Origin of the sequence: Delftia sp. WSY_7 (assembly GCF_043104845.1) — a bacterium.
GTDB classification, from domain to species: Bacteria; Pseudomonadota; Gammaproteobacteria; order Burkholderiales; family Burkholderiaceae_C; genus Comamonas; species Comamonas tsuruhatensis.
Genome location: NZ_JBICLB010000055.1, coordinates 220,442 through 276,960 on the forward strand (window position 1 = coordinate 220,442; position 56,519 = coordinate 276,960).

Consider the following 56,519-nt stretch of genomic DNA (forward strand, 5'->3'; position numbering starts at 1 on the left):
GCCGTGCCAGCTGTTGCTGGCCCGCTGCCTCAAGGTCTGGCGCATTTCTGCACTGCGGGCGCGCAGCATGATGGTGTCGGGGGCGCCGCTGTGCTCGATCTCATCAATGATGAATTCGCCTTTGTCCCACCAGCCGCCGCCGCGCGTATAGCCGAGCTGCAGCGCCAGGCGGGCGCCCACGGGCGGGAGCGCCAGGCTGTCGCGGGAATCGTCCAGCTCGATGTCCAGCTGGTCGGCCTTTTCGCCGCGGCTTTCGCGCAATGACAGGCGGATGAGTCGCCCGCGCAGGTTCTGGGTGATGTTCCGGCCGTCCAGCAGCAGCTGGTAGTCGGGCTTTTGGTAGACGCCCTCGGGGTCTTGCAGATCAATTTCCATGGCCCTGCCTCATTCCATCCACCAATCCCAATCGTCCCATTCCTCGTCTGGCGCGCCATCGCCGCCTGTGCCGCCTGATGGATCAGCCTGGCGGTCATCGACGCGCGCCAGCTGCAGCGTGAATTCGATGCGGCGCGGCAGGCCCTCGCGGATAAACAGGGTGCCGGTTTCCTCCACGGATTCAATGACCCACGCGCCGAACACTTCGCCCGCGCCATTAACCAGTGCATAGGCGGCGCCGGTGTCGCCCATTTGCCGCAGCTTGTCGATGGTGCGGCGATTGCCGAAGTGCTCGGGCGCCTGCAGGCCGGTCAGGGTGATGGTTTCATCTCCAGGGCCGAGGAACTGCCGCGCCGGCCGCGCGCCCACGCGGCTATTGCTGGGGTGGCGCCAGGCCGTGCTGCGGCGCAGTTCCTGGTATGCGAGTGTGTCGAGGGCAAAGACGAATTGCCCCAGGGCGGCCATCATGGGCGGATCTCCTAATCGATGTCGGCCAGCTGGCTGTAGCGGCGCGATGCGCGGTCACGCTCGCGCCGGTCCAGTTCTGCGGACACGGCGCGGGCGATGGCCTGCGCGTCCTGGCCCGGGGCCGCGTTGATGGTGATGCTGATGGGGCCGCCGGCCGCAGCCGGCGCGGCACCGCTGGCCATGGCCATGGGGGTGGATGCAGCAGCGCCCATGGGCGCCATGGTGATGCCAGCCAGGCCCACGGCCGCCACGCGCGCCAGCGCCTGGCCACGCTCGATGCCCAGGGCCGCGCCCTCGCTGATGTGCTCGCCGTAGCGCATGAACACGCGGGAAGGGGATTGGATCTGCATGGGCTCGGTGAACCAGAGCTTGATGCTCTCGGCCATGCCGCCCATCACTTCCCTGGCTGCATCCCACTTTGCGCGGATGCCCGCAATCAGCCCATCCACCAGGTCACCGCCGGCGGTGAAAAACTTGTCCTTCCATCCCACGATGTCCTGCCACAGTGCATCAGCCCCTCCGGCCACGCTGGCCCACCACTGCGAAACCGCAGTGCTCAGCTGGTCGCAGATCGTCAGGAAGCCGGCCTTCATCTGGTCCCAATTGCGCCAGATGAGATAGGCGGCGCCTGCTATCAGGGAAATGGCGATCCCCAGCGGCGAGCCCAGGAGAAACCGCCCCACGAACAGCACCACACGGGCGATTGCCATGATGGCCTTGCCCGCGAAACTTGCTGCCCAGGCCAGTCCGGTGCGGAGAACGCCGGCAACCCATGCGATAGCCTGTCCGGCTCTAGCCATGGCTCCACTGAGGCCCGCCCAGATCCTGGCCAGCAGGCTCCCGCCAGCAGCGGCTGCAGAGGCGCCGCCGAAGATTCTTGCAAACAGGAATCGCACCAGGGCGCCTTTGGCCAGCAGCAGGCCCAGAGGGATGAGCAGCGCGGTCATTACAGCGCCAAGGCCCAGAAATGCGGCGCCCGTGTACATCACTGCCTTGGTCAGGCCGGGGTGCGCCTGCGCGAAGTTGGATACCGCCTCGGTCACCGCCGTGACCTTTTCCAGCAGCTGCACGTACAAGGGCAGGGCGGCCTCGCCCATGCGCAGATAGAGGTCGTCGCGGCGCTTTTCGAGGTCGATTTCCTTGCCGCGCGGCCCTTCCTTGACCATGCCGTGCAGCGTGTCCACGTTGGCCGCGCGCTCGTTCAGCGCATAGCTCTTGTTGATCATGGACCGCTGCTGGAACATCGTGGCGAACAGGCCGGCCGCATTGCGGTTGGAAAAGATGCCGCCGATGGCGTCCAGCACTTCCTTCTCGCTCTTGATGCCCTTGGCATTGAGCGCAGGCACCAGCACCGTTTCCAGCCACTCGAATTGACTGCGCTGGAACACATCGGAGCCCTTGAGCGCCCCAACGCCGAGCTGGGCAATCTGGCCCACCTTGTCGTGCTTGACCTTGGACGGGTCGGCGATCAGGCCCAGCGTATCCAGCATGTTGGCGGCCCGCTTGGTGGTACGACCCTGGTACAGATTCTGGTAGGCGGACATCATGCCCGTGCCCACGCGGTCGCCGCCCATTTCCTGCACCAGCGGCTCCAGGCGGTAGAAGAATTCCTTCTCGCTGATGCCCTTGGCGGCCACGCCGCCGGTCTTGATGAGGTTGAGCCAGTCTTCGGCGCCCACCCGGCCGCCTGTGGCTGTCAGCACCTGCTGCACCAGGTTGCCGTTGCGCTCGAAGTCCTCGCGGTTGTTGGCGCCGTTGCGCATTTCGATGACCTTGAGCATGTCCATGAACTTGCGCTCGTTGTCAGCGGCATGCTCGCCCCCGAAGGCGGCCTCGTTCGCAAACTTCATCTTGGCCAGGAAGGGGAGTGCATCCTTGGCATGGTCGAAGTCATTGAAGACGGTCACGGCATCGCGCATCAGCGCCATGTTGTCCGTGGTGCTGGTGCCGTAACTCTTGAAGTTGCGCGCGTAGTCGATGGCCTTGCCGGCGTCTTCGCCTTCCAGGCCCAGGGCGCGGATGCGGATGGCTTCGCCGGCCGCCGTGCGGCTTTGCCCCATCAGGCCGGTGGCCGCATGGGCGGCGCGGCTGGTGGCGTAGTAGCTGCCCATGCCGGCCGCCGCCATGCCGGCGCCCCGGGCTGCCATGCGGCCGGCGCGTTGCCGGGCATCGGTCAGCGCCTGCAGGCGCGTCTTCTGCGCAGCCATGGCGGCCGTGGTGCGCTCCATGTCCGCGCGCAGGCTGCGTTCCTTGGCGGCCAGGCCCGTGGTGGACATTCCTGCTTGGCCCATGCGGTCGCGCAGCCCCTGCAATGCGGCCTGCTGCTGGGCGAATCGGTCCTTCAGTTCGCGCGCCCTGGCCTGGGCCTGGGCCATTTGGCGCGACATCGCCGCCGTCACGTTGCCGGCCGCTGCATGCTCTGCCGCGAGCGCCCGGACCTTGGCGCGCTGTGCGGCCAGTTCGCCGGTGAGGGTGGCGGATGCCTTGTGCGCGTTGCGGAAATTCTTGATGAGGCCCTGCTGGGCCTCCAACTGCTTGTAGTTGTCGCGCAGGGTCTTGAGCGCGCGCGACGTGGCCGAGCTGCCAGAAACCACGCGCCGCAGCGGCCCGGTCACGCGGTCCACCGCGCTCATGATGACTTCAAGGCGGAGCCTGTCCACGGCGTTCTCCTGCTGCTATTTCTTTGGGGGCGCGTGCACTTCGTTCCAACGCTTGACGGCGCGCTCTCGCCAGTCGATCAGTTCATCCATCTCCATGGCATACATGGCAGAGGGCGGCCAGTGGAACACCATGGCCAGGTCGGTCATGTAGTCCTCTACACGCTCGCTTGATCCCTTGCCGATGCAGGCAGCAAAAAATTCACCAGCTCCGTTCCAACCTGCAGGACATCGGAAATGTCCATGTCCTTGACTTCATGGGGAACGATGCTGGGATGCGTCACACGGGGCAGCACCTTGACTATGGCATCGGTGTTCATCTGCATGAGATCCACCAGAGAGACGCCGCGCAGGTCGCCGGTCTGCGGCTTGATGATCTGGATTTTTTCCAGGTCGCCGCCTTCGCGCTTGATGGAGGTTTCCAGCGTCACGGTGACGCAAGGGCGTCCGCCCACGGTGTTTTGTGTCGCAGCTTGCAGCTTGTCGGTAGCTTCGGTCTTGCCTGTCATGTTGTGTTCCCCGCGTGAATGTCAAAAAGGAGCGGGCGGGCCGGGTTGGGCGGCGCCGCCCGCAGGTGGTTGCCTGGTTGTGGGATCAGATGCCCAGGTCGGCGCGCACGTTGGCCAGGATGTCCTCGCCGTCCACGATGCAGATCATGTTCACAAGGTCAATCTCGAAGTGCACGCGGCCGCCCACGGTCAGCTTGTAGTAGCTCAGTGCATAGGTGTAGTTCTGCTCGGTCATGTCGCCGGCCTTCTGGCTGCCGGTGTCCAGCTTGGCCAGCCGGCCGCGCATGATGGCCTCGCAGGCCTGCGAGCCCCCTTCGTCGTCACGCGCCAGCGAGCCGGCAAAGCGCAGCATCACGGCATCGTGGCGGCGCGATCCCCATTTCGCGGACAGGCCATCGAGGAAACCGGCGCCCTTGATCTCGGCTTCCATCTTTTCCTGGCCCATGTCCAGGGCGATCTCGCCATCCATGCCGCCGGCGCGGTAGTCCTCCAGCTTGCGGGACAGCTCGGGCAGCTTCACCTCGGGAACTTCGCCGCGATAGCTCACGCCGTCCACGAACAGCGCGAAGTTGATCAGTTTGCGTGGCAGTGCCATGTGTTGCTCCTGTGCTTACAAGCCGCTGGAAACGCGGTTGGCGAAGTCGAGATAGAAACGGTCGGTGATGCGCTGGCGGAAACCCAGGTCTTCCAGCGGCGGCACGGGCGTGTAGTCGTAGTCGATGAGCAGCTTGCCGGTCTTCAGCGTTTCCGTGCTGTTGACGGTTTCGTCGTACCAGCATTCGCCGCCCAGGATGTAGCCCTGGGAGCGCAACGTGCGAAAGCGCGAATTGATGCCCTCGATGATGTCCTTCACGATGGACGGATGCAGGGGCTTGTCCACGAACTCGAAGTGCCCCTCCACCATGGTGTCGGCCAGGATGTGGGCCGTGCGCGTGGCGGTTTCAAAGGCGAAGTTCTGCTCGGTGCTGCAGGTACGGTTACCCCAGAAGCGGAACCCCTGGTGATTGATGAGCGTCGTGACCTTGCCTTCATTGAGCAGGTCGGCGTCTGAGTCCGTGCCTTGCAGATCCCAGTAAACGCTGCGGCTGATGCCGGTGGGTCCGTTCAGGGGCACATTGGACAGGCTCTTGTGCCATCCCTGCTCCGCATCAATGCGGGCGCGCAGGCCCAGGGCGTAGGCGGTTGCCGGTGCAACGATGCTCTTGTTCTGCACCGTGCTCCAGCGGGTGAATTCAGGCCAGATGAGCATGGTTTCGCGCTTGCCGAAATCGTTCTGGTACAGCAGGGCCGCGCTCACGTCCTCACACTCCCAGGCCGAGGCATAGACCATTCCGCGCAGCTTTTCGCCGATGGCTGTAAGCGCATCGGCGACGGGCTTGGCGTCCAGGCCCGGCGCGCCCAGGATTCGCGGCTTCACGCCCAGGGTGGCCTGTGCGTCCAGTAGAGCCTGCGCGCCGGTCCGCTTGCCGTTGCGGTAGTCGCCCACGGCCTTGCTGATCTGGTCGGCTTGGCGTTCCTCTTCGGTGGCGCCTTCGCCATCAGCAACCCGCACGATGACCATGGCGGGCCGGCATTGCTGCTCGATGGCTTCCAGCGATGGCGCCAGCGTGCCCAAGGTTCCGGCCTTCTCCAGCGCACGGCGAATGTCTGTGACGAGCACAGGCGTGTCCACTGGAAAGAACTCTGCGTCTGCATCGCTGGCCGTGGCCACCATGCCGATGACCGCCGTGGAGACGATGCGCAGGGCGGTGGTGCCTGCGTTCAGTTCGGTGACACGCACGCCGTGGTGAAAACTTGCTGTGGCCATTGTTGAGCCCCTGAATGTGTTGCTGGTGCGCGGCTCGCGCGAGATGAGCCTATGGTGCTCGGCACAAGCCGCAATAGCCAGAAATGGCCGCTGTCGCTGGGCGTGCGACACAAAGACAAAGCCCGCCGAGTGGCGGGCTTTGGCAGGTGGGAAGGTGGCGCGGCCAGGTCAGTCCGGCAGCTCGTCTGGGCGCGGTGGCGTGTCCGTGATCTGCAGCGCGCGGCCGTCTGCGATCAGGCCCACGGTTTCCAGCAGCTGCACGCCGGCCGCCACGTCCGGGTCGTCCAAGTCGATGAAGCTGGCCAGCTCCTGGTCCTTCAACGTGCTGCGCAGCTGCGCGGCCTGCTGGCGTTCGCCGCTGGTGGCATCGGCGCGGTCCACGGCGGCCCATTCGATGGCGGCGCGCTCGGCGCCGGTGAAGCGGCGGCGAAATGCCAGCGGGGTGATATGGCGGTGGACCTGCGGCGCGGGCGCGGGCTGCTCCTGCTGCTCGGCCAGGCGCCAGGCGCCCGGGTAATGCTGCTGCGCGAAGTCTTCCGAGGCCCGGATGGTGTCCACGACTTGGCCGGTTTTCAGGATTTCGATGATGGGCATCAGACCCCCTTGTCTGCGAAGAATTTGAGAAATGCATAGCCAGCACCGCCCGGCGCTGCAACACGACCCGCCCCACCCCCACCTCCGACGCCACCGCCACCGCCACCGCCTGCGCCAGTGCTGCCGCCTTGGCCGCCCCCACCGCCGCCGTTCCCGCCCGCTCCTCCACCACCTGTACCGCCGCCGCCACCGCCGCCGTTTCCGCCTGCGAATCCATTGGTTCCGTTACTTCCCCCTCCGCTTCCGCCAAAGAAGCTGATACCCCACTCACCATCTGAGGCATCCAGGTAGGTTCCAGCTGCTCCTACGGCTAGTTTTCCCGTGACATCCTTGCTACCAGGTGCTGATCCCCCGCCATACGTCGAGTCTCCGGGACCATACACCCCACCACCGCCACCACCATTGAACGGCGCTGAAGTGGACGCATCACCGCCCTTGGCCATGATGTCCACGCCAGCTCCGCCCGTGGCACCGCCCACCAGCATTCCGGGCCGAACACTGGCCGCGCCCAGGTCCCAGTTTGCGCTCGGCGAGGGGCCAGGGGGGAGCACGATGGCGCCGGCACTGGCCTGCGCCCACCTCCCGCCCGGCCCTCCGTAGGCGATGTAACTGACTCCAGCCACGGTGATGGTGGTATTGCCGCCAGCGCCGCCTGTTTGTCCGACTGCGGCAGTGGCGCCCGGTGCGCCCACGCTCACGCTGACTACATCGCCAGCACGCACGCGAAGGCGCTTGGCACCCCAGCTGCCGCTGTAGCCCCCGGTGACAGTGTCAACGACTCCGGTGCGTGCGGAAGACGCACCGCCTGCGCCCATGGCTCGCAATTCGAGAATGCCGTTAGATGGCACCGTCCATGTGACGGAATCAAAGCAGACCAGGGACAAAAAAGGCCCGATGCTCCGCGTCGCGGCCAACTCGCTTGACCTCATGGATTTCCCCCTGTGTCATGCCCCATGGCCAGCAGCCATAGGTTGTCGCCGGCATACACGAGCCTGATGTGCCAGCAGTTGTAATCAAGAACCAGGTCGTCTTTTCGGCGGTTGATTTCGTGCAGCGGGTTGGCGCGCACGATGGTGATCAGCCCCAGGCGCCACAGGCCCCAGGGGTCCAGCAGCACGATGGTGTCGCCCCGTTCGGGGGCGGCGGGCAGGGCGCGGCTGTAGGCGGCGTCGGCTTTGAGCAGATAGGCCACGCCCGCCTGCAGGGCCTGGCCATTGGTTGCGCTGTCCGCGTAGCCGTGGCGCAGCCGGTCCAGCAGCGTTTGCCCGGCCTGCGCCTGCGCCGGGCTGCTGGCCTGCAGCACGGATTGCAGGTCCACGGACTTGTCGGCAATGTCTTGGGCCAGCTGCGCAATCTGCAGGGCCTGTTGCAGCAGGACTTGCGCCGTTTGCTGCTGCAGCTGGTCGATGGTTTGCCCGGTGGACTGTGCCAGGGCCTGCAGGGCCTCCTGGCTCGCTCTGGCCTCAATGGCCTGGCCCATGTCGTGGGCCATCTGGTCAATCATGCCTAGCGCCTCGCGCAGCCGGGGGTTGTCCACCTCCAGCTTGTTGCCGGGGTGCGGCAGGGGCAGGCCCAGGTGAGGCGTTTCCTCCAGCACGGGCGGCAGGTCTTGCACGGTATCGTCAGCCATGGTCCCTCCTACAGCACCACGGCGCGCAGGTTGTCCACCAGGGGCCGGGCTGTGGTCGTTCCGGTGAGCGTCAGGCGCAGGCGCAGATTGGCCGCGCTGATGGCCTGCAGCCGGTGCGTCAATTCGATGGTGCCGGCCGTCTGCGGGCTGCTGGACAGATAGGGCACCTCGGTCCACTGCTCGCTGGCACCCAGCTGCGCATGCACGGCCACGGCCGCGCCGGCAGGGATGGTGCCCTCGAAGATCACCCGCAGCTCGGTCCCGCCCGCCGTGGCGATGGCGGGCGTGATGTAGGTGCCCGACTGCAGCAGGCTGCCCACGCCCAACTGGCTGGCCGGTTCAAGTACTGCGCCCAAACCGGACTCACCCACGCGCAGAGTGGCTTTGACGCGCACAGTGCCGGTATGGGGCTGGTCCAATCGCACCGCCTGACCGGCGTCGGCCTCGATGCTGCGCAGCATGGCACCGTCCGCATCCAGCAGATCCATGGCGTAGCTGATGCGGGCGGTGGGATCGGGTTGGATCGCACCCGTGTTGAGCAGCAAAGCGGTGGCGTTTTCCACGTTTTGGGCGCCCAGCTCCACGGTCTTGCTGCTGCTGGCGTATTTCACGCCCAGCAGCTCGAAGCGCAGCATGCGGTCGCTATAGCGCGTGACGATGCCTGATGCGTTGATTTCCTGCAGCTGCCCAATCTCGGCCTGGGCGGCTGTGACCCAGCCACCGCCGACCTGGCTGGCTTCACCGACCTTGGCCACCTGCACAGCCGTGTCGGTATCCGCAGCGGACACGCACAGCGCATAGCTTGCCTTTGCATCGAGCAGAGCGGGAGCGGGCCAGGTAACGCGAGTAGCCGCACCATCCGTTTTGATCTGCACAGGTTCTAGGCGCAGACTGGCCAGTGGTGTGCCAGGCAGACCGGCGTCATCAAGCAGGGCGATGGCCGCCACTACCGGCCCACCACAGCCGGCGAAGTAAAGGTCCACGGCGGCGCATTGCTGCGCGGCGGTCGGGGTGATGGTTTGGGTGATGGTGCTATACGACATAGGTGATGGTTTGAATGCCTGCGCCTCGCGCGCCCCATGGCAGGTCTGCAACAAAAAAGACTTCCAGCTTTAGCGATGCACCGCCCACGTATTGCGCGCGGCCAGTGCTGCCATGCTCCCCCTGCAGTTCAACGGCCTTGGCGCCGATAGGGATGCCGGCGGGCACCTGGAAGCTGCCGCGCATCAGCCCATGCGCGTCCGCCACCAGACTGCCGCCAGGCGATGCAGAGGCCTGCACGATCTGCCCATCAAATTGCAATTGCTTGAGGGGCTCCATAGGCAGGAATCCCGCCACCTCAAAGCCCACATCTATCTGCCGCAGGTGCAGATTGCTGGTGTCGATGCGAGATTCGTCCATGACCTGGCGAATGCGGTCCTCGTAGGTGACCTTGCCGACCTCGCCATGGAACATCCAAATGCGCAAGGTGCCCGGGTATTTGAGAGGCACGGGGTATTCCCAGCGATCCACAGCCGGCACCAGCGTGATGGACGCCGGCATGGTGCCAGGTGCGGGTGCGCCGTTGATCTTCATGGCGCGGCTGACAGTGGCCTGGCGAATGGTGGGCACCATGGTGTACTCGATGCTGTGTGAGGTCTTGCCATCACCCAGCATGTAGGCGTTGTCGGCCTCGTACAGCTGCAGCGCTCCGCCCGCGATCATGGCGGTCTGCTCCAGACCTTGATCCCGCATGCTGTCGTCCATCATGGGATCGGCGAAGTAGCCTTTTTTCAGGCCGCTGTAACGGCCCGCGGTGTCGGTGGCCAGGCGCAGCTCGGCCAGGTCCAGCTCGATGCGGTCCATGCGATCCCGGTAGGCCACTAGGGTGGGCATGGACACCGCGCGCACGCCGTCCGGCTCGGTGCGGCGCGTGTCTGGCGCCCAGGTCTGGTAGATGCTGCCCAGGGCCAGCACGTTGTCCGGCACATCGGGCGGCACGGGCTGCCAAGTCGCCGGGATGCCCTTGACCACGTTGATGCCCCCATCGCCGCCCATGACGATGCGGTCAATGCGGCGCAGCGCATAGCGGTAGTCCACAAGTATCAGCGTGGCGGGCAGCGCGCCCTGCACGTCAAAGCCGCGCGTGGTCTGGTTCTGCGCAGGCTCGGTGCTGATGTAGTCATAGCTCACGCTGTAGGTGCTGCCCGGCGTGGGCTCGGCGCCGGCCGGGCTCCAGTCGATTTGCCCGGCCGTCAGCTTGTAGTCCACGTCTTTGGTGTACGTGGTTCCGCCCTGGGTGACGCTGTTGATCTGCACAACGCTGGCGTCGGGCAGCGGGTCAGCGGCGCCGACGAAGCTGCCGTGCACCACCTGGGCCGACTTGCGGCGCGTGATGCGCAGGGTGGCCTGCTCCAGCACGGGCCAGCGGTCGAATGCCACATGCTGCAGCGCATCCGTGCTGCTGCTGTGGGGCTCGCTGTTGACCTGGGCCATGTTGGCCTTGGCTTCAAAGACGAGGCGCCGGTCGGCAGGCACTTCGACGGCCACGCCGCCCACACGCGCGGCGCCGGCTGTGATGGCGTAGACCTGGCGGCCCTGGTCGTCGTCGGACAGCTGCAGCGTCTGCAGGCCGCGCACGGCGTAGGTGCCGCCCGCGCTGTCGCGGTCGTAGCGCTCGATAGCTTTGGTGACGGCGTTGAGCTGGGGCGCGGGCTCGCGCGGCTTGACGATGCCATCTTCAACGGTCCACACGGGATAGAAATCCCCTTCGCCCTGGCCCTGCAGGCCCCAGGTGACGGACACCTGCAGGCGGTCGGCCCCGGGCTCGCCGTAGCCGCTGGTCCCCACGGCGGGGTTGTACAGGGTCGGGTCTTGCTCGGCCGTGACGATGCGCGTGGCGTAGTGCACGCCGATGTAGACGGTGCCCTGCACGGCAATTTGCAGCGCGGCGGCGGCCACGTCATGGACGGCGCCGTTCAGGTAGATGCTGCCGGCTTCCAGCTGGCAGGCGCCGGTTTCGGCGTTGACGGTGCAGCGCGCGCCGGCCGTGATGTCGCCATCGGCAAACAGCACATCGGCCACGCGGCGCAGGGCATAGCGGGCCTGGGCCTGCATTTCGTTGGGCTCGGCAGACTGCGCCACGCGGTCGGCGTGAAAGATGTGCTGCGTGTAGCCCTTGGCGGGGTCGTGTCGGTTGTAGCTGGTCATGCGCGGCTCACAGTGGGATCACGATTTCTTCGGTGGCCTTGGTCGTGCCGCTGCGCAGGACCGGTGAGCGGTATTCCAGGCAGTACACGGTGCCGGGGTTCTCCACCTCGGCCGGCGTCAGGTAGCGCTGGCCAGGCGGCACGCTGGCCTTGGCCACGGTGCCGAAAAACACGCCGCATTCGCGCACGGTTTCGCCCTGGGCATCGCCAAAGCCGAACGTGGTGCGCAGCAGCAGAAAGGGCGTGGGCACCGGGCTGGTCTTGTAGTAGACCTGGCCGGGCATCTCGATATCGTGGTCCTGGGCGGTGCCGGGCACGGCATAGCCCACATCCACCACGGCGCGGCGGCCGATTTCGTCCTGCAGCGCGGTGCGGTTGGATGGGTTGGCAGGTGGCACGGTCCACGCTCCATCGCCACGGCCCCATGCGATGTGCACGGCCATGGCGGCCAGGGATTTGGCCAGCGCAATGCGGCCGGCGTCTTGCAGTGTTTGCATGGGCTATTCCTCGGATTCGGTGGTCTTGCTGTGGATGTTGGATTGCTGCCAGCGGTCGCTGTCCCAGCGGCCCGTCCAGCCCCGGGCCGGGGCCATGCGGGGCTGGCAGGCAGCGGCCGCCAGGTGGTGGGCGGCGCCAGGCCACTGGCCCGGCCGCGTGCCTGCGCTGGCGGCCCAGGCTTCGCCGTTGGTGGTCCATGGCTGATGCTGGGCGCGCTGCGGCGCCAGGCCCGTGGTGGACTGCAGCTGCCCGCCTGTGGCCAGGCGCTGCATGCGGCCGTACCAGCGCCACACATCCAGGCGCAGCTGGTCGGCGCGGCGCATGCGGCCACTGGTGTGCAGGTGGTTCGCGCTGCGCAGGGGCGTGAGCTTGGGCGCCTGGGCCTGGGACTGGTTGATGCGGCCTTGGCTACCGATAACGGGCGGCTTACCCTCGCCCACGTCCACGGGCGTGCCGCTGTCGTTGTCCCAGAGGGCGCCGTCCAGCTTGGGCGCGCGGTCCCAGCGCAGGGCGCGCAAATCGAAGCGGTAGAACACCCGGTAGAAATGGACGTGCAGCGGGATGCTGGCCCGCACCACATGGGCCATGCGCGCGATATCGCTGTTGCTGACTTCGCGGCCTGGGTTGATGTGCAGGCGGGCGCCGTCCTCTTCGATGGTCACGGCCAGGTAGCCCTGCCAGGCCAGCGCGCGGCGCACGGCGGCGGCGCTGCCACGCTCGCGCAGCCAGGGCAGGCCCTTGGCCAGCAGCTCGCGCGGGTCGGAAAAATACCGCTCGAACTGCCCCAGCTGCCACTGCTGGGCCAGCCAGGGCAGCAGGGCCGGGTGCTGAGCGGTGCTGGCCGGCTCGGCCGCGTCGGCCATGGTGCCCCAGTCGCGCGGCAGCGTGGTGTCCACCACGCGCTCCAGGCTGGTGGATGCTGGCGGCAGGATGCTGCGTCGCGCGTCCATCAGGCCACCCCTGCGTCGATCAGGTCCACGGCGCCCAGGGCCGGGAATTCGCCGGCCGCAATCGGCGTGATGGGCGCGGGGCGGGCGTTGTCCGGGTAGTCCACGGCGTGCACGCCATCGACGTGCAGCAGCGTGGTGATGTAGCTGCGCGCCACGCTGCCGTCCAGGCTGGCCATGCCGGCGAAGGCCGCCTGCAGGCGCGCCTGCAGCTGCTGCAGCAGGCCGGCCGGCGCGGTGCGCGTGCGGGTGATGCGGGCGGTGATGTCGATGGTGCGTGGCACGGCCACGGCCACATTGACGGGCACGCCCAGCATGCGGCCGTTGTCGGCATTCAGCGCTTCGGACACCAGCTGCCGCACGGCCTGGGCCTGCGCCTGGTCGGTGACCCAAAGCATCACCAGCACGCTGCCCGGCGCGGCCTGGCTGGCCCGCACGGCGCGCACCAGGGGCGAGGCGGTGAGGGCGTGGAATTCGTAGTGCTCGCGCGTGCCCTGGCCGGCCAGCGCGGCGATGCGCAGCTGCAGGCGGGTGCTCAAGCGGTTGTCGGTTTCGCCGGCCTGGCGGGTCACGCCGTACTGCGCAGCCAGGTGGTCGAGGTCGCCGCCCGTGGCAAAGGCCAGCAGGTGGGCGCGGGCGGCATCGTTGACGCGGGCGCGGTACAGCAGTTCCCGGTAGGCGCAGGCCTCCAGCAGCTTGACGATGGGATCAGATTCGAGCGCGAGGACTTCGGCCAGCTCGGGCGCGCGGTCCAGTATGTCGGCCTTGAGGTCGGCCAGGATCTGCTCGAAGTCCAGCGGCTCGATGATCTGCGGTGCGGGGAGGGTGGCCAGGTCGGTCATGCGCCCCCCATGCTTCCAATATCCACGGTCAGGCTCAGCGGCTTGGCGCGGGGTGCATAGGCCGATAGCAGGGCTCCGTCGATCACCAGCTGTGCACGTCCTGGCCGCTGTGCATCGCGCACGATGCGCAGGCGGTCAATGGACAAGCGCGGCTCCCAACGCATGAGCGCAGACGCAATGGCGGAATACAGGCGCGCCTCGGTCTGTGTGTTGTCGGGCTGGTCTATCAGCAGCGGGACCAGCGAACCGTAGGTGCGCCGAGCCACTCGGCTACCCATGGGCGTGCTCAGAATGTCGCCAATGGATTGCACCAGGTGCTCGACAAGCCCGATGTGCCGGCCGGTGGTGCGGCTCATCATCGCGGCTCCCCCGTGTTACTGTCGCCGCTGCGCACGCCGCCGTGTACGTGGTGCACCAGGCTGATGGCTTGGGCCACCACATCGGGTGCAGCCCGCACCAGATCCCTGACGCTCAACGATGCTTTCGCGGTGCTCAGGGTGATGTCGTCGCGCGAGATGGTGATGGACGCATCCTCAATGCGCAGGGTGAGCACGCCGCTTTCGTATCGGATGAAATGGGTGTTGTCTTTGTTCAGCTTGATGTGCGGCGCGCCATCGCTGGGCTGTTCCATCTGTTCGCTGTACAGGCCCAGCAGGGCCACGCCCTGGCGCATGTCGCCGCCTACGCTTAGCACCAGGCCCTGCTCGCCGACCTCCGGCGCCCAGAAGGTGGAGCCTTGCGTGCCGGCCCGCAGGCACTGCACCTGCAGCCAGTCGGTGGTGTTGTCTCCGCAGCGCATGCGCACGGCCAGCGGCTTGGCGCGGACCTGGGCCACGGTGCCACGGCGTGCCAGGTTCTCCAGGCGCCGGGTCAGCTCGTAGGGGCTTTCTTGCTGCGGTGTTTCGGTCATGCGGTCATCGTGCCGCCGCGCACGCGCGAAGCCCAGCAGCGCGTGCTGTGGCTGCCGACATGACAGAAATCAGGGGTGCAGGTGTCGCAGGATGAGGTCGCGCAGCAGGTCGGCGTCTTCGGCAGGGATGCCCAGCAGCTGCCGTTCGGGGTAGTCGTACATGGGGCCGTTCTTGGCAACGCGGTCCTGCTCGCCGTAATGATGCACGCGGGCTATGCGATCTGCACGGCCTGCGAATTGCACCACGGCCGCATCGCCCTGAGCCTTGGCCTTGAGCCAACGCTGCATGCGCAGCTTGGCGAACAAGGGGCGACGGGCCTTGGCGCGGGCGCGGATCTGGGCGCGCTTGTTGCGCAGGCCGTCGCCCTGCGCCTTGCGGGGTTCCCATTTCTCGCCGTCCGGCGTCTGCTGGCCAGCCATGCGCTGGCTGTTGCGGGCGCGCAGCTGCCGTGCCAGGTCCAGCAGCAGGCGGCGGCGCGCTGCCGGCGCAAGCTTGGCCAGCAGCGACTCGGCCCACAGTTCAAGCGCGCGCATATCCGCCATGGCTACATCTCAAACCGCGTGCGCTCTGGCGGGGCGTCGATGTCCCATTCGCACAGCTTCTGATCCTTGAGGTACAGCTCCCAATGCTCGGCCACGCAGTTGCCGCCCGGGTGGCACGGTTCCTTCGGGTGCGTCGCGCTGTAGCGCGTGGGGTGGTCTGGGTCCGGTTTGACTATGACGGCTTCGCGCAGTGGCACGCGAATGCCGACATCTGCGGCGGTGTCGTTGAGCTGCTCGACATCGAAGAGCAGCGCCTTCTGGCGCTTGTCCGCGTTGTCCAGGGCGTCGGACTGGTTGACGCGCAGCCAGGCCACCAGGGGCACGAACAGGGCATCGGCGTGCCCGGCATAGTCCAGCACGGTGATTTCTGCCGTGTACAGGTATTCATAGGACAGGCTATCTGCCCCGGTGGCCAGTACCTGACCGCCGGCCGCGCGCACGATCAGGTTTTCGGGGTTCTCGGCCAGCTTCGGCACAGCCTGCAGGATGAGGCGGCGCAGGCTATCGAGTTTCCACATGCTGGTGCTCCTGCGCCACGGCCTGCGGGCCTGCGTTGATGCGCTGCGCTACCGCGTCGAATGCGCGCTCGCAGGCGGCGCCTCTGGCCCGGGCCTGGTCAGCTGTTGACGCCAGGATTCCCGCTCGCTCATCAGCGCGGCCGAGCACGTCGGCAAGCACTCCGATGGCGTCGGCAGTTGCCTCGCGCTCTGCGGCAGTGGCGGCACTTCGGGCCATGTTTTGGAAATCTCGGGTGCGCTGTTCAAGGAGCCTGTCGCTGCGCAGCCGGCCAGCGCGTTCAGCATCAGCAACGCGGCCCAGGGCCTCATTTTCCTCACGGGCTTTCCTTTCCTGTTCTTCCATCGCCTGCCGGGTCTGCCTGTCATAGCGGCCCACGGCCTCGATGTAGCGGGTGATTTCGGTCTGGGCCTTTGCTGTCTTCTCTGCCAGGCCCTGCAAGGTTTGCGCGTGCTGGGCCTTGAGGCGGCTGATGCGCAGCTGCTGCACGCTCAGGGCAGCCGCCACAGCAACCAGTACCCCAGCCCACAGCACAGCGGATTGCATCACTCCGCGTTGACGGTTCATAGGGACTCCAGGCACATCGCCATTTCGCGCCCCCTGCGCAGCTCCAGGCCGCGCAAGCGAATGCCTGCGGCAGTGACCCACGCCGGCAGCTGCTCGCACGCGGCGCGCACATCGCCGGCCTGCAGGCGCAGCAGCATGGTGGAGTGCCGGCCGCTCTTGAGCCATACAAATCCATCTTTGCTGCCTGCCTGCCCTGGCCCCACGTTGTAGATGAAGCTCAGGAAGGCGGCCAGGGTCTGGTCAGGCATGCCGTTGCGCACATGGGCAGGCACCCAGCGCTCGAAGACTTCCCAGGCCTCCTGTATGCCCTGTCGGGTCAGCAGGTCGCATTCGGCCTGCGTGGCGCGGTCGCCCATCTGCACGCCACGGGTCCAGCCTTCGCAGATTGTGGGAATGCCGATGGGGTCGCGGTATGCGCCCAGCCTGCGGCCTTCCTCCACGGGCAGGAACTGAACCAGCAGACCAGCCACCCCCACGGCCACCGCCGAGGCTCCTGCAGCAATCTTGATGTTGCTGGGCCACTTCATAGGATCGTCTCCGCGCCGGCTTCGTTTTCCAGCCAGGCGGTGAGCGCGCGTTCTTCGCGCCGGTCCTTGCGCCATTGCCAATACTGGCCCAGCAGCAGACCCACCACGCCGACGATGATGCCCACGATGACGCCGATTTCGGAAATCGTCAGACCGCCGACCACGGCGCTGATGGCGCCACCGTAGGTTGCCGTCTTGCTGCCGATGATGGCGACTTTCTCGATGCTGTCTGCCACTGTTTTCTCCCTCTCTCAGTCCCACAGGTAAACGCGCTGGCGGGTCGGTGCCGGCGCGGTGACGAGGCGCACAAGGTGCCCCTCTGGCAAGTCGTCTGCAATCCGTCCCAGACCCGGATTGGCGGCCAGGGTGGCCTCCACGTTTCCGCCTGTGGCACCCAGATGGCGCCATACGAGTCCGTCCAGCGTGTCATGCGCGTGCGCGCGCACAGCGCGCCCCGGCTGCATGTTTTCGGGTGTGGCCATCTCAGATCAGCTCCACGATGGTTCGCCGCCGGCCGCGCAGATCCGCGATGGCGTTGCGCAGGTTCCGCTGGAACGTGTCCACGCGGATCTCCAGACGGGACAGCACGCGCCCTTCCTTTCCCTCGCCGTTCGGCAAGGTGTCCAGATCGCGGTAGGCCTCTGCCAGCTCGGCCTGCACATGGCTTTGCACGGCCCGCAGGAACTGCGCCGGCTTGACGCTCTTGCCGTCCACCTGACGCGCCGGCACCTTGTCCAGAGCGTCATGGCCGGCGGCCTCCTGCTCGGCCCGCCAGGCCTCCAACTGCCCCGTGATGTCGGCGACGGCCAGCACCACGGCCTGGCGCAGTCGCACGGGGGTCACGGTTGCGTCAAAGCGGCATTCTTTGAGCATGCGGTCGGCGTCCACGTCGGGCCACCAGCCATCGCCGGCAACGGTGCCCGTTGGCCTCTGGTTCGGTGGGTTGACGTTGGATACAAACATGCAGGCTCCGGTGTTGAGGTGTGGCGGTGGCCCAGGGCGTTGGACGGTGCTGTGTCAGCTGTCCTTGCCCTGGGGCCGCCACGGGCGCGGGGTACGCTCGGTTTCGGCGGTTGGAGCTATGCCTCTTTCTTGAGGCGGCGCTCCAGCCGCTCGATGTCTTTTTTCACGCCGGTACGGGTGTCAAGCTCGAAGGCGCGCTTGAGCAGCGGCATGGCCTTGCGGCATGCGGTGATGGGACGGGACTCCATGTCCACATCGCTGCTCGATGTCTTGCCCAGCAGCGCCCAGCCGGCGGCCTTATAGAGCTTGGCGCGGGCCTGGTCGTGCGCATCCAGGCCATCCGTCATGGCGATGACCTCGGCCGTGATGCGCACGGCGTCCTTGCCGGCCAGCCGGCCCGCCATCACGGCCTCGCCTACCTCATCGATCACGATGGTCTGCACGGGCCGCTCGAATCTGTCGGGCATCTTGAGCCCGTGCTCCAGCGCGTAGCTGGCGAGCGCCAGGCCTCGGTCATACATCCCTGCATCCAGGCTCCACAGCAAGACCGTGGCCAGCACGTCGTCCTGCACGCCCGGCGCGGCCTGCAGTACCGCGTCGATGTAGTCGTCAAACTCGGGCAGCATGGTGCGCTTCATCTCGGCGCGCCGCTCCAGGCTTTGCACGTCTTTCAGGCGCAGGCGGAACTGGTGCAGCTGCGTGAGCTGCATTTCATAGGCCGAGCCAGTGGCCTCACCGTGCGCGCCGGCATCGGCCGCTTGCTGGGCTTGCTTGGCCGCCAGCACGCGCAAGCGGTGCCGCTGGGCTGGTGATTGGTTCATGGGTTCCCCGCTGGTGTGGCGCCGGCCGATCAGAGCCGGCGCGCTGGTTGCTATCAGGCTTCGGGCTCTTGCTCGATGTTCTCGATCAGCACGGCCTTGCCCAAGTCTTCGATGACGAAAGCATCGTTTGAGCTTTCGTAGGTCTCCACCCGGTCGCGCTTCGGGTTGTCCAGAATCGACCGGCGGCGCCCGCCTTCCTGGTAGTAGATGGACAGGTTGGACCAGCTCGTGACCAGGATGGCATTGGGCAGGAAGAACGGCACGGCGTTGGCCGCCAGGCGCCCCAGCCGTGCCTGGCTCACCACGATGCTGGCGGCCAGGATCTCGGTGGGTGCCTTCTGGCCATCGACCAGCGGGAACAGCTTGTCATGCATCAGGTCACGGCCTGTTATCGCCACAAGGTCGGCGGCCTCGGCGTGCCAGGGGTCCATCAGTGTTTTGTAGGCGTCGTAGACCAGGCCGTCCAGGGTCTTGTAATCATTGCCCGCACTGGGGCCGACCTTGATTTTTCCGCTGCCCTGCACGACTTCATGCAGCACACGCTCGGGCGCCGTGTTGCGCAGCTGTTGCAGCCATCCGATGTTCACGTCCTGGAGCTTGGGATTGGCTGCCAGGTCGGTGTCTTCGGCCACGTGGGTGCCGTTCCAGCCCACCATGATGCGATCCAGTGCGCAGCGTTCGTAGATGCTGCGGGACAGGCGCGGCTGAAAGTCCTTGAACTTCGCCCACATGTCCATGGTTTGGTAGCGCGTGTGGGTGTCGTAGTTGGTCTTCTCGCAACGGTACTTCGTTCCGTCCATGGCCTTCACGTCGCGGGTCTGGCGGTCCTTGTTTTGCGTGTTGGTACGGCTGGCAGTCGGCCCGGTTACGCCGATGTAGAGCTTTTCGCCTTCCATTTCCGTGACCGGCACGATGTTGATGCGCTTGAGCATCTCGCTGGAATCTTGGATCTTGTTTTCCAGGCGCTGCTGCACGCTGGGCTCGATGGCGAATTTCTCGGCGGCGCTGTCAACGCCATTGAGCTGGGCCTGATCTTTCAGGAACTGGTTGTATTGCTGGCGGGTGAGCTTTTGCATGTCGGTTTCCTCGGTCTGGTGTAGTGGGCTGGCCAGGGGTCAGCAGTCGGCCTTCTCGTAGCCGGCTCCACCTGTGTTCAGCGGTCGCTTGTTGGGGTTGCTGTCGGTTTTCTCGACCTTCTCGCGGAACTCGGCGAAGGCCTCCAGGTGTTCCTCCAGCTTCTTGCGCAGGTCTTGCTGCTCGGTGCCGAACTTGGACACCTTGCCGTCCAGCGCTTCCATGGCGTTGCCGGCCTCCTGCATGGCCTCGGTCATTTCCGCCGCGAATTTCTCGCCGGTTTCCTGGCGGCCGGACAGACGCTTGAACTTGGCCAGCAGCTTGGAAACCACGCCATCTCGGGCCGCGCCTGCCTCGGGCTCGTCTTCGCTGAATTCCAGCTCCGTCTCGATGAACTCCGAGAAGACCTGCTTGCCGCCCTTGGCCGAGAAAGAAAGTGCTTCACAGCCGATGCTGGCCGGGCTGTCGGTCACGGCCAATCCCATCAGATAGGCCTCGCCCTTGCCTTGGAAGTTGGGCTCCACCTCAATGGAGCTGTAAATCTTCTTGCCCTGGCGGTTCATGGCCACCAGCGATTCCAGGGGCTTGATGCTGGCGAACAGGGCCAGCAGGCCGTCCTCGACCTCGCGGGCCTCGACTTCCAGCACATCGCCCTGGGCGCTGAATGGGCTGTCATGCCACACGCTGCGCAGGTGTTCAACCCAGACCCGCGCGCCGTACTTGGTGCGGCTGTAGGTGTTGGCAATCTGTTCGATCCATTCGCGCTTGATTTCGCGCCCATCCACCGTCTTGCCTTCGGTGGCGACCCGGAAAAATTTCTTGCTCATAGCGTGCAGCCAGTGGTGAGAGTTGATCTTGTGCCTATGTTCTTTCGGTGCAAGTTTTGTAGCAATCAGCGCGCTCTGTGGCTGGGAGAGTGACAGTTTTTGCATGCTGCTTTTCGCGCGCGCGCGGGACAAACTCCCAGTCATGCCCAGCACTGCAAAACGCGCCAGGCCGGCGCCGCATCGCGCAGCGGCATCGGCCAAGAAGGCGCCCGCCAAGACCGCCGCGAAGAAGCCCACCCAGCAGGCCGACAACCCTCTGCCCTTTGGCCTCGATGGCCTGCCCACAGCGGCGGGCTCAGGTTTGCCGGCTGGCCCGTCCAGTCCCGTGGACGGCGGCGCCGGGGTGCGCCGCGAAGCGAGGGCGCTGTTCTGGATGGGCTGGAAGTTCACGCATATCGCCGAACGGCTGGGCGTGCCGCGCACCACGCTGATCGGCTGGTCGCGCGCTGATGGCTGGGAAGAGGCCAAGCCCGTTGACCGTGTGGCTGGCACGCTGGAGTCCCGCCTGGTCTCGCTCATCGCCAAGGACCAGAAGACTGGCGGCGACTTCAAGGAAATCGACCTGCTCACGCGGCAGATGGAGCGCCTGGCGCGTATCGACAAGTATGGGCAGACGGGACGCGAAAGTGACCTGAATCCCAACATTGAGCTGCGCAATGCCGGGCCGAAGAGGAAGCCGGAAAAGAACGCCATCACGCCCGAGCAGGTGGACGTGCTGTGCAAAGCCTTCCTCGATTCGCTGTTCGACTACCAGCGCACCTGGTGGGGTGCAGCCATGGAGCGCACCCGGCAGATCCTCAAGAGCCGGCAGATCGGCGCCACCTGGTACTTTGCCCGTGAGGCATTGATTGATGCGCTCCAGACGGGGCGCAATCAGATTTTCCTGTCGGCCAGTAAGAACCAGGCCCATGTGTTCCGCAACTACATCATCGCCTTCGTGAAGAAGGAGATTGGTGTCACGCTCACAGGCGATCCCATCATCTTGCCCAATGGGGCCGAGCTGATTTTCCTGGGCACCAACTCGCGCACGGCCCAGAGCTACCACGGCAATCTGTACTTCGATGAATATTTCTGGACCACGAATTTCACCGAGCTGAACAACGTGGCCAGCGGCATGTCGTCGCACAAGCAATGGCGCCTGACGTATTTCAGCACGCCCTCCAGCCTGCAGCATGAGGCCTACGCGCTGTGGAACGGCTCGCATATCACCGACCGCAAGCTGGACATCGACCTGCGCCATGAGCACCTGGCCAATGGCTTTCGAGGCGCGGACGGCATCTGGCGCCACATCGTCACGGTCGAGGATGCCGAGCGCGGCGGCTGCACCTTGTTCGACATTGAGAACCTGCGCTCCACCAAAGCCGCCACTGTCTTCGCCAATCTGTACCTGTGCCAGTTCATGGATGACGCGCTGGCCGTGTTTCCGCTGTCGCTGCTCCAGCGCGGCATGGTGGACCCCTGGGAAGCGTGGAAGGACTTCAAGGCATTCACCCAGCGGCCCTTTGGGCACAAAGGCGTGTGGGTTGGATATGACCCCAGCCATACCGGCGACAAGGCCGCGCTGGTGGTCCTGGCACCGCCTGAAAAGCCCGGGGGCAAGTTCCGCATCCTGTACCGCAAGCAGATGCACAAGATGGAGTACGAGGACCAGGCGGCGGAAATCCAGCGCATCTGCCAGCAGTTCAACGTCGAGAAGATGACCATCGACACAACCGGCATGGGGCAGGGCGTCTACCAGCTTGTGCGCAAGTTCTTTCCCGCCGTGCGCGGCCTGCGCTACAGCCTCGAAGCCAAGATCCTGCTGGTGCTCAAGGCCCAGACCGTGCTGCGCGCCGGCCGGCTGGAGTTCGACCAGGACGACAAGGAAATGGCCGCCAGCTTCATGTCGGTCAAGCAGGAGATGACGCCCACGGGCCGCTCCATCACCTACAGCAGCGGCCGTTCGGAGCAGACCGGCCACGGTGATCTGGCGTGGGCAACCATGAATGCGCTTTCCAACGAACCACTGGAGCAGGGGACCGAGTTCGCCGGCTCCACGCTCTCGCAATCCTTTGTGGAGATATCCGAATGACCGAAGCCACCCAGGCCAGCGCAGCGCCCGGCAATGATGCTGCCGCCGAATCCGCGCCCGCAGGCCCCGCGCGCTCTGTGATGTTCACCTTTGGCGATCCTGAGCCAGTGGTGGGCGGTCGCGCTTCCATCCTCGAATACATCGAGTGCATGGATAACGGCCGCTGGTATGAGCCGCCTGTCAGCTTTGCTGATCTGGCGCGCATGCTGCGCGTCGGTGCCCATCATGAGTCCGCCATCCGCTTCAAGGTCAACGTGTTGACCAGCACGCTGATGCCGTCGCCCTATCTTTCGCCCGGCGCCTTCCAGGCCTTCGCTCTGGACTACCTCACGCTGGGCAATGGCTATCTGGAAAGCCGGCGCAATCTGGTGGGGGACTTGCTGCGGCTGGAGCACACGCTTGGCAAGTACACGCGGCGCGGCAAAGAGGCCGGGCAATATTTCCAGATCAGCGATTTTCAGAACGAGCACGAATTCCCGGCTGGCCAGGTCTTCCACCTGCGGGAGCCCGACATTCATCAGGAGGTATACGGCCTGCCGCAGTACCTGGGCGCCGTGCAGTCGGCCCTGCTCAACGAGGCGGCCACGCTGTTCCGCAGGCGGTACTACGCCAACGGCTCGCACGCTGGTTTCATCCTCTACGTGACCGACCCAGCCCAGCATGAGGAAGACATCGAGGCAATGCGCGATCAGCTCATCAAGTCCAAGGGCGTAGGCAACTTCAAGAATCTCTTCTACTACGCGCCCAACGGCAAAGCCGATGGCATCAAGCTGATTCCCATCAGCGAGGTGGCCGCCAAAGATGAATTCGTCAACATCAAGGCCAGCAGCAGGGATGACGTGCTTGCTGCGCATCGGGTTCCGCCCCAGCTGATGGGGATGGCACCGAACAACGTGGGCGGCTTCGGGGATGTCGAGAAGGCTGCGAAGGTGTTCGCTCGCAATGAGATCCGCCCACTACAGTCGCGCATCAAGGACGAGCTCAACTCATGGGCAGGCAAGCCTGTGTGCGGCTTTCTGCCGTACTCGCTTGACGAACATGAGAGAACTCAATGAAATTCGGCGCTCTTTTGGCACTGAGGTGTATCTTTAGCAGATCAAAAAAATAGATTATCCCCAACAATACTTTGATTTGCATCTCGCCAGCGATCTAAGTTTATGAATTTCAGAAAACTATAAGCTGTTCGAAGCGGAACTTTCCTTGATAACGAAAATTTATCTTGAGTTCTCTCTTTACATAATCATTGATGTCCTCACTGCGGTTTAGAAAGCCGATATCCTCTTCTGATGCATTTATCAAAATCTTTAGAATTTCCTTTTCATTATCATATCGCAAAGACACATCATCTATCTCTATTGAGTTAAGGGTTTCTTTGTGCGCAAGGTAACTAAAGACAGAGCCGAAAGATTTTTTTAGTATTGCTAAACTTATTTTTTGTTTGTTTTCTTCGAATATGGTTTTGTAAAATTCATCAGTCTCCTTTGTGAACCATCTTATATTGGCATCGTGTAATTTGTTGTAATTCACTATATGGTCTTCTAAAGAGTCACTTGTTATGAAGTGGATTCTTGAGAATGTTTCTTTTCTGTTTATTATGTACCTGCCAATGTAGTGTTCGTTGGTTGTTTGATGGCACGAAATTTTTTCTTCATCAAATTTCAGGCGCAACAGCTCTGTATCTGCAACGGTGACTAAATTGAATTGATAGACGTATGGCAATGTTTTTCTGGCAGTTAGTGCTCCAATTTCATATGCTTGAGCCTTCATTAATGAGGTAATGGAGTTGAATATTGCTGTGTCGTTTTTTGGGCTGCTTGTGAAGTTTGTAGTCCCGCCAGTTTTTGGCTTTGTGGCTTTTGACAATTCTTGGAAGGCAAAAACATCTACCTCAGGCATTCTTAAGATTTCATCAACACCAGCTTTGTTCATGTAGTTGTGATAATCCTTTGCACTTCTTTTTAGATTTTTCTGATAATCAATTATCTTGTCGTTTGTCCAGATGTGCAGTGGCCACCAATCTACATTTGGATCATTTTCATTGATTTCTCTGCACATAAAAGCCCAAGCATTCTCATCACTTTTTTTGCAGCTAATTATGATTGCCGTGCAAACGGAGAAGCTATGAGTATCTCGAATTTTATAAGCTATTAAATCAACTTCTCGAACGGTCGTTGAGTGATCGTCTTCGTAGTATTTGTTGCTTATTGTTGTCCAGCCATGTTTTTTTAGAATATTTGCTACTGAATTTTCTAACACAAATCCAGTCTTCTTTACTGCATTTATATATGCTTCGGCAATATCGTTGCTTATAATGCTCTGACGTTGTTCCATTGCGCTGCTCCTAAATTTATTTGTGGCTGGAGATGATTTCATGAATGCTCTTGCTTAAAAATACATTCTCTTTTCAATACTTCTGTAGAGTACTCTAATTCTGTTGGTTGCTGTGATCTCTTTATAAATTTGGCTTGTGGTTTGGAAAACAACAATGGCTGAGAGGACTTTTTTGGTCCCTGCTGCCCCTGTAGGCGAGGCAGAAGGGGACCGTTTTTTTCGGTCCTTCTACGAAAATATGCAATAGAGATAAGTGACGGCAGCGTAACTTCTAGCGTAGCTTTTAGTAGAAGCAGAAGATTTTTAAAGTGAAGATAGGCCATTGCATCATTGGCGTGTGCACCGAAAGATTGGGAGCCGGGGAGGGCTGTCTGTTTTGCGAGAGGTCGCTCGTTGGCCAGGGAATCAACGGGTTGCAGCGGCGCGAAGGCGCTAGGCGAGACCTGCCTGGACGGCAGGGAATAACCACGTGAGCACAGGCGTGCGGGGTCAATGCCTTAACCCGCCACCACCCACTCCTGCGGAAACTCCATCCCATCATCCTTGGCAATCTTCCTGAGGATATGCAGGCAGGCGCTTTGCAGGTCCTGCACCACGGCCTGCCGGGCAGCGGGGCCGTCCCTTTGCTCCAGCGCATGGATCAGCCGGATGTGCGGATGTTCGGCCGCGCGGGCGTAGGTGCCCCGGTACAGGTAGCGCACGGAGGGGCCGCACTTGAGCCACAGCAGGCCGATGAGGCTGGCCAGCACGGGCTGCTGCGCGGCTTCGATGATGGAGAAGTGGAAGCGCTCGTTGGCGATCAGCGTGGCGTCGTCGTCCACGGCAATGGATTTTTCCAGGTCCTGGTGCAGGCGGGTGAGGGTGTCGATGAAGCCCTGGCCCGGATGGCGGCTGGCGGCGGCTGCGGCGGCGCGGCCTTCCAGTTCGATGCGCAGGGCGATGATTTCCACGTACTGCTCCACGCTGAGCACGGGCACGGTGGCCACGCCGCGGTCGTCCAGGTCCAGGGCGCCTTCGGAGGCCAGGCGCTGTATGGCATCGCGCACGGGCGTGGGGCTGATGCCGAACTCTTCGGCCAGGCTGCGGTAGACGAGGCGCTGCGCGGGTTGCAGCTGGCCTCTCACGATGGCGTCACGGATCTGCAGGTAGGTTTTTTCGGCAAGGGTCTGATTGGTTCGGATCTGTGAAAAAACGCTGGACATCGGGCCTCCGCAACTGCTTGGGCGCAATGGTACCTCCCGGGGGATGGTGGGATGGCCGTCACATCCGAGCGTGACTGGTCCACGGGCTAACCCTGTATTTGGTGTTTGATGCATCAAGTACCATGCATCAAAATCCAGGGAGGACACATGCCCGTATCACCATCGAATCGCCGCCAATGGCTTGCCATGGGCACGGCCCTTATCAGCCTTTCTTGCGCGGCGTCCGCTGCATCCACCACCTATCCATCCAAGCCGCTGCGAATCCTGGTGCCCTATGCCGCAGGCGGGGCCTCGGACAACATCGCGCGCCAGATTGCGGCGGCCATCACGGGGCAGACCGGACAGGCCGTGGTGGTAGACAACCGGCCTGGCGGCTCGGGCGTGATCGCCGTGCAGGCCCTGCAGGCCGCACCCGCCGACGGCCATACCTTTGCGGTCTTCGATCCCTCGGTGGCGTCGATGAACCCGTTCCTCTTCAAGAAGCTGGCCTATGACCCGGAGCGTGCGCTGGTGCCGGTGACCGTGTTGGCGCGTAATCCGATCGCGCTGGTGGCCTTGCCTTCGTTTCCCGCAGGCAGTGTCCGGGAGCTGGTGGCCCATGCCAAGTCGCATGGCGACCTGAGCTATGCCTCCACCGGCAATGGCAACGGCACCAACCTCGCCATGGAGATGTTCCTGGCCGGCAGCGCCATCCAGATGGTGCACGTGCCCTACAAGGGCAGTGCGCCGGCTGTGCAGGCCCTGTTGGCGGGGCAGGTGCCGGTCTTCATGTCCGACCTGCCCACCGTCGTGCCCTATGCCCGGTCGGGCAAGGTCCGGGTTATCGCCGTCAAGGGAGACCGGCGCTCGCCGCATCTGCCCGATGTGCCGACCTTCGCCGAGGCGGGCGCGCGCGGGGTGGAGATCGCCAACCATTTCAGCGCCTTCGTCGCTGGCGGCACGCCGCCCGCCGTGGTGGAGCAGCTCAACGCCGTGCTGCACAAGGCCCTGGCTGATCCCCGGTTGCAGAAGAATTTCTCGGAAATGGCGCTGGAGGTTTCGCCGTCCACCCCGCAGCAATTGCAGGCCATGGTCAGGGACGATTCCGAAAAATACGGTGCCGTGATCAGGCGCCTGAACCTGAGCATCGATTGATGGAGTGAGGCGCACATGACATACACGCTGCAAAAAACAGAACCCTCGCTCCGGGCACTGGCCGACGGCCTGGAGTTTCCCGAAGGCCCGGTGGCCATGCCCGATGGATCGGTCGTGCTGGTGGAGATCGCCAATGGCGGGCTGACCCGGGTGACGGCCGATGGCACAAGGCGGCAGCTCGTCCACCTGGGCGCAGGCCCGAACGGTGCCGCCATAGGCCCCGGCGGCAAGCTGTTCATCTGCAACAACGGTGGCTTCCAGTGGCACCGCAGTGTGGAGCATGGGCTGCGGCCCATAGGCCAGGCCAACGACTATTCGGGCGGGCGCATAGAGGCCGTGGATCTGGCCTCGGGCCAGGTCGAATGCCTGTACACGCAAAGCGGCAACGGACCCTTGAAGGGGCCCAACGACCTGGTCTTCGACCGGCATGGCGGGTTCTGGTTCACCGACCACGGCAAGGTGCGGCCTCGTGAGGTGGACCGGGGCGGCGTCTGCTACGCGCTGGCCGATGGCAGCGCCATCCGCGAGGCCGTCTTCCCGCTGTGGTCGCCCAACGGAATCGGTCTTTCTCCCGATGAGAAGACGCTCTATGTGGCGGAGACCTTCACGGGGCGGCTGTGGGCCTTCGATATCGGCGAGCCCGGGCACATCCTGGCCCGGCCCTGGCCCGATTCGCCCAATGGCGGACGGCTGGTCTGCCGCCTGCCAGGCATGCAGAACATCGACTCCCTGGCCGTGGATGCCGAAGGGAACATCTGCCTTGCCACGCTCGGCGAGGGCGGCATCACCGTGGTCTCGCCGGCCGGGCAGGTGGTGCACCGGGTCGAGCTGCCCGACCCCATGACGACCAACATCTGCTTTGGCGGCAAGGACCTGAAGACGGCTTTTGTCACCCTGTCTTCCACGGGGCGGCTGGTGGCGCTGGACTGGCCGTGTCCTGGATTGCCTTTGAATTTCCTGAATAGATAAGTTCCCTCTGGCTTCCCTTTCCATATCGCTGGCGATTGCCATGGCGAGGGAGCCGCTACGCCTTTTTTTGTTGAACGGAAACCGCAACCCATGTCGAAACCCCTGAGCAACCCTGGATTGAACAAGCAGGACACCGTAGGCCACCTGGTGGCCCGGGTCCTGAAGCGGCACGGCATCACGCAGTTCTTCGGGCAGAGCCTGCCCAGCATGTTCGTGCTGGCCGCCGAGGAACTGGGCCTGCGCCAGATCGCCTACCGCACCGAGAACGCGGGCGGCTACATGGCCGATGCCCATGCCCGCATGAGCGGCAGGCCGGCCGTGATCACCGCGCAGAACGGGCCGGCCGCCGCGCTGCTGGTGGCGCCGCTGGCCGAGGCTCTGAAGGTCTCCATCCCCATCATCGCCCTGGTGCAGGACGTGGCGCGCGACCAGACCGACAGGAACGCCTTCCAGGACCTGGACCACATGGGCCTTTTCAAGCCCGTGACCAAGTGGGTGCGACGCGTGGACCAGGCATCGCGCGTGGAAGACTATGTGGAGCAGGCCATCATCGCCGCCTGCAGCGGCCGGCCTGGCCCCGTGGCGCTGATGCTGCCGGCCGACCTGCTCACCGAGCCTGCCCAGCCGTCCGGCGTGCCCCGGCCCGCTGCACTGGCCCGCTTTCCGCTGGACCGCGCCGTGCCCGAACGGCAATTGCTGGAACAGGCCGTGGGCGCGCTGCTCCAGGCCCGTGCGCCGGTCATCGTTGCCGGTGGCGGCGTGCACATCTCGGGTGCCAGCGAGGCACTGAGCGCCTTTGCCGATGCGCTGAGCCTGCCCGTGGCCACCACCAACATGGGCAAGGGTGCCGTGGCCGAGACGCATGAGCTGTCGCTGGGCGTGGTCGCCAACTGCCTGGGGCCAAATGGCTCGGGCCGCTACCTGAAGGATTTCGTGGCCGGGGCCGACGTGGTGTTCCTGATCGGCAACCGCACCAACCAGAATGGCACGGACAGCTGGACGCTGTACCCGCGCGATGCGCAATTCATCCACCTCGATATCGACGGCCAGGAGATAGGGCGCAACTACGACGCCATGCGCCTGGTGGGCGATGCGCGGCTGGCGCTGCAGGCCATGCTGGACATCGCCGGGTCGCAGGATCTGTCGGCCCGTACCGGCCAGCGCGCTGCCTTGGCCGCACGCATTGCCAAGGGCAGGGAAAGGCACCGGCAGGAATCAGCCGAAGTGCGCCTGTCCAACGCCGCACCCATACGGCCCGAACGCATCATGCATGAGCTCGATGCCCTGCTGACCGCCGAGGACACCGTGGTGGCAGATGCCAGCTACTCCACGCTGTGGGTCACCAACTACCTGACCGCGCGCCGGGCCGGCCAGCGCTTCCTCACTCCGCGCGGCCTGGCGGGCCTGGGCTGGGGCATGCCCATGGGCATGGGCGCGCGCCTGGCGCAGGACGGCGGCCAGGTGTTCTGCCTGGTGGGCGACGGCGGCTTCGGCCATGTGTGGTCGGAGATGGAGACCTGCAGGCGCATGGGCATCAAGGTCATCACCGTCCTCATCAACAACGGCATCCTGGGCTACCAGAAGCATGCCGAGCACGTGAAGTTCGGCGAGCACACCTCGGCCGTGAACTTCAGCGGCGTGGACCATGCGGCCATCGCACGGGCCTGCGGCATCCACGGCGTGCGCGTGGAATCGGCCGATGCCATCGCCCCCGCGCTGCGCGCCGCCATGGCCGCCGAGCACTCCACGCTGATCGAGGTCATGTGCACCGAAGACGCCTTTCCCCCCATCACCTTCTACACGCCGGAGAGCCACTGATGAGCGCGCCTGAGAACTTCCCCATCCGCACGGCCCTGGTGACCGGCGCCGCACGCGGCATCGGCCTGGCCACCGCCATTGAACTGCTGCGCGACGGCCGCCGCGTGGTGCTGGCCGACCTGGCCGCGCCCGACCTGGATCGGGTCCCGCAGGAACTGCGCGCCCGGGCCAGCGCCGTGGTGCTTGATGTCTGCGACGAGGCAGCCCGCCAGCGCGTAGTCGGCGACATCGTGCAGCGCCATGGCGGCGTGGACATCCTGGTCAACAACGCCGGCATCAGCCTCAAGAACGCCAGCGGCCAGTCCAACGGCATCCTCGAAGTGGGGCTGGGCGAGGTGCAGCAGATCCTGGACGTCAACCTGCTGTCCATGCTGCGCCTGTGCCAGCTGGCGCTGCCGGGCATGAAGCAGCGGGGCTGGGGGCGCATCGTCAACGTGTCCTCGCTGGCCGGGCGCGGCAAGTCCATCGTGGCCGGCCCCGCCTACATGCTGAGCAAGTCGGCCGTGCTGGGCCTGAGCCGCTCCATCGCCTCGGAGATGGGCCAGTACGGCATCACCACCAACTGCGTGGCGCCGGGGCGCATCCTGACGCCGATGGCGCAGCAGGCCGGCGACGAGGTCAACCGCCGCTATGCCGAGCAGATCCCCGTGCGGCGCCTGGGCGAGGCTGCCGAGGTCGGCGCCGCCATCCGCTACCTGTGCAGCGAGTCCGCAGGCTTCACCAATGGCGCCGTGATCGACGTCAACGGCGGCTTCTTCATGAATTGAGGAAGGACGACCCCCTGAGCGGCTACGCCGCTTCCCCCTCTCGCTTCGCGGGGGGGACGGCATCCTCGGTGCGGGGCGGCCCTTCCTCGGTGCCCCCACTTCCAGGGCGTGCCTGTTTCCCGGTCAGTGGGTAGTGCGCTGCACCGTGAAAGCACGACTTCCAAAGACGACAGAACCCAAGATCGCAACGAGAGACAACCATGCATGCATATCCATCACCCGCATCTCGAAGATGCCTGCTTTCGGCCTTCTGCGCGGCAGCGCTGGCGGCCGCAGCCGGCGCCCCGGCGCTGGCCCAGGGCACGGACGCGTTTCCCGAGCGGGAACTGACCCTGATCATCAACTACGGCGCAGGCGGCAATACCGACGTGGCCTCGCGCGCCATCGGCAATGCCATGGAGGGCCTGCTCAAGAAGCCCGTGGTGCCCAACAACCGCGCGGGAGCGCAGGGCACGCTGGGCGTCTCGTCGCTGGCCCGGCAAAAGCCCGACGGCTATACGCTGGGCGTGGTGACGTTTTCGACCATCGCCATCACGCCCCACCTCATGAAGGTGGACTACAAGGTCGATGACTTCGACTTCATCGCAGGCGTGGCCCGCTACCGCTATGGCGTGGCTGTGCGCGCGGACTCGCCCTATAAAACCATGGCCGACCTGGTGGCCGCGTCCCGCCAGGGCAAGGGCATCTTCTTTGGCGCGCCGTCCGCGCCCAACAACCTGGCCATGTACGAGCTGGGGCGCAAGACCGGCGGCAAGTTCGAGGAGATCAACTACAAGTCCGGCGCGGAGACCGTGGCCGGCCTGATCGGCGGGCAGGTCGATGTCATCGTGCAGAACCCCTCGGACATCGTCCAGCACGTCAAGGCCGGAAAAATGCGCCTGCTGGCCAGCGCCAGCCCCATGCGCTGGAAGGAGTTGCCCGAGGTGCCCACGCTCAGGGAGCAGGGCTACGACGTGGAGATCGACTCCTGGATCGGCCTGGCCTACCCCAAGGGCGTGCCCCCGGCCCTGCGCGACAGGCTGGAGCGCGTTGCCATGGCAGCCGCCGAGGGGCCCCAGGTGGCGCGCATCTTCGAGTCGGCCGGCGTGGACCCGGCGCCGCTCACCGGCGCCGAATACCGCAGGAAGCTGGTCCAGGGCCATGAGTCCATGGGCGCGGCCATCAAGGCGGCGAATCTGCCGCGCATGAACTGAGGGTGGTCCGGCTGCCTGCCGGCCTTGATGCACGGGTGCTGCTGCAGCATGTGCCGAAAGACCATGAAAGGCAGCTCGTCGGCGGGGGAGCGCTCGCGCCCGCTCCCTGCATTCGCTGCACCGGTCCGCCAGGTAGCCTGTGCGGTCCAGCCGGTGCAGTCCAGCCGGTGCGTTCGCGCGTCAACTGGGTGAACTTGACCAATTCCCCCAATCACGTCCACCGCGCGCAGGGGGCGAGTGCCTGCATCTCAGCGCGGCGCCAGGAACAGCTCCATGCGCTGCAGCTCCTCATCCAGCGCGCTGCGAAAGGCGGCATCGCCGGGCGCCGCGCCGGCCACATAGCCGAATGACGGCTCCAGCCGGCCGTCGCGCGCCTGCAGGTTGGCCCAGCCGATCACATGGCCGCGCCAGAGCATGGGCAGGGCGTAGTAGCCGAGCTGACGCTGAGCTGGTGGCGTATAGGCTTCGAACTTGTAGGTCCAGCCCCAGAGCAGCGTGAAGCGGCGCCGGTCCCAGACCACGGGATCGAAGGGCGCGAGCAGGCGCAGCCGCTCGTCGAAGGCATGGCGGCGCGAGCGCGGGTTCTCGTCGGCGGGCCAGTACCAAGTGGTTCCGTCGATGCGGCAGCTGGCCAGTTGCTCGCGCGCCAGCCGCAGCGCCGCCTGGGTCTGTTGCGCCAGGTGGGGCGCGCCATAGCCCAGCAGGCGCACCAGGTAGGTGAGGCTGGGGGCTGGCAGCGGTGCGTATTTGCGCACCACCAGGTCGATCAGCGCGGCGGCGCGCCGGGCGCTGGCGTCGGGGCTGTCGTCGGCCGGCGGATGGGCGATGGCCTCGTAGACGCGCGTGCCGCTGTCACGGCGCTTGACGCGCAGCAGGCCGCGGTAGTGCATGCCGTCGAGCAACTGCGTGCTGGCGCTGCCCGAGCCGCCCCAGTAGTTCTTCACGCTTCCGTGCGAGAAGTGCTGCTCCACCTCGCGCGGATGCGCGGCGCCGCGCTCGCGCACAAACGCCAGCACCTCGGCGGCCTTGCGCTGCGTCTCGGCATCCCAGGCCTTGCGGGCCTGGCGCGGGTGCATCAGCGCCAGGTGCCCGCTGGGCAGAAAGCCGTAGTTGACCAGGCAGTCCTCGTCGATCGCCAGGCGCGCGTAGCGGCGTTCCAGGTCGCCGGCGCGGTAGTCCTTGACGCGGTGGCGCAGCGTCAGGTCCTGTGCCCGGGCGGGCGCGCGGATCGGGTCTGCCTGCACAAAACCCAGGCGCTGTATGGCTGCAGGCAGGGTGGTCGGCGTGAACAGGGTGCGCGCCACGGCATGGCGGCGCAGGTCGTCAAGGCTCGGTTCGGTGGGCATGGATTGATTGGAGCACGGCAGGGCCGCCGGGTGGGCCGGTCTCCGTGCTGCCGTACTTCCTGATCCTGCCGTGCCGCTCAGGCCTTCCTGGCACGCCTGCGCCGCCACAGCGCGCGCAGCACCCAGCCCAGCGGCAGCACCACCAGCACCAGCCAAGGCAGCACGGCCGCCACGAAGGTGATCAGGGCGGCCATGCTCTCGCCCAGCACATGGCCGGCATCGCGCAGCGCGCGGCCTATGGGGCTGTAGCTGGTGCCGCCCTGCACCAGGGCGCGGGTGGGCGTGAACTGGATCTGTATGTGCTGCTTGCTGGTCTGCTGCTCCAGCACCTTGCGCTGGGCGGCCATGGCGTCCAGCTCGGCCTGCGTGTCTGATAGCGTGCGCTGTATCTCCAGCAGGTCGGACATGGTGCGCTTGGTCGTGGTGTCGCGCAGCATCAGGCGCAGGCTGTCGCGGAATTCGGTACGGTTCCTGATGCGCGCCTCCACGTCGATCACCTCGGCCGTCTTGTCCTCGCTGATGGTGTTCTGCGACACGATGGTGGCCACGCCGGCCAGCGTGCCCAGCAGCCGCTGCACATCGGCCGGCGCCACGCGCATCTCCAGCATGGCGTTGCCGGGCTGCTGGGGCGTCTCGCGCAGAAGGGATGCCGACAGCAGCTCGCAGCGCAGCGTGGCACACAGGTCGCGCACCTGGCCCCAGGCATCGGCCAGCTGCGCCTGCGGCACTTCCACGTTCAGCTCCTGGCGCACGGCCAGGAAACGCTGGGCCATCTCGTCCTGCGCCGATGTCTCTGGTGCGGCTGCTGCCGCATCCTCGGCCTGCGCGGTGGCGGCGCGGCCTTGCTTCATGCCGGCGCCGCCCGCCATGGGCGCGGGGGCGGGCGCAGATTCCATGGCTGCTGTGTCATGCCGCTGGTTGCAGCCCGCAAGGGTCAGCGTGGCAGCCAGTGCCAGCACTGCCGGCAATGCCATGCGGGAGGGCAGAGTGGAAGGCCGGGGATGCGTCATGAGTTTCCTCTTGAAAACAGGCAAGAACAGGCCGCTGCCAGGGATCAAGGCTCAGGGCTTGCCGCCGGGGCCGAACATGGAGTCCACCTCGGACTGCAGCTCGAAGATGTCGGACACGGTGTAGAGCCAGTCGCCCTTTTGCAGATGGCCGGGGTCCGGCGGCGTCTCCACGCAGGCCTTGACCAGGGTGAACTGCCCGGCCGGGTCGGGCAGGAACTTCAGGCCCGATATGGAAAACCGCGCCACCCGCCCCACGCCATCGTTGTAGCGCCGTCCCCGGGCGCGCACGTCGGCCAGCTCAGCCATCTGCGGCACATGGTCGAACACCGCGTCGTAGAACTCGACGATGGGGCTCTGGTTGGTCCGGGCGCAGCCGTGCACGTACAGGGCGTAGAAGCGCCCGTCCAGCTCCATGGCCACCACGTCGGCCGCGCGGTAGAAGGTCAGGCTGTCGGGCAGGCCCGGCGAGCGTTTGGGTGGCGCGGGCGGCGTGTCCAGGAAGTCCTGGCGGATCTGCGCCGACTTGCGAAAGAAGTCATCGCTGAGCGCCACCTCGGCATTGAGCACATCGATGGCCGTGCGCGCCGCCGCGTTCAGGCCCGCGTCGGCCAGGCCGTTCCGGTGCAGCACGATGGCCAGGGCCAGCGCCGTCTTGTGCCGGTACAGGGCCGTTGCCTTGGCATCACCGGCCTGCAGCACGCAGCTCCAGCGCCGCAGCAGGGGCGGCAGGGCGTGGCCGCCGTAGTTGGCCGCGATAGCGGCATCGTGCCGGCCCAGCGCAAACGTGCGCGCCATCACGCGCGCCACGTCTTCCTCCAGGGTCTGCACCAGGGTATCGGCTGCCAGCTTGGACAGCGCCTGGGTATGGGTCATGGCCATGGCGTCACTGGCTCCAGTTCGATGGCAGGTTCCTGAAATCCGGCAGGCCATAGCCGCCGGTGCTGCGTTGTTCGTTGCGGTGCTCGATGCAGTGTTCGATGCTCAGGTCAAAGGCTTGCATGGGTCTGTCGCAGGCGCTTTCGCGCCGGGGCAGTTGGAACGCCGGCCAGTGTGCCCCAAGCCGGGCCGCTGGCGGGGTGTGGGCGCCATCGGGTCTGTATCGATCCGCTACCGGCGCGGGCTGCCGTGCTGACGTCTTGCCGTCACATGAACCGGCAAGACTCGTCATTTGCTTTGCATGCGGTTCATGCGAGTCATGTCAAAAGGGGGGCGCCGCCAGCCCCGGGGAGATGCACGATGTTCTGGGACAAGAAGCTCAGGCGCTGGGCCGAGGCCGTGCGTGCGCGGGCCGACCTGCCGGCGCGGCTGGTGCTGTGGAATGGCGAGCAGTTCGACTTCGGCCGCTTCGAGCAGCCGCGCGTCACGCTCACCGTGCGCAGCGCCTCGGCCCTGCCGCTGCTGCTGGACCCCAGCCTGGACCACCTGGGCCAGGCCTATGTGAAGGGCCAGATCGACATCGACGGCCGCCTGCCCGACATCATCGACTTCGGCTATGCGCTGGCGCGGCGCATGTCCAAGACCCAGGGCGCGGGCAAGGGGCCGGGGCGGCTGGCGCTTGCGGCGCGCGCGGCCAGGCGCTTCAGGCACAGCCGCAGCACGGACCGCGAATCCATCCAGTACCACTACGACGTCTCCGACGACTTCTACCGGCTCTGGCTGGACGAGGGCATGGTCTATTCCTGCGCCTACTTCGAGAACGGCGACGAGGACCTGACCACCGCCCAGCGCAAGAAGCTGGACCACATCCTCACCAAGATCCGCCTGCAGCCCGGCCAGCGCCTGCTGGACATCGGCTGCGGCTGGGGTGCCCTGGTGCTGCGCGCGGCCCAGCACTTTGGCGCGCACTGCGTGGGCGTGACGCTGTCACGCAACCAGTTCGAAGCGGCCACCGAGCGCGTGCGCGCGGCGGGCCTGGCCGACCGCATCGAGATCCGCCTGCAGGACTACCGCGACGTGCAGGGGCGATTTGACCGCATCACCAGCGTCGGCATGTTCGAGCATGTGGGCCGCCGCAACCTGCCCATGTACTTTGCGCACATGCGCGAGCTGCTGGCCGATGACGGCCTGGCGCTGAACCACGGCATCACCTCCACCGATGCGGACGTGGGCGCCACGGCGTTGGGTGGCGGTGCGTTCATCGATCGCTATGTGTTTCCTGATGGCGAACTGCCGCACCTGAGCCTGGCGCTGGAGGCCATGCAGCGTGGGGGGCTGGAGGTGCTGGATGTGGAGGGGCTGCGGCGTCATTACGTGCGCACGTTGCAGTTGTGGCTGGAGCGGTTTGAGGCTTGCGTGCCGGAGATTCGGGCGTTGGTGGAGGAGGAGAGGTTTCGGATTTGGAGGGTGTATTTGGCGGGGTGTGCTTATGCGTTTGAACACGATGACGTGTCTATCTTTCAGGTTGTTTGTCGGAGGGCGGGGCAGGGGGCTGCTTCGTTGGCTTGGTCGCGGCGGTATATGTACGAGCGGACCTTGTCGTGAGGCTTGTCTTGTTCGCCTGGCGTGACGCGGGTTTGGCTTTTTGACCCTGCCGGGTGGTGTTTTTTCGAGGCCGGGTCTCGGCCCGGCGGCCGACCTACTTTCCTTTGTTTCGCCACCGGTACGCCGGCCGAAGGAAAGTAGGCAAAGCAAAGGCGACCCGAATGCCCGCGACCCCTTCGCTGCGCTGCGGGGCAACCTGCGTCGGGCCGCCTGCGGGGTTCGCCGTGAAACTCACTTCGCGCTGCGCGCTACGTTCAGACAATCACGGCGAGTCAGATGACGAAGCAGTCCTGTCCTGCGGCAGGACTGCAACCCCGCAGGCGGCCCGACGCAGGCGCGGGCATACGGGAGGGGGGAGCGGACTGCCGGAGGCAGGGGGCCGCTGGGTGCGGCTGATTGTTCTGGTTTTCTGGATGATCCATCCCGGCTGCGCCGGTTTATCGCGGGGGGCTGGCTGCCTAAGCTGGGTGCTTCATCCAAGCACAAGGAGCGTTTCCATGGCAGACCATTCCATTCGCGGCAAGGTCGCATTGATTGCAGGCGGCGGCAAGAATCTGGGCGGGCTGATTGCCCGTGATCTGGCGGGGCACGGCGCGCGGGCCGTGGTGGTGCACTACAACAGCGAGTCTTCACGGGCTGAGGCAGAGACCACGGTGGCCGCAGTGCGTGCGCTGGGCGCAGAGGCCGTGGCGCTGCAGGGCGACCTCACGCATGCTGGCGCTGTCGAGCGGCTTTTTGCAGAGGCCGTGGACGCCGTGGGCCGGCCGGACATTGCCATCAACACCGTGGGCAAGGTGCTCAAGAAGCCGCTGATGGAGATCAGCGAGGCGGAGTACGACGAGATGGCTGCCGTCAACGGCAAGTCGGCGTTTTTCTTCCTCAAGGAGGCGGGGCGCCATGTCAACGACCACGGCAAGATCGTGACCCTGGTGACTTCGCTGCTGGGCGCGTTCACGCCGTTTTATTCCTCCTACGCGGGCACCAAGGCGCCGGTGGAGCATTTCACGCGGGCGGCGGCCAAGGAGTTCGGGGCGCGGGGCATTTCGGTCACGGCCGTGGGGCCGGGGCCCATGGACACGCCGTTCTTCTACGGCCAGGAAGGCGCGGACGCCGTGGCCTATCACAAGAGCGCGGCGGCGCTGTCGCCGTTCTCGCCTTCGGGGCTGACGCATATCGAAGACGTGGTGCCCTTCATCCGCCACCTGGTCAGCGACGGCTGGTGGATCACCGGGCAGACCATCCTCATCAACGGCGGCTACACCACCAAGTAGGCCAAGTAGAAGGACCGCTGCACGGACTATGCTGCGTCCCATGGACCGACTCGACCGATACCGGATCTTCATGCAGGTGGCCGAGATGGGCAGCTTCATCAAGGCCGCCCATGCGCTGGACCTGCCGCGCGCCACGGTGTCCGCCGCCGTGCAGCAGCTGGAGGAGCAGGTGGGCGCAAGGCTCCTGCACCGCACCACGCGCCAGGTCAGCCTGACGGCCGATGGTGCCCAGTTGCTGGAGCGTGTGCGCCCGCTGCTGTCAGAGGCCGAGGACGTGGAGCAGATGTTCCAGGCCCGCACGCGCCAGGCCACGGGCCGGCTGCATGTGGACGTGCCCAGCCGCATCGCGCGCCGCCTGCTGGCGCCTGCGCTGCCGGGGCTCCTGCGCCGGCATCCGGGGCTGCAGCTGGTGCTGGGCTCGTCAGACCGCGCCATCGACCTGGTGCAGGAAGGCGTGGACTGCGCCGTGCGCGTGGGCACCTTGCATGACAGCAGCCTGGTGGTTCGCCCGCTGGGCTGCATTGCCCTCATCAACTGCGCCAGCCCCGCCTACCTGCGCGAGCACGGCCTGCCCGAGCAGCCGCAGGACCTGCTGCACGGCCACTGGAGCGTGGGCTATGCCTCGCCGCGCACGGGGCGGGAACTGCCCTGGGAATGGAGTGGGGCGAGCGATGTGGATGGGGTGGATGGGGCAGACGGTCCACAGACCCTGGCCGTGCCCAGCCGCGTGGTGACCAACAATGCAGAAAGCTACATCGCCTGCTGCCGCGCAGGCCTGGGGCTGATCCAGATACCGCGCTATGACGTGCAGCACCTGCTGGACACGGGCGAGCTGGTGGAAGTGCTGCCCGCCCACCGCGCAGCGCCCATGCCCGTGGCGCTGCTGTACCCGCACCGCCGCCAGCGCTCGCGCCGGCTGGCGGTTTTCATCGACTGGTTCGAGGCGCTGATGCGGCCGAACCTGGAGCCGTAGGCGCACCCCCGGCCGCCCCAGTCACCGCAGCCGCCCCGGCCGCAGGGTGGGGCTGGGCTCCGTCGTCGTCATGAATGGGCCGGTAACCGGGCCCGAAGGACACATCGCCCAGCCGCCAGCCCTCGCGCCGGCGAAACGCCCCCCAGAACCGCTTGAGCGTATGCCACTGCATGGCCACCAGGCCGCGCTCGTTGTCGGCATCCACCTCGGGGTCGCTCACGCCCGTGGGGCGCACGGGCTCGTCGGTGTACAGTGCCGTGCCAAACAGCATGTCCCACCAGGGCAGCACCTGCCCAAAATTACAGTTGTGGCGCGTGGGCCGTTCGGGGTCGCGCAGCATGTGGTGGTGGCGGTGGAACAGCGGGCCCACCAGCACGCGCTCACCCACGCGGCCCAGCCAGCCCAGGCGCAGCCGCACATTGGCGTGCGAGAAGTTCTGCACCAGCTCGCTGAGCAGCCCCAGCAGCGCAAACTCCGAAGGCTCCACCCCCATCGCCAGCCCCACCGTGGCCAGGATGAAGGACTGCAGCATGCCGTCCAGGTAATGGCTGCGGTCATTGCTCCAGCAGCTCATCTGCCGCTGGCTGTGGTGCATGCTGTGCATGGCCCACCACCAGGGAGTCACGTGCTGGGCGCGGTGCATCCAGTAATACACCAGGTCGTAGACCACGTAGTACACCAGAAACAGCGCCACCGGATGGTCCGCAAACCACGGCACCCAGTGCTTGAGCCCCGTTGCCTCCTCGGCCGCAGGCCCACCGCCCAGCATGCTGGCAAACGGCATCAGCACCAGAAAACTGAACAGCGGAAACAGCCCCAGCAGCATCAGCAGCGTGTAGTTGCGGTCCACCGTAGTCAGCCGCCGGTCGCTCCAGCGCTCGGCCGGAAACAGGCTCTCCAGCGGCCGCATCACGCCCGCAATCAGGAACAGCTGCAGCGCCGCAATCAGCACCGCCTCGGCAATCTCGTGCGGATCGCCGGCCGCCTGGGCGATGTCCAGCCAGTGAACGGTGGGGGTTACAGCGTGGGTGGCGAGCCAGGTGATGGCTGCCTGCCACAGCTCGGTCAGTGAAGTCATGTCTTGTGCCTGCAAGAAGGGCCGGGGGAGGGCTGGGGGTTGCGGGCGGGATTATGGGGTGGGGGTGTGGAGGGAGTGTGTGGGGGGCCGATTAGTTGCTGCATCGGCGCGGCGGTCACGCCATTGCAGCAGCATGCAGCACTACCAGTTAAAGCCTGTAGTGCTGGGGGTGCTGCTGATTTTTGAGAACGGATCAGTTGCGGCTGTATTGGCGTAAAGAGGCGCTCGTAAACCTCTTGACTATTGTCGGTAAACCAATCGCAATTGCCGTTGGCGAAAGATGCCACTAATAACATGACATCCTTCGCGGTTTTCACCTTACAAAAGTATGCGAAAGTGCCTCTTGTCTGCGTCGGACGACTTAAGGATCCGATACTCCATTCCACTTGCAACCGCAATCTGCTGAGCAAAATCCTTCTTGGCTTGCACGACGGCATCCTCGATCTGGTTATCGGCCTTCACCTCCACGATCACGTACTTCAGACTGCCGTCCGGCTCTTCACGCTGGAAGATGAAGTCTGGATAGTAGCTGCGTACGGTGCGTGATTCGGGGTCAATATACTGTATGAAAAAGTCGGATTGACCGTGGGTTAGCATCCCGGTGAAGTAAATCTTCCTAACACGCTGCTCGCGCAAGAGATCCCAGAACAGCAAGTGCTCCGAGCCGGAGTCGAAGCAGTAGGTGTCGAGGTGGAAACTCTTGGCGCGTTCGATGTCCTTTATCTGCGTGTCGCCCATCCGCACGATCTTGTCCTTGGCCGCCGACACTTCGTAATAGCCGTTCGGAGGAATCTTGATCAGATCAACCTCGTACTCATCCTTCTTCTCATACTCGTCAAGCTCAAACAGCAAGCGGAACAAGCGCGGGATGATCTCGTCGTAGAGCAGTTCGTTGAACTCGTTGGTCATGGCCACCAGCTCGCCCGTACCATCTTTGGTCGTGTCCAGCAATGTCTCGATCTCTAGCGGGCTGAGGTTGAGATAGCGGGACACTTCGGCTACCAGCGTCATAGGCGAGAAGGTACGTTTCTCTCGGCGGGCGGTCAGGTCGAAGGTTCGGCTGCCAGAGGCGCGGGCTGCATCGGCGGCTGTCAAGCCGTCTTGTTGGGTTTCAATTAGGCGGTATTTTTCGATCAGCTCATTCCATTTCTCCTTGCTGGATCGCTCAGGCATTAGTTCCTGCCCTTTAACGAGCTGCTTCTCGCGCATCTGGAAGAGCTTGCGCACGCGCATGAGCTTGATCTTGACCGGCGGCTCGACCACGCGCACTTCCACGCGCTCCCTGTCCTTGCCGGTCTTTTGCAACTCTTCGGCACTGATGCGGAAGTTCTGTTGCAGTTCGTCGTTAAGCGTGTTGAGGTTGTCTCCAGAGAGGAAGACGTGGCCGGTGTGCTGAGCCTCGCCGATGGCGCGCAGGCAGCGCATCGTGGCCTGTAGCACAAACACCTTGGACTTGGGCTCGCGAAACAATCCCACGCCGAACAGAGAGCGGCAGTTCCAGCCTTCGCGGCCCTTGTTGACCAAGAGGATGAACTGCTTTTCCGATCCCTCGGTGTCGAGACGGTTGAACTCTCGGATGTCGTCGTTTGTGGTGAGTTTTTCGTCCCCCACATTGACCAGGATGCGCGAGGTTGGGATGCCATGCTTGAGCAGAGCGCGCTCGACTGCCGGTCGTAGCTCGCCCGTCAGTTCGTCGATGGTGGCTGCGAAGAATGCCAGCTTGGGAAGCATTCCCTCCGGGCGCAGCTCACCAGACCCTTTTAAGAAGGAATCAATGGCGATGTCGACAAACTCGTCGGTGCGGGTGTTGGCGTAGCCGTGCAGCGTTACTTTTTTTAGGAAACCCTTATCGATGGCCTCCTTCAGGCCGTAGGCGTAGACCACTTCCGGCAACACCTCGCGCCCCACGTAGGGTGTGCCTGTGTAGTTGTAGCAGGCCACCACGCATGTGCCCGCCGCGTTCAAGCTGGCAGCCAAAACGTCGATGGTGGTGCGTAGGCTAGTGTCGGTTTCCTTGGTCCCCACACCCATGTCCTTGGCCAGTGCCCTGCCGAAGGCGTGGTGGGCCTCGTCCACGTAAATGCCCAACTGCTCCAGGCGGCGCAGTTTCTCGAAGCGCTGGTTGGTGGTCAGCTCGCCTTCCTCCTCGGGTTGGTCGAAGTTGTAGAGGTCGGCTGCGTCGGCATAGACGCCGGCGGCAGCGAGAGTTTCGCTGGTCGCACGGAACAGCTTGTCGACCGAAGTTTTTTCCTTGTGCTGGCGCTTGAGGATGATCTTCTGCGTATTGGAAACGATGATGTTGAAGCGCGAGCGATCTAGCGTATCCAAAGACGTGCCTGCCTCTTCGAGATAGTGAAAGCGCAGGTGCGTGGTCAGGAAGTTGACGTACTCCGGCGGCACCACGCGCGTTAAGTCCAACGTCTCGATCTCCTTCAGCGACTGCAACACCGTCTTGTCCGGCGCGAATACCAGCGCGTTATGGCAATAGCGTGGGTCCTTCTCGAATTTGTTGCCCAGCAGGAACTCGTAGAAGATGCAGGTCGCCATCAAGATGGTTTTGCCCGTGCCCATCGTCAGCGCGAAGATGTAGTTTGGATAAGCGCGGGAGTTCTTGCGCATCTTCTCGAACAACAGCTTGTACGAGCTCAGTTCTAGCTCGTCGGACTCCCCAAACGAGAACATCTCCTGGCCGGCGGTACCAAGGAAGGAGCCGAACTTTCGACCCTCGAACTTCCCGCTGCGCTCGTACCAAGCCTTGAAGATCTCCTCGACCTTGGCATTGCCGAAAAACTCCTTGAGAAAGACGTAGGTTTCCAGCGCCTCGAACTGAGGCTGGCGCAAGAAGGCCTTTGGGTTTTTATCCGGGTTGTTGAAGTCGAGGTACTTGCGAGTTAGCTCCTTGTAGTTCTGCCGGATCGCTCCCCGGTTGTCCTGGTGGAACTGCCACAGAAAGCGAAAGAAAGCGAAATCCAGCGAAGTGCTCGACGAACTGGATTTCGCAGCGGTGGTCGCGTGTTTAGTCGCCATTGGCCACGCTCCCTTCCCACGACTCCGACAGCAGATCGGTAATCTTCAAGCGGATCGTGCCAGCATCGCTTGGCACCCTGTACACACCCTTAACCATCTCGTTCTTGCCAGGGATGTCCAACACGGCCGGTTGTAGCACCGCGCCATCGTAGTTCCAGTCGATAAGTACTGACTCAACCATTTCCTTCCAGTCCTCGATCGATTCCTTTTGCAGCGAAAGCTTCTGCAGCAGATTCATCGGGTAGAACTTCTCGATGATGAGTTCCCCCTTCTTGATGGAAACCTTGGCCTGCGCGTCGCGTTTGAACTCCAGATCGGCCTTGTCGCGCAGGATGTCCACTACCTCTACATCGATCTTGAAGGGTTTGGCGGCCAGCTCCAGTTGTGCGGCCAGATCCGGCTCATGTCCCATACACACGAGCATGATCTTCTCGACCGGACGGTTTGGATTCTCGTTGTGGCGGTGTTGCCAGGCCTTCTGATCGAAGTTGTGGATTAGTTCGTTCAAATCGGCGCGTGTGGCGATACGGTTTACAGGCATGATCTTGACCATTCGACCGTCCTTCTCTCCGTCGAATATGGTGCTGAATTCCAGCTTTTGTACCTCCAGCGCCTCGATCAGCAACTCCTTGGCCTGCGCGGGGTTGCGGAAGATATCGTAGTGATTGACGTTGAAAATCTCGAAGCCACACCCACGGTCGCCCGTTGTAGCCTCATCTTCCTCGAGGTCAGGCTGCGTTGGATTGGCAGCGTTCAAGAGCCGTTTTGTCGTTGTTTGAATAGCTGCGAGATTGATGTCCGCTCCTATGAAGCGTCGTCCGAGTTTCTGTGCTGCGAGAAGCGTTGTTCCTGAGCCTGCAAAGACATCCAATACAAGATCGCCCGGGTTGGATGAAACGGTGATGATACGCTCCAGAAGAGCCAGAGGTTTCTGAGTCGGGTAGCCAGATTTCTCCTGGTTCCTTGGACCTGTGGGAACCTTAATATCAGTCCACCAATCGGTGATAGGAGTTCCTCGATCAACATCCACCATTACGCCCTTGTGAATCGAGCGCATCCGTTGTGCGGTCAGTTCGTTGTAGGGGCGATAGACGGTGTTGAATGTCCAGGACGTGCCCTTCGAATATCTAAATATCGTGTCGTGTTTTCGAGGAAAATCGGTGTCTGGAACCGCGCCACCGCTGTATGTCCAGATAACCTCGTTCCGAAATTTCGAATAACCGAAGACATCGTCCAAAAGAATCTTGATATAGTGCCCGCGCGTTGGATCACAGTGAAGATAGAGCGTTCCATCTTCGGTTAATAGTTCTTTGAGCAGGATGAGACGCTCATACATGAACTGAAGATACTCATCGTTCGTCCACAGGTCGGTGTATTGTTTTTCCTCAAAGAATGCGCTGTCACCATTAACCATCTGACCACGCAAACTAATTCGCATCTTGTAGTCCGCACCTGAATCGAAGGGGGGGTCAATGTAGATGAGCTTGACCTTTCCACGATACGTCTTTAGAAGATGGCTCATAACCTGAAGGTTGTCACCCCAAAAAATCTTGTTGCGCCATCCGTTCAGTTCTTCGCCATGAACCTCTTTCAACTGCGCCGGGTAGTACTGTGTTGAAGTGAATGGTCGCTTGCCGCGCCAGTTCAGCATCGGATAGCCCTTGATCGGCTCGAACTCGTACTTCTCGACGTTGGTCGTGCCGCCATCGGGCGTTGCCAATTGCAAGCTTTCCTGCGCGGATTGTTTATCGTTCATAGGTCTTTTCGTCGGTAGATGGATTGGGATTTTTTGTTGAATAGGCCGGGATGGCTGTGTTGTGGCCGGTCTTACGAAACTGGCAGCCTCAAGAAGACGCGCGATCAGAGCGTTCTTTCGTCCCCTTGACTCAACTCCCACTGCTTCGCAAACTTGCTTGATTTCGATTTCGTTGAGATAGCCGAGTAACTCATCCGGCTTGCAGCGCCGACCGGCCAAAATGACGTCGGCAAGCGCCTGACGTTTGCGCTTGTCCTCGACGCTCAGTCCATAGTCGTCCACGATCTGCCGCAGTGTTGAGGTGCTGGCAACTGCGATGATGTTTGGTTTCAATCTCATTAGCTGTCCCTGAATTTCCAATTCTTATTGTCGCAGTAGGCACGCATGTCACAGTTCTGGCACAGCTTGGCCGGACGCGCGGCAATGCCATAGTCCTTGCGCTCGATGCGCGCCACGATGTCGTCGAAGCGCGCAATGGTCTTGCCGATTGCGCGTTCATCCTTACTGAAGGACACGTAGGGATTCCCTCCGTCCTCGCCGGTGTAGTACAGATGCATCCGGCTGACCTTCTGGCCGGTTCGCTCCTCGACGAGGTGGGCGTAGACCTCCAGCTGGCTTTGGTACTGGCGCAGCCGATCCCGGTCCTTCTCCATGTCGGGCTTCTTTTCCGACTTGAAGTCGATGATCTCGACCGTGTCATGCTCGCCGCGAATCAAGTCAACACTGCCCTTGAGGATGTACTGATCCTTGACCAGCGAAATTTCGACCTCGGCCTCTTTGATGCGATCCCAGTTGCCGTTCTCACGCTCGTAGTACCGCAGCACGTGCAGCAGCGCTGCCTGTTGTGAACTGGGCGCTAGGTATACGCGCTCCTTCTTCGACAGCAGGGCGTAGTTGGCCGCGAACCAACTCTTGATGCCGTCGCATGTGACGGTGGCTTCTTCGCCTCGCAGCACTGTCTTGTGAATGTCCTCGATGGTTTGATGCACCAAGGTACCAAACAGCATCGGACTTTCGCGTATAGCTGCGAACTCCAGCTCCTTGAAGAAGCGGTACTGCTCGGCACAGTTCTCAAACACAGTGATGTCTGAAGTAAACGAGTATTCGCGTTTGAGGTTGATCTGCTTGACAGCCTCGTAGGTCAGCGACGGCAGATCGATTGCGCGCCAACTGGGCAGCTCGTAGAACAGGCGCTCAAAATACTTGGACGGTGACTTGCCTCGGCCTTGCTTCTCCTGCGCCGCCAGCACTAGCAGGTTTTGTGCGCGCGAGAAGGCTGTGTAGAACAGCCGCCAGAAGTCGAAGTTCTTAGTGTGGTCGAGCGGCTCGAAGCGTTCCTTCGAGAGGTAGCCGCCATCCTCCAGCAGCACATCGAGCGCACCATACTGCTTGCGCGGAACTGCCTCCAGCGAGCCGCACACTACCACAGGGAACTCCAGTCCCTTGGACTGGTGGATTGTCAGGAACGACACACAGCCTTTGGGTGCGTACTCGGCTTCGTCCTCGTACTCGCCAATACCACCGTCTTGCAAGAAACGCAAAAACTGGTTGAACAGATCGCGGATGTTCTTCTCCAGCCACTCCGGGTTCAGCACACTGACGAAATGCAGGTACTCGAACTTGGTCAGTAGCTTAGAGAAGGTACCAAGGTTGCGTGCCGCACGTCCCTTGTCTACGCCTTGCGCGGCCTCTTCGGTGAGAAAGCGCGAGAACAGCGGGAACTGTAGCAGTTGGTAGAACAAGCCGGAGAACGCGTAGTCCGTGTTCTGCGCGAGCACGGCGTGGCGCTTTGCCAGTGGGCGTGCCCAATCCAGCAGTGGCTTGTTTTCCGGCTTACGCAACTCGTCGGTAAAGGGCTTGAAGCAGAGCTGGTCGTAGTAGTCCCAGATGTCCAAATGCACGCCTTCTGCCCACGCCCGTAACTTCGGGAACTGCGGAAACAGGAAGATCATTGCGCCGATCATCAGGCGGATTTCCTCGCGCTCGAAGAACATGTTCGAGCGAGGCGAGAACACGGGTACACCCTCGGATTCGAGGAAGCGTGCGAGCGCCACCACCTTGTCGTTTTTCACCGAGCGAAACAGGAAGGCTACCTGATTCCAGTCCGATAGCTTGCCGGAAGCGTTCAGGCCGTTGAGCAGGGCCAGCACCTCAGCGTGCCAGTTGGTGGTATCGCCTTTGTCGTCGCTGGCTGCCAGCCGCACCGCCGTGGGCATGTCGGGAAAGTCGTCCTCGCGCGGCACGATCTGCTTGGCGAACCGGAAAACACGCGTGCCGTCGTCCCATTGTTGTTCGCGCATCCACTCGTTATAGAAGCGGATGATGTCCGGGTGCGAGCGGTAGTTGACAGTGAGTTTTACCTGCTTGCACTGTCCTTCGTTGAATAGCGCGGGGAACTCGAGAATGTTGCGGATGGTGGCTCCGCGAAAACGATACAGGCCCTGGTCGTCATCGCCAACCACGCACAGATTCTTCTTCTCGCCCATCAGTAGCAACAGGATGCGCTCCTGGATGGTGTTGGTGTCCTGATACTCGTCTACCATCAGGTAAGACAGTTTCTCGCGCACCTGTGCCAGCACTTCCGGGCGTTTTTCCAGCAGTTGTAGAGCCTCGTACTGGATGCCGGAGAAGTCGAGCGAGTTATTCTCGTGCAGCAGTTCCTGGTACTTGGCAAAGCACGCTGCCAGCGCGCGGATTTCCACCTCGGGGGCGGTTACCAGCGTGGCGACATCAAGCGCCTCCTCGCTAACCTTGTTGAGCCACTTGAGCAGGTTTTCAGACTGCGCCCAGCGGCCTGTCTGGTCGTCGCCCATGATGAGGTGGGCGTCGGGCAGTTCGCGAAAATCCTTGATGCGCTGGTACAGAAAGTACTGCTGGTCGAACTGATCGAATAGCGTGAAGCTGCGTTTGAGACGTGTGAACTCGCGAAAATCCTCCAGCAGTCGCAAGCAAATGGAGTGGAAGGTGCCGAGGTACATCTCGTTCAGGTTGAACTTTATGCCTAGGTCGGTCAGCCGATTTGAGATGCGAGTGGTCAGTTCGCGCGCGGCCTTGTCGGTGAAGGTAACGACAAACAGCGACTCCGGAGCGACGCCTTTCTTCGTGATGAGATAGACGATGCGCTCGACCAGCGTGAAGGTCTTGCCGGAGCCGGGGCCCGCGATGATGAGCACCGGTCCTTCGGTAGCGAGGATGGCTTCGAGCTGCTGGGGGTTGGCCTTGGATCGAAGGGCGACGGCGCTGCTGGTCATTTCGCCTCCCCGTCTTCATCCTCTATCGCATTGCCGATGCGGCTGGCGATCCACTCTTCTAGGTTGCCGCACCTGAAGCACCATGTCTCGGCCAGCTTGAAGGCCGAGAGTTTGCCGCTCGTCGCGAGTTGATAGACCGTGCCCTTGCCTGCCTTTAGGTTGGCGTCAAACTCATCAATCGTGGAGATTCCGTCAATCTGGTTGCTCATAGGCCTCCCATGTTGTCTGCACTGTGTTTGGCTTGCTGATACATCTTGTCATAAGATTTCACAATTGCAGACTTGAGAAAACTTGACATCCAAATCGGAGTCAGACCTAGAGGAAGTGGCTGTGGCATCTAACTACGAGGCAATTTGCGAGGAAAACCGTGAGAGCTATGGCACCAAAGGTGCTAAGAAGTCCGGCAAGCTGGCCGCTAGCCTATATGACGACCGCACGCACTTCATCTTCGAACTGCTGCAAAACGCCGAGGACGCCCTCGGTCGGCGTGGCGAGTGGCTCGGGTCACGCAAGGTTGCGTTCAGCCTGAACCCGACCTGCCTGAAGATTTCGCATTTCGGCAAGCCGTTCGACGAGGCAGATGTCCGAAGCGTCTGCGACATCGCCGAGAGTACAAAGAATGAAGCGTCCATCGGACGCTTCGGCCTAGGCTTCAAGTCCGTCTACACCGTCACTGATCTACCGGAGATTCACTCCGGCGACGAGGACTTCGCCATCGAGAACTACGTCTTCCCGAAACGGATGGCGCGTTCTGCCCGCGCGGCGGAGGAGACACAGATCATCCTGCCCCTGAAACCGGATGACGCAAGCGCAACACAGGACATCACGGCCGGGTTCCGGCACTTAGGCCCGGGTGCGCTGCTGTTCCTGCGACACATTGACGAAATCGACTGGAGTGTCGCGGGCGGAGCGTCCGGATTCTATCTGCGTAACACCCCTGAATCGCTAGGCCCAAACGTCCAGCGCATCACGGTCATCGGCAAAGAGGATGATCGGCCGGAAGTCGACCAGAACTGGTTGGTGTTTCTCCGCGACGTGTTTTCTGCCGAGGGGCTGAAAATCGGGCGGGTGGAAATTGCCTTTTCCCTGGTTGCGGTGAAGGACGTCCCTGGCCGTTGGGCGGTGCAGCCGCTGGCCAAGTCGCCGCTGGTGGTGTTCTTTCCAACGGTGGTCGAGAGCCACCTTGGCTTTCTTGTACAGGGGCCGTACCGCACGACTCCGAGCCGCGACAACATTCCGCCAGGCGAGCCATGGAATCAGCATTTGGTCACGGAAACTTCTCGCCTGCTTGTTGAAGCGATGCGCTGGATGCGGGACGAGGCAATGCTTGATGTCGCTGCGCTGCGTTGCCTACCGCTTGACAGCGAGAAGTTCCCAAAGGATTCGCGGTTCGCGCCGATGTTTGATGCCGTCCGGCAGGCATTTCAGGACGAGAAGCTGCTCCCAACCTTCGACGACAGGTATGTCACTTCCCAACAGGCCAAGCTGGCGCGAACGCAAGAGTTGCGCGAGCTGTTCAGCCCAGAACAGGTTGCGGCGCTTTTCGGCTCGGAAGTCGCCGCGTGGCTTTCCGGTGACATCACTCAGGACAAGGCTCCCGAGATTCGCCAGTACCTAATGCGCGAACTCGACATCGACGAGATCACGCCGACAAAGCTGGTGCCGAGCTTGACTAAGTCGTTCCTTGAGGCGCAGTCCGACGAGTGGGTGTTGCGGCTGTACGAGTTCCTGAGCGGCCAGGAGAAGGCACTGGGTCGTCACCTGGATACGGTTCCACTCATCCGCCTCGATGACGGTAGTCACTTCGTCGCTCGCGTGAACGGAAAAGCCAATGCCTTCCTACCTAGCGCCATTGCCACTAGTTTCCCGACCATGCGCCGCGCTGTTTGTGCGACACCCGAAGTGCGCTTATTCCTGATTTCGTTGGGCATCACCGAACCCGATCCGGTGGATGACGTCATCTGGAACCTCCTGCCAAAGTATCAGCGGCAAGAGGTAGATGCGGGGGGCGCTGCCTACGCAGCCGATATCGAGCGTATCCGTAAGGCCTTTAACGCCGACTCAACCGCGCAGAAGGAAAAGCTCCGGTCTGCCCTGCGCGAGACCACCTTTGTGATGACGATTGAAACCGGCGATGGCAAAGGCTACGTAGCCAAGCCCGGGGATGTTTATATAGCCACCGACCGCCTGCAGCAGCTCTTCGCTGGTGTGCCTGGCATCTTGATCGTAGACAATGACTACGATTGCCTGCGCGGTGAAGAAATTCGTGATCTCCTGGTGTCTTGCGGCGCAAGCCGCTACCTCCTATCGCATGCAACGCCATCAGATCTGGGACACACTGAGAAGGCGCAAATTCGCAGGGAAGCAGGCCTTGAGCGTGCGAGCAGGGAATATTCAATAGAGGACTTCACTCTGCGCGGGCTGACGGAGTTGTTAGAGTTTTTACCTAGGTTGAGACCTGACGAAGCCGCAGCTAGGGTGAAGGCGCTTTGGGAGGCTTTGACTGATATGGAGGCGCGCGGTACTGCCGCCTTCTACGGCTCCTATAAGTGGGGATATTCCCACGAGACAAGGACTGCGCGATTTGACGCCGCCTTCATCCGAACTCTTAATCAAGTGAGTTGGGTGCCGAATGCCGACGGAGAGCTTGTGCCGCCGGGGCTCGTCGTGTTCGATGCGCTCGGCTGGAAGCCCAACCCGTTTCTGCTGACCAAAATCATCTTCAAACCACCGATCATCGATCAGCTCGCGAAAGAGGCAGGTATCGATCCGGCCGCACTCGATCTGCTGCGTAAGCTCGGTATTACCAACTTGGCTGATCTGACTTCCCGATTGGGCATCACCAACCCACCACCGGAGCCCGAGCCGTTGCCCCCATCCGAATCGGAGGCCGACGAGCTATCTGACGGTGACGTATATGACGGCGCGAAAGATCTGTACGGCGATGGCATGCCGGATATCCCGCCGGGAACCCGTGATCCGGATGGTGGTGATTGCCTGGGAACAAGCGCGGGAGGTGGTGGCCAAGGGCGGACTGGCACAGGGTCTTCGCACGGCGGTAGGCAAGGCAATGGAGGTGGGCACGGCGGCTCAGGCGGCCACGGCATCTATGGCGACAAAGGCGGCGGGCAGGGAAAGAGGGCACCTGGCCACGCAGGAGGGCGGCCATTTGTTTCCTACGTCGGCGCGCACCCGGATGACGATTGTTCTGATCCCGATGGCTTGGATCAGCAGACACGGATGCAGATCGAGAAATGCGCAATTGACCTGATCATTGGTCTTGAGCCAACGTTGTGCAGTACTCCGGAAGGAAACCCGGGCTTTGACCTCTTTGAGGTGGACAGTAGTGGGGTGCAGACCCGGTGGGTGGAGCTGAAGGCGATGACGGGCACCATAAAGGATCGTCCGGTGGGTATGTCACACGTTCAATTCGACTTTGCGCGTGAGAAGGGCCAAGCTTATTGGTTGTATGTTGTAGAAAACGCTACAGATCCCTCCAGAACAAGAGTGCTCAAGATTCAGAATCCCGCAGGACATGCAAGAACTTTCACTTTTGATCATGGATGGAGGGATATTGCCTTAATAAAAGATGCAAATTGATCACGAACATCAGGGTTGTTGCTATACCCAGTGCATTTAATCAAAAATATGCGTTCTGAAATTGCAGAAGCTATGTTTAACTCAGCTGGGTTGACTAAAAATAATGTTGGATTTATTTTCTAGATCACTGGAATAAACAGGCCGCTAGGAGAAGAACGCGTCTGACTGTGGCCTTGAATACGCTAGGTAGTTCAAAATTCGTGATTGCGCTAACAGCTTGTTCCGCAAACCATCAATGACTAGGGCGACGTTAGGATTGCTGGAGTATGCTTTTCGGGATAAGAGGATTTTTGGGAGATTTCGGTGAATAAAATTAAATAAAATTACCAAGCCATTTTCTCATTGTGACTAAGCTACTCCGTTTTTTGTGCCGCTTCTGATGTAGATAAATTGCAACTGGTGATATTTCAATCATTTTCAGTTAGTCAGAAAATTCAATCGATCTCTCCTATGAGAGAAAATGCAGCCTAGGGCTTGGTTGGGAGGGCGCTCCCCGTCTTTTAAACCCACGCTGTTTTAACGGTAGGTGCGTTCTATTTAAGCTCTGCGCATATAAGATAACACTTTGATCAGTTTAAAGTGCTTCCAGTCACTAATTAATCAGTGACTCCCGATTCCGCAGCCACAGCCCCCAGCACTGCCTCAGCCCTTCCAATCACCTCAGCCGCACTGCACCCCAACCCCCGCGCAATCTTGAACACGATGACCAGCGTGGGCATGTGCTCCCCACGCTCCACCTTGCCCATGTGAGAACGCTCGATGTTGGCGAGGTTGGCCAATGACTCCTGGGAGATGTCGCGCTCGGTGCGAAGGGCGCGTACCGCCGCGCCGAAAGCCCGGGCAATGTCTGCATCGAACGAAGTGGCTCCGGCTGGACGGCCGCGTTTGACAGGACGCTTTTGCATGGGCAAGAGCGTCAGTTTTTGATGCAATTTAAACCACGTTATATTTAACTCTTTTGTTGATCTTGGGCTGCTGCTGCCTTGCATCCGGCACAGCTCGGTACGAGGCCGAGACGCAGGCTTCAATCATCAGAGGAGGCTTCGATGGATCAAGACATCTGCACCATTTCCGAACCCAAACTCGACGACTTGGCCATCGACGCCGTCCTGCACCTGGGCGCTGCCCTCGAAGTGCTGGAGCTGCACGCCAGCCACAAGGTCACGGCCATCAATTGCGTCTGCCGCGACCTGCTGCGCATCTACTACGCCAAGGCCGATCAGGCGCAGTCGCTGGAGCCGCAGGACAAGGAGCTGCTGGGCCTGCTGCACGACACGGCGGTGGACCTGGGCTATGCCGTCGAGGTGGTGGACCATCTGAATGGCGACGAGGCCGACGACCCCATCCTCTATGCCGTGAGCTATCTGCTCAAGGCGGCCAAGCGGTTTGCGGATGAGGGCGTTGCTGCGGCGCTTGCCGTGAAGGGGTAGGGCGCAGGGCTGCCGCCTGCTTTGCAGGGGCCGGGCTTCAAGGGCAGGGTTTGAGGTGCGCGGCCGTGGCCTGTTCGGTCAGCGGGTCTTCGGCCAGGGCCTGCAGCAGCGCGTCCAGCAGGCCGGGAAAGCGCGCATCCAGGTCTTCGCGGCGCAGGGAGAGCAGGTTCTCGCGGCCATCGGGGCGCTGCCAGATCACGCCGCTGTCGCGCAGTACGCGCCAGTGGTGGGTCATGGTGGATTTGGACTGGCCTTGCAGCAGCGAGCCGCAGGCGCGCTCATGGCCTGCGGCCAGCGCGCGCACCACGGCCAGGCGCAGGGGGTTGCCCAGGGCGTTGAGCAGGTTTTCCAGGCGTATCTGTTCGCGGTCGGGGTGGTTGGCAAGCATGAATCGTCCAGTCGATGGGGCGCCACTGTGCCATGGAAGCAATGCCGCACGTCGCTGATGCGGCGTGGCGCGGGCAGTTATCTGGCAGACACGCCCCTTGCGTGGTGAAAACATGGATCGTTCTGCAAGAAGTTGCGGAAGATAGTACGATTGTCTTCGTACATTCCAATTGTCATCAACCCTCATTCAACCCCCGCGAGAATCCGACCCTTCGAACCGGCAGATCACGCACTTACGCTTTCGTAGCACCCAGGAGTCCTTTCATGGCCCGCCATACCCCCATAGAACGCTATCGCAACATTGGTATCTCCGCGCACATCGATGCCGGCAAGACCACCACGACCGAGCGCATCCTGTTCTACACCGGGGTGAGCCACAAGCTGGGCGAGGTGCACGAGGGCGCCGCCATCATGGACTGGATGGAGCAGGAGCAGGAGCGCGGCATCACCATCACCTCGGCGGCCACCACCTGCTTCTGGAAGGGCATGGGCGGCCGCTTTGACCAGCACCGCATCAACATCATCGACACCCCGGGCCACGTGGACTTCACCATCGAGGTGGAGCGTTCCATGCGCGTGCTCGACGGCGCCGTCATGGTCTATGACGCCGTGGGCGGCGTGCAGCCGCAGTCAGAGACGGTCTGGCGCCAGGCCAACAAGTACAAGGTGCCGCGCCTGGCCTTCGTCAACAAGATGGACCGCACGGGCGCGGATTTTCTGCGCGTACGCCAGATGATGATCGACCGCCTCAAGGCCAACCCGGTGCCCATCGTGCTGCCCATTGGCGCAGAGCAGCAGTTCACCGGCGTGGTGGACCTGCTCAAGATGAAGGCCATCATCTGGGACGAGGCCACGCAGGGCATGAAGTTCGAGTACCAAGACATTCCCGCAGCCATGGTGGCAGACGCCAGGAAGTGGCGCGAGTCCATGGTGGAGGCGGCTGCCGAGGCCAGCGAAGACCTGATGAACCGCTACCTGGAAGAGGGCGACCTGCCCGAGGCCGACATCCTGCGCGGCCTGCGCCTGCGCACCATTGCGGGCGAGATCCAGCCCATGCTGTGCGGCTCGGCCTTCAAGAACAAGGGTGTGCAGCGCCTGCTGGATGCCGTGGTCGAGCTCATGCCTTCGCCGCTGGAGGTGCCACCCGTGGAAGGCCATGCGGAAGACGGCTCCATCATCGTGCGCCATGCCGATGACAGCGAGAAATTCTCTGCCCTGGCCTTCAAGCTGATGACCGACCCCTTTGTGGGCCAGCTTACCTTTGTGCGCGTCTACTCGGGCGTGCTCAACAAGGGCGACAGCGTGCTCAACTCCGTCAAGGACAAGAAGGAGCGCATTGGCCGCATCGTGCAGATGCATGCCAATGAACGCCTGGAGGTCGATGAAATCCACGCTGGCGACATTGCCGCCTGCGTGGGCCTGAAGGACGTGACCACGGGCGAGACCCTGTGCGACCCGTCCGCGCCCATCGTGCTGGAGAAGATGGTCTTCCCCGAGCCCGTGATCGCCCAGGCGGTGGAGCCCAAGTCCAAGGCCGACCAGGAAAAGATGGGCATTGCCCTGTCGCGCCTGGCGGCCGAAGACCCGTCCTTCCGCGTGCGCACCGATGAGGAATCGGGCCAGACCATCATTGCCGGCATGGGTGAGCTGCACCTGGAAATCATCGTGGACCGCATGAAGCGCGAGTTCAACGTGGAAGCCAACGTGGGCAAGCCCCAAGTGGCCTATCGCGAGACCATCCGCAAGAAAGTCACCGATGTGGACGGCAAGTTCGTGCGCCAGTCCGGCGGCAAGGGCCAGTACGGCCACGTGGTCTTCACGGTGGAGCCGCAGGAACCCGGCAAGGGCTTCGAGTTTGTGGACGCCATCAAGGGCGGCGTGGTGCCGCGCGAGTACATCCCTGCGGTGGAAAAAGGCGTGGTCGAGGCATTGACCAGCGGCGTGCTGGCCGGCTACCCCGTGGTGGACGTGAAGGTCACGCTGACCTTTGGCTCGTACCACGACGTGGACTCCAACGAAATGGCCTTCAAGATGGCGGCCATCTTCGGCTTCAAGGAAGCGGCCAGGAAGGCCAGCCCCGTCATCCTGGAGCCCATGATGGCCGTGGAAGTCGAGACGCCCGAAGACTACGCCGGCACCGTCATGGGCGACCTGTCCTCGCGGCGCGGCATGGTGCAAGGCATGGACGACATGGCCGGAGGCGGCAAATCCATCAAGGCCGAAGTGCCCCTGTCCGAAATGTTCGGCTACGCCACCTCCCTGCGCTCGCAAACGCAAGGCCGTGCCACCTACTCCATGGAGTTCAAGCACTACGCCGAAGCACCGCGCAACGTGGCCGAGGCCGTGATCAACGCACGGGTCAAGTAAAAGAGTCTGCGCCACAGGCCAGGCCGTGAGGCCATGGCCGTGGCACTCACCCCTCCCGTATGCCCACGCCTGCGTCGGGCCGCCTGCGGGGTTGCAGTCCTGCCGAAGGACAGGGCTGCCTCGTCAACTGACTCGCCGCAGTTGTTTGAACGGAGCGCGCAGCGCGCAGTGAGTTCTGCGGCGAACCCCGCAGGTGGCACGACGCAGGTTGCCCGCAGCGCAGCGAAGGGACGTGGACATTCGGGTCGTCTTTCTTTGGCCTACGTTTCTTTGACGAATCAAAGAAAGGTAGGTCGGCCGCCGGGCCGAGACCCGGCCTCGAAAAACAACCCCCCGGCAGGGACAAAAACAAGCGCCCCGTCCCAAATCCAAAGGCTCAACGAAAAACAGCTCCTTGAAGGAGCTGTTTCAAAGAGAGCCAGGAGAAGCCGAAATCAGGCCTCAGGCTGCTGCTCAGACTCAGCAGCCTCCACATCAGCAGCCGGAGCCGCCTCACCAGAATCCGCCAAAGCCTGCCGCACACCCGCCTTCTCACCAGCAGAAGCAAACTTGCTGTACTTGCCAACGATGCCGACCAGCGCGCCATAAATGCGCGGATTGCCCGCCAGGCATTCCTTCTGCTCCAGGAAATCAGCCTCGCCCGTGAAGTTGCCGACCAGGCCGCCGGCCTCGGTCACCAGCAGGCTGCCGGCGGCCACGTCCCAGATCTGCAGGCCGCTTTCAAAGAAGCCGTCTGCAAAGCCGGCTGCCACGTAGGCCAGGTCCAGCGCGGCGGCGCCGGGGCGGCGCACGCC

At 63.2% G+C, this 56,519-nt stretch carries 52 protein-coding genes (2 of these 52 running past the window's edge); 13 read left to right on the forward strand and 39 right to left on the reverse strand.

What is annotated here, in order from left to right:
* The 26 genes from ACF8ME_RS27780 to ACF8ME_RS27905 form a co-directional block, all read right to left on the reverse strand.
* Positions 1-375, reverse strand: the beginning of a protein-coding gene (locus ACF8ME_RS27780; protein ID WP_133073187.1) for a contractile injection system protein, VgrG/Pvc8 family. It extends 678 nt beyond the left edge of the window; the window shows 375 of its 1,053 coding nt (coding positions 1-375); the start codon lies at positions 373-375; the stop codon falls past the left edge of the window.
* Positions 376-384: 9 nt separating this feature from the next.
* Entirely contained in the window at positions 385-843 is a 459-nt protein-coding gene (locus ACF8ME_RS27785) for a phage tail protein (protein ID WP_392419123.1), read from the reverse strand.
* An 11-nt stretch (positions 844-854) separates the two neighbouring features.
* Positions 855-3,503, reverse strand: coding sequence for a phage tail protein (locus ACF8ME_RS27790; protein WP_392419125.1), 2,649 nt, complete (start codon positions 3,501-3,503; stop codon positions 855-857).
* Positions 3,504-3,518: 15 nt separating this feature from the next.
* Positions 3,519-3,650, reverse strand: coding sequence for a GpE family phage tail protein (locus ACF8ME_RS27795; RefSeq protein ID WP_133073189.1), 132 nt, complete (start codon positions 3,648-3,650; stop codon positions 3,519-3,521).
* 8 nt (positions 3,651-3,658) lie between these two features.
* Positions 3,659-4,009 (reverse strand): phage tail assembly protein, encoded by a 351-nt coding sequence (locus tag ACF8ME_RS27800; protein ID WP_392419127.1) that lies wholly within the window; start codon positions 4,007-4,009, stop codon positions 3,659-3,661.
* A gap of 85 nt (positions 4,010-4,094) precedes the next feature.
* Positions 4,095-4,604, reverse strand: a complete 510-nt coding sequence (locus ACF8ME_RS27805; RefSeq protein ID WP_392419129.1) for a phage major tail tube protein — start codon at positions 4,602-4,604, stop codon at positions 4,095-4,097.
* 15 nt (positions 4,605-4,619) lie between these two features.
* The gene (locus ACF8ME_RS27810; RefSeq protein WP_133073192.1) at positions 4,620-5,816 is read right to left on the reverse strand and encodes a phage tail sheath protein; all 1,197 of its coding nucleotides are present in this window, start codon (positions 5,814-5,816) and stop codon (positions 4,620-4,622) included.
* Between the two features lie 168 nt (positions 5,817-5,984).
* Positions 5,985-6,410 carry a hypothetical protein gene (locus ACF8ME_RS27815; protein WP_392419131.1) on the reverse strand — a complete coding sequence of 142 codons (426 nt, stop codon included), beginning with the start codon at positions 6,408-6,410 and terminating at the stop codon, positions 5,985-5,987.
* A 925-nt stretch (positions 6,411-7,335) separates the two neighbouring features.
* A complete protein-coding gene (locus ACF8ME_RS27820) occupies positions 7,336-8,040 on the reverse strand; it encodes a hypothetical protein (protein WP_392419133.1) in 705 nt (234 codons plus the stop codon).
* A gap of 8 nt (positions 8,041-8,048) precedes the next feature.
* On the reverse strand, positions 8,049-8,828 hold the full coding sequence (locus ACF8ME_RS27825; protein ID WP_392419135.1) for a virulence-associated protein: 780 nt from the start codon (positions 8,826-8,828) through the stop codon (positions 8,049-8,051).
* Positions 8,829-9,072: 244 nt separating this feature from the next.
* A complete protein-coding gene (locus ACF8ME_RS27830) occupies positions 9,073-11,229 on the reverse strand; it encodes a DUF4815 domain-containing protein (protein ID WP_392419137.1) in 2,157 nt (718 codons plus the stop codon).
* A 7-nt stretch (positions 11,230-11,236) separates the two neighbouring features.
* A complete protein-coding gene (locus ACF8ME_RS27835) occupies positions 11,237-11,725 on the reverse strand; it encodes a hypothetical protein (protein WP_392419138.1) in 489 nt (162 codons plus the stop codon).
* Between the two features lie 3 nt (positions 11,726-11,728).
* Positions 11,729-12,676, reverse strand: coding sequence for a phage tail protein (locus tag ACF8ME_RS27840; protein ID WP_392419140.1), 948 nt, complete (start codon positions 12,674-12,676; stop codon positions 11,729-11,731).
* Complete coding sequence (locus ACF8ME_RS27845) at positions 12,676-13,515, reverse strand: baseplate J/gp47 family protein (protein WP_392419142.1); 840 nt, start codon at positions 13,513-13,515, stop codon at positions 12,676-12,678. The genes ACF8ME_RS27840 and ACF8ME_RS27845 overlap by 1 nt, the downstream gene beginning before the upstream one ends.
* Positions 13,512-13,871, reverse strand: coding sequence for a GPW/gp25 family protein (locus ACF8ME_RS27850; RefSeq protein WP_392419144.1), 360 nt, complete (start codon positions 13,869-13,871; stop codon positions 13,512-13,514). Before ACF8ME_RS27850 ends, ACF8ME_RS27845 begins: the two co-directional genes overlap by 4 nt.
* Positions 13,871-14,425, reverse strand: a complete 555-nt coding sequence (locus tag ACF8ME_RS27855) for a phage baseplate assembly protein V (protein WP_392419146.1) — start codon at positions 14,423-14,425, stop codon at positions 13,871-13,873. Before ACF8ME_RS27855 ends, ACF8ME_RS27850 begins: the two co-directional genes overlap by 1 nt.
* A gap of 69 nt (positions 14,426-14,494) precedes the next feature.
* Positions 14,495-14,968, reverse strand: a complete 474-nt coding sequence (locus ACF8ME_RS27860) for a phage virion morphogenesis protein (protein WP_392419148.1) — start codon at positions 14,966-14,968, stop codon at positions 14,495-14,497.
* A 2-nt stretch (positions 14,969-14,970) separates the two neighbouring features.
* The gene (locus tag ACF8ME_RS27865; protein ID WP_046985752.1) at positions 14,971-15,486 is read right to left on the reverse strand and encodes a phage tail protein; all 516 of its coding nucleotides are present in this window, start codon (positions 15,484-15,486) and stop codon (positions 14,971-14,973) included.
* On the reverse strand, positions 15,470-16,051 hold the full coding sequence (locus ACF8ME_RS27870; protein WP_392419150.1) for a DUF2514 family protein: 582 nt from the start codon (positions 16,049-16,051) through the stop codon (positions 15,470-15,472). Before ACF8ME_RS27870 ends, ACF8ME_RS27865 begins: the two co-directional genes overlap by 17 nt.
* Positions 16,048-16,578, reverse strand: a complete 531-nt coding sequence (locus ACF8ME_RS27875; protein ID WP_280034535.1) for a lysozyme — start codon at positions 16,576-16,578, stop codon at positions 16,048-16,050. The genes ACF8ME_RS27870 and ACF8ME_RS27875 overlap by 4 nt, the downstream gene beginning before the upstream one ends.
* The gene (locus ACF8ME_RS27880; RefSeq protein WP_013803550.1) at positions 16,575-16,814 is read right to left on the reverse strand and encodes a holin; all 240 of its coding nucleotides are present in this window, start codon (positions 16,812-16,814) and stop codon (positions 16,575-16,577) included. The genes ACF8ME_RS27875 and ACF8ME_RS27880 overlap by 4 nt, the downstream gene beginning before the upstream one ends.
* A gap of 15 nt (positions 16,815-16,829) precedes the next feature.
* Positions 16,830-17,060 carry a tail protein X gene (locus tag ACF8ME_RS27885; RefSeq protein WP_392419153.1) on the reverse strand — a complete coding sequence of 77 codons (231 nt, stop codon included), beginning with the start codon at positions 17,058-17,060 and terminating at the stop codon, positions 16,830-16,832.
* Between the two features lies 1 nt (position 17,061).
* Entirely contained in the window at positions 17,062-17,541 is a 480-nt protein-coding gene (locus ACF8ME_RS27890; protein ID WP_392419155.1) for a head completion/stabilization protein, read from the reverse strand.
* A gap of 116 nt (positions 17,542-17,657) precedes the next feature.
* Entirely contained in the window at positions 17,658-18,362 is a 705-nt protein-coding gene (gpM, locus tag ACF8ME_RS27895) for a phage terminase small subunit (protein WP_046985755.1), read from the reverse strand.
* Positions 18,363-18,415: 53 nt separating this feature from the next.
* Positions 18,416-19,438, reverse strand: a complete 1,023-nt coding sequence (locus ACF8ME_RS27900) for a phage major capsid protein, P2 family (RefSeq protein ID WP_279492872.1) — start codon at positions 19,436-19,438, stop codon at positions 18,416-18,418.
* A gap of 39 nt (positions 19,439-19,477) precedes the next feature.
* Complete coding sequence (locus tag ACF8ME_RS27905; RefSeq protein WP_392419157.1) at positions 19,478-20,263, reverse strand: GPO family capsid scaffolding protein; 786 nt, start codon at positions 20,261-20,263, stop codon at positions 19,478-19,480.
* Positions 20,264-20,405: 142 nt separating this feature from the next.
* Here ACF8ME_RS27905 and ACF8ME_RS27910 point away from each other — a divergent pair, with 142 nt between their 5' ends.
* The gene (locus ACF8ME_RS27910; protein ID WP_392419159.1) at positions 20,406-22,334 is read left to right on the forward strand and encodes a terminase large subunit domain-containing protein; all 1,929 of its coding nucleotides are present in this window, start codon (positions 20,406-20,408) and stop codon (positions 22,332-22,334) included.
* Positions 22,331-23,389, forward strand: coding sequence for a phage portal protein (locus ACF8ME_RS27915; RefSeq protein ID WP_392419161.1), 1,059 nt, complete (start codon positions 22,331-22,333; stop codon positions 23,387-23,389). The genes ACF8ME_RS27910 and ACF8ME_RS27915 overlap by 4 nt, the downstream gene beginning before the upstream one ends.
* A 109-nt stretch (positions 23,390-23,498) precedes the next feature.
* On the opposite strand, the gene ACF8ME_RS27920 is transcribed toward ACF8ME_RS27915, so the two are convergent.
* Both ACF8ME_RS27920 and ACF8ME_RS27925 read right to left on the reverse strand, forming a co-directional pair.
* Entirely contained in the window at positions 23,499-24,665 is a 1,167-nt protein-coding gene (locus ACF8ME_RS27920) for a hypothetical protein (protein ID WP_392419163.1), read from the reverse strand.
* 497 nt (positions 24,666-25,162) lie between these two features.
* Entirely contained in the window at positions 25,163-25,867 is a 705-nt protein-coding gene (locus ACF8ME_RS27925; protein WP_392419165.1) for a GntR family transcriptional regulator, read from the reverse strand.
* 186 nt (positions 25,868-26,053) lie between these two features.
* Between ACF8ME_RS27925 and ACF8ME_RS27930 the strand changes: the two genes are divergently transcribed.
* The 5 genes from ACF8ME_RS27930 (at position 26,054) to ACF8ME_RS27950 (ending at position 31,748) form a co-directional block, all read left to right on the forward strand.
* Positions 26,054-27,001 carry a Bug family tripartite tricarboxylate transporter substrate binding protein gene (locus tag ACF8ME_RS27930; RefSeq protein WP_392419167.1) on the forward strand — a complete coding sequence of 316 codons (948 nt, stop codon included), beginning with the start codon at positions 26,054-26,056 and terminating at the stop codon, positions 26,999-27,001.
* A 15-nt stretch (positions 27,002-27,016) separates the two neighbouring features.
* Positions 27,017-27,970 carry an SMP-30/gluconolactonase/LRE family protein gene (locus ACF8ME_RS27935; protein ID WP_392419169.1) on the forward strand — a complete coding sequence of 318 codons (954 nt, stop codon included), beginning with the start codon at positions 27,017-27,019 and terminating at the stop codon, positions 27,968-27,970.
* A gap of 90 nt (positions 27,971-28,060) precedes the next feature.
* A complete protein-coding gene (locus ACF8ME_RS27940) occupies positions 28,061-29,788 on the forward strand; it encodes an acetolactate synthase catalytic subunit (protein WP_392419170.1) in 1,728 nt (575 codons plus the stop codon).
* Positions 29,788-30,555, forward strand: a complete 768-nt coding sequence (locus ACF8ME_RS27945) for an SDR family oxidoreductase (RefSeq protein WP_212646138.1) — start codon at positions 29,788-29,790, stop codon at positions 30,553-30,555. Before ACF8ME_RS27940 ends, ACF8ME_RS27945 begins: the two co-directional genes overlap by 1 nt.
* A gap of 200 nt (positions 30,556-30,755) precedes the next feature.
* Positions 30,756-31,748 (forward strand): tripartite tricarboxylate transporter substrate binding protein, encoded by a 993-nt coding sequence (locus ACF8ME_RS27950; RefSeq protein ID WP_047325824.1) that lies wholly within the window; start codon positions 30,756-30,758, stop codon positions 31,746-31,748.
* 248 nt (positions 31,749-31,996) lie between these two features.
* Here ACF8ME_RS27950 and ACF8ME_RS27955 read toward each other — a convergent pair whose 3' ends face one another.
* The 3 genes from ACF8ME_RS27955 to ACF8ME_RS27965 form a co-directional block, all read right to left on the reverse strand.
* Entirely contained in the window at positions 31,997-33,094 is a 1,098-nt protein-coding gene (locus tag ACF8ME_RS27955; RefSeq protein WP_392419172.1) for a DNA glycosylase AlkZ-like family protein, read from the reverse strand.
* 77 nt (positions 33,095-33,171) lie between these two features.
* The gene (locus ACF8ME_RS27960; protein ID WP_392419173.1) at positions 33,172-34,068 is read right to left on the reverse strand and encodes a DUF4349 domain-containing protein; all 897 of its coding nucleotides are present in this window, start codon (positions 34,066-34,068) and stop codon (positions 33,172-33,174) included.
* 87 nt (positions 34,069-34,155) lie between these two features.
* Positions 34,156-34,983 carry a hypothetical protein gene (locus tag ACF8ME_RS27965; RefSeq protein WP_126311766.1) on the reverse strand — a complete coding sequence of 276 codons (828 nt, stop codon included), beginning with the start codon at positions 34,981-34,983 and terminating at the stop codon, positions 34,156-34,158.
* 357 nt (positions 34,984-35,340) lie between these two features.
* Between ACF8ME_RS27965 and ACF8ME_RS27970 the strand changes: the two genes are divergently transcribed.
* The 3 genes from ACF8ME_RS27970 (at position 35,341) to ACF8ME_RS27980 (ending at position 38,829) form a co-directional block, all read left to right on the forward strand.
* Positions 35,341-36,585 (forward strand): class I SAM-dependent methyltransferase, encoded by a 1,245-nt coding sequence (locus ACF8ME_RS27970; RefSeq protein ID WP_392419175.1) that lies wholly within the window; start codon positions 35,341-35,343, stop codon positions 36,583-36,585.
* A gap of 497 nt (positions 36,586-37,082) precedes the next feature.
* On the forward strand, positions 37,083-37,856 hold the full coding sequence (locus ACF8ME_RS27975; protein ID WP_061289286.1) for an SDR family oxidoreductase: 774 nt from the start codon (positions 37,083-37,085) through the stop codon (positions 37,854-37,856).
* A 40-nt stretch (positions 37,857-37,896) separates the two neighbouring features.
* On the forward strand, positions 37,897-38,829 hold the full coding sequence (locus ACF8ME_RS27980; protein ID WP_392419177.1) for a LysR substrate-binding domain-containing protein: 933 nt from the start codon (positions 37,897-37,899) through the stop codon (positions 38,827-38,829).
* On the opposite strand, the gene ACF8ME_RS27985 is transcribed toward ACF8ME_RS27980, so the two are convergent.
* The 5 genes from ACF8ME_RS27985 to ACF8ME_RS28005 all read right to left on the reverse strand — a co-directional run bounded on the left by ACF8ME_RS27985 (position 38,783) and on the right by ACF8ME_RS28005 (position 48,150).
* Entirely contained in the window at positions 38,783-39,907 is a 1,125-nt protein-coding gene (locus ACF8ME_RS27985; protein ID WP_392419178.1) for a sterol desaturase family protein, read from the reverse strand. The genes ACF8ME_RS27980 and ACF8ME_RS27985 overlap by 47 nt on opposite strands.
* A gap of 318 nt (positions 39,908-40,225) precedes the next feature.
* Positions 40,226-42,934 (reverse strand): TnsA endonuclease N-terminal domain-containing protein, encoded by a 2,709-nt coding sequence (locus ACF8ME_RS27990; protein WP_392419179.1) that lies wholly within the window; start codon positions 42,932-42,934, stop codon positions 40,226-40,228.
* A complete protein-coding gene (locus ACF8ME_RS27995; protein ID WP_392419180.1) occupies positions 42,924-45,029 on the reverse strand; it encodes a DNA methyltransferase in 2,106 nt (701 codons plus the stop codon). Before ACF8ME_RS27995 ends, ACF8ME_RS27990 begins: the two co-directional genes overlap by 11 nt.
* Positions 45,029-47,941 (reverse strand): ATP-dependent helicase, encoded by a 2,913-nt coding sequence (locus tag ACF8ME_RS28000; RefSeq protein ID WP_392419181.1) that lies wholly within the window; start codon positions 47,939-47,941, stop codon positions 45,029-45,031. Before ACF8ME_RS28000 ends, ACF8ME_RS27995 begins: the two co-directional genes overlap by 1 nt.
* Positions 47,938-48,150, reverse strand: a complete 213-nt coding sequence (locus tag ACF8ME_RS28005; RefSeq protein WP_392419183.1) for an AlpA family transcriptional regulator — start codon at positions 48,148-48,150, stop codon at positions 47,938-47,940. The genes ACF8ME_RS28000 and ACF8ME_RS28005 overlap by 4 nt, the downstream gene beginning before the upstream one ends.
* 121 nt (positions 48,151-48,271) lie before the next feature.
* Here ACF8ME_RS28005 and ACF8ME_RS28010 point away from each other — a divergent pair, with 121 nt between their 5' ends.
* Complete coding sequence (locus ACF8ME_RS28010) at positions 48,272-51,541, forward strand: sacsin N-terminal ATP-binding-like domain-containing protein (protein WP_392419184.1); 3,270 nt, start codon at positions 48,272-48,274, stop codon at positions 51,539-51,541.
* Positions 51,542-52,137: 596 nt separating this feature from the next.
* On the opposite strand, the gene ACF8ME_RS28015 is transcribed toward ACF8ME_RS28010, so the two are convergent.
* Positions 52,138-52,446 (reverse strand): helix-turn-helix domain-containing protein, encoded by a 309-nt coding sequence (locus ACF8ME_RS28015; protein WP_392419269.1) that lies wholly within the window; start codon positions 52,444-52,446, stop codon positions 52,138-52,140.
* A gap of 141 nt (positions 52,447-52,587) precedes the next feature.
* On the opposite strand from ACF8ME_RS28015, the gene ACF8ME_RS28020 reads away from it, so the two are divergent.
* A complete protein-coding gene (locus tag ACF8ME_RS28020) occupies positions 52,588-52,971 on the forward strand; it encodes a hypothetical protein (protein ID WP_392419186.1) in 384 nt (127 codons plus the stop codon).
* 37 nt (positions 52,972-53,008) lie between these two features.
* On the opposite strand, the gene ACF8ME_RS28025 is transcribed toward ACF8ME_RS28020, so the two are convergent.
* Positions 53,009-53,359, reverse strand: coding sequence for a helix-turn-helix transcriptional regulator (locus ACF8ME_RS28025; RefSeq protein WP_012204227.1), 351 nt, complete (start codon positions 53,357-53,359; stop codon positions 53,009-53,011).
* 263 nt (positions 53,360-53,622) lie between these two features.
* Here ACF8ME_RS28025 and fusA point away from each other — a divergent pair, with 263 nt between their 5' ends.
* The gene (gene fusA, locus ACF8ME_RS28030) at positions 53,623-55,725 is read left to right on the forward strand and encodes an elongation factor G (protein WP_392419188.1); all 2,103 of its coding nucleotides are present in this window, start codon (positions 53,623-53,625) and stop codon (positions 55,723-55,725) included.
* A 434-nt stretch (positions 55,726-56,159) separates the two neighbouring features.
* On the opposite strand, the gene ACF8ME_RS28035 is transcribed toward fusA, so the two are convergent.
* Positions 56,160-56,519: the final stretch of an inositol monophosphatase family protein gene (locus ACF8ME_RS28035; protein WP_061289306.1), read on the reverse strand. Its footprint extends 555 nt past the window's final position; the window shows 360 of its 915 coding nt (coding positions 556-915); the start codon falls outside the window, past its right edge — the gene reads right to left on this strand; its stop codon occupies positions 56,160-56,162.

Coding starts and splice junctions, on each gene's coding strand:
- ACF8ME_RS27920 (WP_392419163.1), bottom strand. CDS start 24,665: ATGGAACAACGTCAGAGCATTATAAGCAACGATATTGCCGAAGCATAT.
- ACF8ME_RS27970 (WP_392419175.1), top strand. CDS start 35,341: ATGTTCTGGGACAAGAAGCTCAGGCGCTGGGCCGAGGCCGTGCGTGCG.
- ACF8ME_RS27935 (WP_392419169.1), top strand. CDS start 27,017: ATGACATACACGCTGCAAAAAACAGAACCCTCGCTCCGGGCACTGGCC.
- ACF8ME_RS27835 (WP_392419138.1), bottom strand. CDS start 11,725: ATGCAAACACTGCAAGACGCCGGCCGCATTGCGCTGGCCAAATCCCTG.
- ACF8ME_RS27810 (WP_133073192.1), bottom strand. CDS start 5,816: ATGGCCACAGCAAGTTTTCACCACGGCGTGCGTGTCACCGAACTGAAC.
- ACF8ME_RS27905 (WP_392419157.1), bottom strand. CDS start 20,263: ATGAGCAAGAAATTTTTCCGGGTCGCCACCGAAGGCAAGACGGTGGAT.
- ACF8ME_RS27995 (WP_392419180.1), bottom strand. CDS start 45,029: ATGAGATTGAAACCAAACATCATCGCAGTTGCCAGCACCTCAACACTG.
- ACF8ME_RS27855 (WP_392419146.1), bottom strand. CDS start 14,425: ATGACCGAAACACCGCAGCAAGAAAGCCCCTACGAGCTGACCCGGCGC.
- ACF8ME_RS27890 (WP_392419155.1), bottom strand. CDS start 17,541: ATGTTTGTATCCAACGTCAACCCACCGAACCAGAGGCCAACGGGCACC.
- ACF8ME_RS27820 (WP_392419133.1), bottom strand. CDS start 8,040: ATGGCTGACGATACCGTGCAAGACCTGCCGCCCGTGCTGGAGGAAACG.
- ACF8ME_RS27900 (WP_279492872.1), bottom strand. CDS start 19,438: ATGCAAAAGCTCACCCGCCAGCAATACAACCAGTTCCTGAAAGATCAG.
- ACF8ME_RS27985 (WP_392419178.1), bottom strand. CDS start 39,907: ATGACTTCACTGACCGAGCTGTGGCAGGCAGCCATCACCTGGCTCGCC.
- ACF8ME_RS28005 (WP_392419183.1), bottom strand. CDS start 48,150: ATGAGCAACCAGATTGACGGAATCTCCACGATTGATGAGTTTGACGCC.
- ACF8ME_RS27815 (WP_392419131.1), bottom strand. CDS start 6,410: ATGCCCATCATCGAAATCCTGAAAACCGGCCAAGTCGTGGACACCATC.
- ACF8ME_RS28025 (WP_012204227.1), bottom strand. CDS start 53,359: ATGCTTGCCAACCACCCCGACCGCGAACAGATACGCCTGGAAAACCTG.
- ACF8ME_RS27910 (WP_392419159.1), top strand. CDS start 20,406: ATGCCCAGCACTGCAAAACGCGCCAGGCCGGCGCCGCATCGCGCAGCG.
- ACF8ME_RS27845 (WP_392419142.1), bottom strand. CDS start 13,515: ATGACCGACCTGGCCACCCTCCCCGCACCGCAGATCATCGAGCCGCTG.
- ACF8ME_RS28015 (WP_392419269.1), bottom strand. CDS start 52,446: ATGCAAAAGCGTCCTGTCAAACGCGGCCGTCCAGCCGGAGCCACTTCG.
- ACF8ME_RS27915 (WP_392419161.1), top strand. CDS start 22,331: ATGACCGAAGCCACCCAGGCCAGCGCAGCGCCCGGCAATGATGCTGCC.
- ACF8ME_RS27990 (WP_392419179.1), bottom strand. CDS start 42,934: ATGGCGACTAAACACGCGACCACCGCTGCGAAATCCAGTTCGTCGAGC.
- ACF8ME_RS27950 (WP_047325824.1), top strand. CDS start 30,756: ATGCATGCATATCCATCACCCGCATCTCGAAGATGCCTGCTTTCGGCC.
- ACF8ME_RS27980 (WP_392419177.1), top strand. CDS start 37,897: ATGGACCGACTCGACCGATACCGGATCTTCATGCAGGTGGCCGAGATG.
- ACF8ME_RS27800 (WP_392419127.1), bottom strand. CDS start 4,009: ATGACAGGCAAGACCGAAGCTACCGACAAGCTGCAAGCTGCGACACAA.
- ACF8ME_RS27840 (WP_392419140.1), bottom strand. CDS start 12,676: ATGGACGCGCGACGCAGCATCCTGCCGCCAGCATCCACCAGCCTGGAG.
- ACF8ME_RS27945 (WP_212646138.1), top strand. CDS start 29,788: ATGAGCGCGCCTGAGAACTTCCCCATCCGCACGGCCCTGGTGACCGGC.
- gpM (WP_046985755.1), bottom strand. CDS start 18,362: ATGAACCAATCACCAGCCCAGCGGCACCGCTTGCGCGTGCTGGCGGCC.
- ACF8ME_RS28020 (WP_392419186.1), top strand. CDS start 52,588: ATGGATCAAGACATCTGCACCATTTCCGAACCCAAACTCGACGACTTG.
- ACF8ME_RS27860 (WP_392419148.1), bottom strand. CDS start 14,968: ATGGCGGATATGCGCGCGCTTGAACTGTGGGCCGAGTCGCTGCTGGCC.
- ACF8ME_RS27925 (WP_392419165.1), bottom strand. CDS start 25,867: ATGTCCAGCGTTTTTTCACAGATCCGAACCAATCAGACCCTTGCCGAA.
- ACF8ME_RS27785 (WP_392419123.1), bottom strand. CDS start 843: ATGATGGCCGCCCTGGGGCAATTCGTCTTTGCCCTCGACACACTCGCA.
- ACF8ME_RS27940 (WP_392419170.1), top strand. CDS start 28,061: ATGTCGAAACCCCTGAGCAACCCTGGATTGAACAAGCAGGACACCGTA.
- ACF8ME_RS27830 (WP_392419137.1), bottom strand. CDS start 11,229: ATGACCAGCTACAACCGACACGACCCCGCCAAGGGCTACACGCAGCAC.
- ACF8ME_RS27960 (WP_392419173.1), bottom strand. CDS start 34,068: ATGGCATTGCCGGCAGTGCTGGCACTGGCTGCCACGCTGACCCTTGCG.
- ACF8ME_RS27865 (WP_046985752.1), bottom strand. CDS start 15,486: ATGTGGAAACTCGATAGCCTGCGCCGCCTCATCCTGCAGGCTGTGCCG.
- ACF8ME_RS27805 (WP_392419129.1), bottom strand. CDS start 4,604: ATGGCACTGCCACGCAAACTGATCAACTTCGCGCTGTTCGTGGACGGC.
- ACF8ME_RS27885 (WP_392419153.1), bottom strand. CDS start 17,060: ATGGCCACACCCGAAAACATGCAGCCGGGGCGCGCTGTGCGCGCGCAC.
- ACF8ME_RS27975 (WP_061289286.1), top strand. CDS start 37,083: ATGGCAGACCATTCCATTCGCGGCAAGGTCGCATTGATTGCAGGCGGC.
- ACF8ME_RS28000 (WP_392419181.1), bottom strand. CDS start 47,941: ATGACCAGCAGCGCCGTCGCCCTTCGATCCAAGGCCAACCCCCAGCAG.
- ACF8ME_RS27795 (WP_133073189.1), bottom strand. CDS start 3,650: ATGACCGACCTGGCCATGGTGTTCCACTGGCCGCCCTCTGCCATGTAT.
- ACF8ME_RS27955 (WP_392419172.1), bottom strand. CDS start 33,094: ATGCCCACCGAACCGAGCCTTGACGACCTGCGCCGCCATGCCGTGGCG.
- ACF8ME_RS27850 (WP_392419144.1), bottom strand. CDS start 13,871: ATGAGCCGCACCACCGGCCGGCACATCGGGCTTGTCGAGCACCTGGTG.
- ACF8ME_RS27930 (WP_392419167.1), top strand. CDS start 26,054: ATGGGCACGGCCCTTATCAGCCTTTCTTGCGCGGCGTCCGCTGCATCC.
- ACF8ME_RS27965 (WP_126311766.1), bottom strand. CDS start 34,983: ATGGCCATGACCCATACCCAGGCGCTGTCCAAGCTGGCAGCCGATACC.
- fusA (WP_392419188.1), top strand. CDS start 53,623: ATGGCCCGCCATACCCCCATAGAACGCTATCGCAACATTGGTATCTCC.
- ACF8ME_RS27875 (WP_280034535.1), bottom strand. CDS start 16,578: ATGAAGTGGCCCAGCAACATCAAGATTGCTGCAGGAGCCTCGGCGGTG.
- ACF8ME_RS27870 (WP_392419150.1), bottom strand. CDS start 16,051: ATGAACCGTCAACGCGGAGTGATGCAATCCGCTGTGCTGTGGGCTGGG.